Below are 57,671 nucleotides of genomic sequence, written 5' to 3'. Positions count from 1 at the left end.
GACCATCACTGATCATGCTGTCGATCATTTTCGCGTGGCCCATGCGCAGACCGGTGCGAGCGGCCGGCAACACGTACGGTGCCAGGCTCATGTTTTCCATGCCGCCAGCGATGATCACCTCGGCGTCGCCGCAACGAATTGCTTGCGCGCCCAGATGCAGCGCCTTGAGGCCCGAGCCGCAGACCTTGTTCAGGGTCAGCGCCGGAACGGCGTGGGGCAGGCCGGCGAGGATCGACGCCTGACGTGCCGGGTTCTGGCCGCTGCCCGCGGTCAGTACCTGGCCGAGGATCACTTCATCCACCAGGTCCGCCGCCAGACCGGTTTGCGCCAGCAACTGACGAATCACTGCGGCACCGAGTTCCGGCGCCGGGATACTGGCCAGCGACCCCTGAAAACTGCCGATGGCGGTACGGGTAGCAGCGACAATCACGACTTCTTGCATCGAATTTCTCCTCAGGGTGCGGTTCAGGCGAACTGCATTTCCGGAACATGGTCGGGAACGATCAATTTGCCAGCAGTCTTGCTGACGATTTCCTCGACGCTCACACCGGGTGCACGTTCCTTGAGGATGAACGCGCCGTTTTCGATTTCCAGGTAGGCCAGGTCGGTCAGCACGCGCTTGATGCAGTTGGCACCGGTCAGCGGCAGGCTGCAACGTGGCAGCAGCTTGGACTCACCGTCCTTGGAGGCGTGAGTCATGGTGACGATGATGTTGTCTGCGCCGGCCACCAGGTCCATCGCGCCGCCCATGCCCTTGACCAGTTTGCCGGGGATCATCCAGGAGGCGATGTTGCCCTGTACGTCGACTTCAAAAGCGCCGAGCACGGTGAGGTCGATGTGGCCGCCGCGAATCATCGCGAAAGATTCGGCAGAGGAGAAAATCGACGCGCCAATGCGTGCGGTGACGGTCTGCTTGCCGGCATTGATCATGTCGGCGTCGACTTCGTCGTCCGTCGGGAAGGCGCCCATGCCGAGCAGGCCGTTTTCCGATTGCAGCATGACTTCCATGCCTTCGGGGATGTAGTTGGCGACCAGGGTCGGAATGCCAATGCCGAGGTTCACGTAGTAGCCGTCTTTCATTTCGCGGGCGACGCGTTGAGCCATTTGTTCGCGGGTAAGAGCCATTTTTTATTCTCCACTGTTCGGGCTGGGGGCGAGGATCACTTGCGCACGGTGCGTTGTTCGATGCGTTTTTCGAACGTGCCGCAGATGACCCGGTCGACGTAGATGCCAGGGGTATGGATCTGCGAAGGGTCCAGCTCGCCGGGTTCGACGATCTCTTCGACTTCAACCACGGTGATCTTGCCGGCGGTGGCCGCCAGTGGGTTGAAGTTCTGCGCGGTGTGGCGGTAGATCACGTTGCCGAAGTGGTCGGCTTTCCAGCCTTTGACGATGGCGAAGTCGCCGGTGATGGATTCTTCCATCAGGTACGGACGGCCCTTGAACTCACGGATTTCCTTGCCCTCGGCCACCGGAGTGCCGACGCCGGTGGCGGTGAAGAACGCCGGAATGCCAGCGCCGCCAGCGCGCATTTTTTCCGCCAGGGTGCCTTGCGGGGTCAGCACGACTTCAATCTCACCGCTGAGCAGTTGTTTCTCGAACAGGGCGTTTTCGCCGACATAGGAGGCGACCACTTTGCGGATTTGCCGGTCTTCCAGCAGCACGCCGAGGCCAAAACCATCGACGCCGCAGTTGTTGGAAACCACGGTCAGATCGCGGGTGCCTTTGCGCTTGATCTCGGCGATCAGGTTTTCCGGAATGCCACACAATCCGAAGCCGCCAGAGATCACGGTCATACCGTCTTCGAGGCCTGCCAGAGCCTCCTCATAGGAACTCACGCGCTTGTCGAAACCTGCCATATGCACCTCTTTTATTCTGTGTGGGCGGCTGGCTAGCCGTATGTAGGGAGTGTTGCTCTATCAGATTAATTTGATAAGTTGATTTTTAGGGTTGATTGATAGATAAAACTCAGCAATCGGTTGTAATCAGCATGGTGAGGAACGGTGATGACAGTCAAGCAGATCAGGGCGTTTTTGGCGGTGGCGCAGAGTTTGAGCTTTGCGGTGGCCTGTGAACGGTTGCACCTGTCGCAGTCGGCGCTGAGTTTGACCATCAAGGCCCTGGAAGACGGACTGGGCGGGCGGCTGTTCAGCCGCACGACACGCAATGTTGCGCTGACCCCGGAAGGCGAGTCCCTGCTGCCGCTGGCCCGGCGGTTGATCGCTGACTGGGACAATGCCGAGGATGAAATGCGCCAGCGTTTCACCCTGCAACGAGGGCGAGTGACGCTGGCGGCCATGCCATCGTTTGCCGGCAATTTGCTGCCGCCGATCCTCAAGACCTTTCGGGCGCGTTACCCCAAGGTCAACGTCACGGTGAACGATGTGATCAACGAGCAGGTACTGGAAATGGTCCGTGATCGCCAGGTGGAACTCGGTGTGGCCTTCGAGCCGATGCAGAGCTCATCGTTTGTATTCACCCCGTTGTACATCGACCGTTTCGTGGCTGTTGTGCCAAGTGATTCGCCGCTGGCCGAGCGCGCCGAGATCGACTGGCAAACCCTGTTGGAGCAGCCGTTTATCACGTTGCAGCGGCCGTCGACTGTGCGGGTGATGCTTGAAGAGCACTTGCTGGCGCGGCAGATGAAGCTGCCGGTGGAGTTTGAGAGTCATCAGTTGGCAACCGTCGGGCGGATGGTTGCCAGTGGGCTTGGTGTCAGTGCGGTGCCGGCGTTGTGTGCCGAGCAGATGCGCGAGCTTGGCGCTTGCTGCATTACCTTGAGTGATCCGGTGATTGAGCGGGCTATTGGCGTGTTGACCAAGCCTGGTCATGAGCTGTCGGCGGCGGCGCAGGCGTTGTTTGACATTCTCAAAGGCGAAGTCCATCTGTAGGAGCTGCCGCAGGCTGCGATCTTTTGATCCTGGCGGCCTGACAGCCGACCAATCTCTTGCAGGTGTACATTTCCGTTTCTGCGGTAACGGCCACTTACGGTTTCGCTCTTACAGCGAGTCCCTTTTTCAGACGCCAAAAAGGAACCAAAAGGCTTCGCCCCAAGCGTACGGCACCTCGCCTAGGCTCGGCGTACCCTCGCTCCGGTGTCCATCAGGGGGCATCGCCTACGGTCTGCTGCGCGACGACCTCCTCTCGATGTGTCCGGCTGCGCCGTACGGCGCTGCGCGCCAACCCCCTGATGAACACCTCCACTCGGCCTCCCGAAGGGGCGGGTGGATCAAGATCAACAGCAACAGCACGGCGGCCTACCGGCCGGCCTGAGTGGTTGGGGCGTGTACGACTTTAGATGCTGATCGTTCCCACGCTTTGGACTGACCCCGAAAAGTTGGACGATTGTAGGTCTACGCTCGTAGCAGCTGTCGAGCCTGCGAGGCTGCGTTCGAGGACGAAGTCCTCGCAAATCCTGAGTGCACGGTTTTCCCGAAAGAACGCGGTGGCTGATTTTACGACCGCTGCGCGGCCGAACGCCGCCTCGCAGGCTCGACAGCTGCTACGGGCGTAGTTCTGCGTGGCATTTCAAAGTTGTGTAGATTTCTATGCCCGCGAAGGCGGTCGGTCAGGCGGTGAGGTTTCCGGGCGAACTCGTCGGAGATTTCCCGCATGTTGCGGCGGTGTTCATGAACTGGTTTGAAATGAGCTTCATCGATAGGCTTCAGGTGTCACTGCACATTCAGTGACAGGGTGTAGGAACCCTTCGAAACCATGAGAGACGCGTAAGCGTCGACACCTGATTTGCGGCCGTTACTGTGTGCCCGTAAGATCAGTTGCGGCGGCTATGCGCGGGCACGCTTCGGTGTGGTCGAGTTTCTCTGGTACTCGGTATTCCTACCCCGCGTATAGCTGCCACCCAAGCCTGTAGGAAGGCCGATGGCAGCTTCCATACCTACTAGAGGCTTGAATATGAATACCTACAACCCCGATCCACCCTACGTCCCGCCCACTTCCCACCCTTCCAACCGATACATGGCCCTCACCAGTAACTGCTGTGACATGCCGACCCTGTTCGTCGATACCCACGCGCCGCTTGATATCCTGCTCAGCGCAGCCGGTTATCGCATTCGTGCGGTGACTCAGGTGCTGGAGAACCTGGCCATGCGGGGGGAGATTGCCAGCGACTCGGTGATCCTCAACGACTTCGCCTTGCTGTGCGCCATTCCGTTGCGTGACGGTTGTGATCTGCTGGATGTACTCGGGCGGCGGTTGCCGGAGCCAGCTTCGGATTCAGTTCAATAGAGTGTTCAGTGCGGTCCGTCTTTTTTTCAATTCTGCGACAGGTTTTTCACGAATCGCTCACATACTGGAGCGCAAATTGAGCTGACAAAAGGATTTGACCCCATCAACAGAAAGCCCGCCATGCGCGGGCTTTTTGCTTTTTGCTTTTGATTGGGTTTGTGGCGAAAGGGTTTGCTGCAGGGGCCGTGTTGGCACATCAATAGCGGGCATTTGGCACATTATGCGGCAACCGCCTGCCGCTGTTGCTTGAGCAAAGGTACGGCGCGCACCGAGCTGCCTGTTTGCAATTGCAGGCGTTTGGCGGTCAGGCGATCGACCAGCAAGCTGTTGCCGACCAGTCGGGCGCGGGCAGCGGTGATGCGGCAGTTTTCCAGGCGTTGGTTATGGATCAGCCAGAGCGGTGCATTGTCGTCAGGTGTGCCGACCACCAGGTCCAGCGACTGGCTGTTGCGCACGGCACGGATCTTCGAGACCTGGGCTTCGATGACCGGACCGCCGTCGAAGATGTCGATGTAACCCTTATGGGAAAAGCCTTCGTTGCAGAGGATTCTGCGCGCCGGTTCGGCGTTTTGATGGGCCTTGCCGATGACCGCCTGAGCTTGCTCGGTGAGCAGGCAAGTGTACAGCGGCTGACGTGGCATCAGCTCGGCGATGAACGACTTGTTGCCGAGCCCGGACAGGTGATCGGCGTGGCTGAAATCCATTTTGAAAAAATGTCGGCCCAGGCTGTCCCAGAACGGCGAGCACCCTTGCTCGTCGGTGCTGCCGCGCAGCTCGGCGATCAGTTTTTCGCCGAACAAGTGCGGGAACTCGGCGACAAACAGCAATCGCGCGACCGACAGCAGTCGGCCGTTATGGCCCTGACGCTGATCCGGGCGCAGGAACAACGAGCAGATTTCCGATTGGCCGGTCATCTCATTGTTGAGAAACAACGTCGGGATCTGTCGGCGGATCCCCAGGTCGGCCGAGGTGTTGACCGTCAACCCGACGCGGTAGTTGTACCAGGGCTCACGCAGCCCGACGGCACCTGCCAGGGCGCTGACGCCGATCACTTGCTGATCGTCGTCTTCGAGCACGAACAAGTAGTCGGCGTCGGCCCGTTCAACCTGGCCGGCAAAGGTCCGCTGCGCCCAGCGTACGCGCAGGGTCAGACGTTCCTCGTTGGCCGGCAGTGTGGTGAACCCCGGGCCGGCGCGGCGTGCCAGCGCCAGTAACGCGGGCAGGTCGGTCATTTGAACCGGGCGCACGATCATGATGGAGTTCCTTGAGTGCGGAAGATCTGCTTCATAGCGCGATCAGCCGAACCGGGCTGCCGTTGTCCAGTTGCAAGGCGTCAAGCTGGGTGGCGTCGAGCAGGACGGGCTCGTCCGCGCTCCAGTCCAGTTCGGCGACAATCGCCCGGTAGTTTTCCAGTGCGTCATTGCTCAGCAGGTACAGCGTCTTGCCGCCGCTGTGTGAGCTCAAGTGCGCAACTGCAGTGCGGCTCTGGGCGATCGAACGAATACTCGGGGTGCGCGCAAACAGCGTTGGCCCACCGTCGAACAGATCAATGTAGCTGTTGGTCTCGAAGCCTTCACGTTCAAGGATATCGAAGGCTTCCTGGCCATCCGGATGAATCCGGCCAATACACACCTGAGCGCTTTGCGGCAGCATCGGCACGTAGATCGGGTAGTTCGGCATCAACTCGGCGAGAAAGGTTCGGTTCTGCACGCCGCAGAGACGTTCGGCCTCGGCATAGGGCAGGTCGAAAAAGTGCTTGCCCAGCGCATCCCAGAACGGCGATTCACCTGCGTCGCTGCTGTAGCCGACGATTTCGGTAATCACCGCGTCGGAAAAGCGTTGAGGATGGGCGGCGATGAACATCAGCCGGGCCCGTGAAAGCATTTCCGAGGATGGCGTGCGCTCAAGCTCGGTGTTGACGTGAAAACCGCGCAGCAAGGTGTGGGCGCTGAGGTCCTGGCATAACGACAGCGCCGGCACCCCGTGCTGAATATTCAGCTCGCGGGACTCACTGGTGAACGGGCGGTTGCGCAGGCTGTAGAAGGGCTCGTTGAAACCGGCGGTCGCGAGGACTTCCGAACAGCCCAGCAGCCGTTGACTGGCGAGGTCCTCCAGCACAAAAAAATAGTTCTCCGGGCCATTGCTCCTCACGTCACTGGCAAACGATGCGCAGGAAGCGAGAATCTTCTGGCGCAGGCGCTCGGTGTCGTCCGGCAATGAGGTGACGCCCACCAGGCTGTCACGCGCAAGTTGCTGTAACTGAGGCAGGTCGGATAACTGAACTGGACGTAAGGCCAGCATGGATGCACTCCTGTATCAAAGGGTCTGATGCCAGGCATCAGGCTTGACTATCACTGTCGGTTCCCACGCTACAACGGCGGTCGGCTAACCCCTGTCAGCGACCGCTCGACTTATCAAACACGGGCCTTTTCAACTATTGGAGGGATCTGGCAACACGGTGCTGGCGCCGATTCTGTTGAGGAAAAACAGGTAGACCAGACCCACGGCAATCCAGATGCCGCCCAGCTTCTGCGCATCGACGCCCATGTTGTACAGGATGGCGCTGACGATGATGAAACCGATCACCGGGCAGATCAGATGGCGAATCACCTGGCCGGACTTCTGTCGACGCCAGTAAGTAGTTGATCACGGTCAGGTGCAGCAGCATGAAGCCGCTCAGGGCCCCGAAGTTCACCAATGAAGTCAGGGTGTCCACCGAATTGATGAACAGGTAGCAGATCAGCAGCGACAGCACCGCCACCAGATAAATGCTGACGTACGGGGTGTTGTGTTTGGGGTGCACCTTGGCCAGCACTTTGGGCAGTTTGCCGTCCCGTGCCATGCCAAACAGCAGGCGCGACACGGCGGCTTGCGAGGTGATCGCCACCGCCACGCCCCAGGCCAGCGCCGTGGCCACGCCGGTGACAGTCGCCAGCCAGCTGCCGGCGGCGATTTCGGCGATTTCATAGAACGCGGTATCGGCGGACTTGAAGCCCATGCCGGCGGCCAGGTCCGTAGCGATCCAGGTCTGCACGACGAAAATCACCCCCATCACCACCAACGTGATCAACGCGGCTTTGCCGACGCTGCGGCCGGGATCGCCCTTGATCTCTTCGGCCAGGGTCGAAATGGCATCGAAGCCCAGGAACGACAACACTGCAATCGACACCGCCTGCATCAGCAACGCGAAGTTGAAGTGCTCAGGGTTGTACAGCGGCGCCAGGGTCAACTGGCCGTTACCGGCACCCCCGTGCAAGGCGGTCCAGGCATAGAACAGAAAGATCCCCAGCACCACCAGTTGTGCCAGCAGAAAGATAATGTTCATCCGTGCGGTAAAGGTGATTCCCCGCAGGTTGACGAAGGTCGCGCTGACCAGGAAGGCGAGGATGAAACCGACCTTGGGAATGTCCGGGTACAGGTGATTCAACGCCATCGCCGCATACACGTAGAGCAGCGGCGGGATCAGCAGGTAGTCGAGCAGCATCAGCCAGCCGGCGATAAAGCCGACATGCGGGTTCAGCCCGCGTTGAGCATAGGAGTAGACCGAGCCGGCGATCGGAAAGGCCCGCGCCATGCTGCCGTAACTCAATGCCGTGAACAGCATTGCCACCATGCCGATGATGTAGGCCAGCGGCACCATGCCGGGTGCCTCCTGGTTCACGTAGCCATACACCCCGAACGGGGCGATGGGGATCATGAAAATCATCCCGTAAACCACCAGATCGGTCAGCGACAGGCTGCGTTTCAACTCTTGCTTGTAGCCGAATTCTTCTATTTCCATGAAGCAGTTCTCCTTGTAAGCCACTACGGCACGGTGTTTGAACCTGGCAGGTCAAAACACCCTATGGCGTTTGTTATTGTTGTGATACATCCCTGTTTTTCTGCAGCTTGAAACTGTTCGCTTGAGGCCGTGGCTCTACAGCAGCGGCGCCAGATAATCGCTCCAGGTCTGGACCGCCAGCCGATTGCGCAACAGGTCATTGCGCACCTCGATCAGCACCGAGTCGATGCCACGGGCATCGCCGTGAACCGGCACCGTCATGTCTGCTGCCGGATTGATTTTATAGGGCTGATTGCCGGCGACCCGCAGTGAATGCCTGGCCAACCCGTCGATCAGCCGTTTCGCATAATCCTCGGCCTGCCCATACAGCACACCGGTTTCCAGTGCTCGGGGCTGGCCGAAGTAGATCGGCGTGAAGCTGTGAATGCCCACCAGCCGCACCCTGCGGCCCTCGGCCACGCGTGTATCGATCAGTTCGCCAAGGCGTGTGTGAAACGGCTCAAACAGGCATTGGCGCCGGTACTCGCGGGTCGCCTCGTCGAGGTCCTGATTGCCGGGCACCTGATAAATTTCGCTCTTGGCCGGGATGCTGTCCGGGGCCTGCAACGGGCGATTGAGGTCGATCAGCAGGCGGGAGTAATTGGCCGCCAGCAGGGTCGCGCCGAGGGCTTTGGACAGGCTTTCGGCCAGCGCCAGCGCGCCGATGTCCCAGGCAATGTGTGCGTGCGCCGCCTCGCGGCTCAACCCCAGATCGTTCAATGCCGGCGGGATGTAGCGGCTGGCGTGTTCACACACCAGAATCAGCGGGTGCTCGGACGCTTCCCGACTCAGGCTGTAAGCCGGCTCGGTGTAGAGCCCACGTTCAGTAGACTCAGTAGAGGCGTGCATAGTGCTCACACAGTTCGGCGGGCGACAGGTGTTGGGTCAAGGCAAGTTCCTCGATTTTGACGGCGAAGTAGGTGTCGAGCAACGCGCGCGGCAGGGCTTCAAGCAAGGCCTCGCTGCTCCGCAAGTGGCTCAGGGCCTGAGTGAGTGACGCGGGCAGGGCGACGATACCGCGGCGCTGGCGTTGTTCTTCATTCAGTGAGTCCGGGACTTCATCGGTGATCGCGTTTAGCGCCAGGCGTTGCTCGATGCCCAGTCGGCCGGCAATCAGCACGGCGGCCATCGCCAGATGAGGGGAGGCCGTGGCGTCCATGGCACGGAATTCGAGGTTGTATTGTGCGGCCTCGGATTTGCCGCCGAGGCTCATGGTCGGACAGATACGCAGCGAGGCTTCACGGTTGCGTTGACCCAGGCACGCGTACGACGCACTCCAGTGATGCGGTTGCAGGCGCTCATAGGAAATCGGTGTCGGTGCCGTCAACGCGCAGAGTGCCGGCAGGTAGCGCAGCACGCCTGCGGCCCAGTGCTGGCCAAGGGTCGACAGACCATTGGCGGTCCCGGCGTCATACAGCACGGGATGGCCGGACAGGTCGTGCAGGCTCAGGTGCAGGTGTACGCCGTTGCACACCGCGTGCTCGGAAGTCTTGGGCGCAAAGCTCAGGTTCAGGCCCATTTGCCGGGCGATCTCGCGCGTGATCTCGCGCACGTTGACCGCGCGATCGGCCGCCGCAACACCCTGGGTCGGCCGGCAGGTGATTTCGTATTGGTGTTTGCCATATTCCGGCAGGAACATTTCCGGCTCGGCCCCACCTGCGCGCAGGGCGCTGAGCAGCCAGCCGCCGAACGCTGCGCCCTGACGCTGGGCCTCCAGCGAAAATGCCAGATGCTCGGCCTGGGCGCTGTCGGTGGTGAGGTTGAATTCGTGCTCGAAGGCCGAGGTGATCTGCAGCCCCAGTTCGTCGTGGTAACGCTGCACTTCATTGCGCAACAGTGTCCGTGGGCAGGCAGCCCACGGGCGACCGTCGGTTTCGCAAATGTCGCCATGGATAAAATCCAGGGCCGGTGCACTGGCATCGGGGCCGTTGCTGACGGTCACGCGGCTGGCGAGATCAGGGATCAGCCGCAAGTCGCCGTAGGCACCCCACGGGTTGCTTGAGGCGATGATGTCTTGCGGGGTCAGCGCACTGTTGGCCGGGACCCAGCCGCAACCGGCGGCCTGGTAGTGCTCCAGTTCATCAGTGGGAAACGACCGGCCGCGGGTCACGCCGATCAGGTCTGTGGTGACGATGGTGGTCATTGCCACGGGCGTCAGGGGCTCACTGTTGTGGGTGCGACTCATGCCTGCAACGCCTGCAAACGGTCGAGCACAGTCTGCGTGTCGGTGATCCAGCAATAGCCCTTGATTGCGTTCAGGCACGCCAGATGGCGTTGCTCGGTGTAGGTCGCGCAGGCGTCTTCGACCAACGTCACCAGATAACCGCGGTCAGCGGCATCGCGCACGGCCATGTCGACGCACTGGTCGGTGACGATACCGGCGATGATCAGGTGGCGGGTTTGCAGGTTGCGCAGCACGTAGTCGATGTGGGTCGAGTTGAAGACCCCGGAGGAGGTCTTGGGCAAGACGATTTCGTTCTCGACCGGTGTCAGTTCTTCGATGATCGCGGCTTGCGGGCAGCCTTTGGGCAGGTGCATGTCCGACAGTTTGTGGTCCAGCGAGCGGTCGCGACCATCGGCGGTGAGGCTTTCGATAATGGTATGCAGGACGTTCTGCCGAGCCGTGCGCACGGCGGCCAACAGCCTGAGCTGGTTGGGAATCACCTGTTGGCGGGTGCGCTTGAGGAAGTACTCGGCGTCAGGTCCTTGCAGATGAGGGTCGAACTGCGGCTCAAGCCAGGCACGCTGCATGTCCACCAGCAGGAGCGCAGTGTGCTCGGTAGCAAACGGCAGGTCGCGGGGTGAGTGATGGGGGAGCATAAACATCCTTATTTTTCCTCCAGCAGGTGAGTGGTGAAATCGCTTCGTAGCGCGTCGATACCTTCCAGTCGCTCGGCAAGATCGGGGCAACGCAGCGTCAGGCAGGCAATCAATGCTTCGACCTGGGCCAGCGCCGGTACCAGGGTGTCGAAGGCCGACGCCGACTCCACGGGGGCGGTGATCACCAGATCTGCCATCTCGCGCAGCGGCGAGGCGTAGATGTCGGTGAACAACACGACGCGCGCATGCCGGCTCTTGGCCGCGCTGGCGACGCGCAGTGCCTGGGATTGATAGCGTCGATAGTCGAACACCAGCACCACGTCCTGGCGTTGAACATCGAACAGGCGATCGGGCAGTTGTGCGTTGTCTTCCAGGGCGAAGCAGCCTGCACGCAACAGGCGCAAGTGATTGAGCAGGTACTGGGCGAGGAAGCTGCTGAAGCGTCCGCCGAAGCAATGCACCTGATGCCGTACATCGAGCAGCCATTGCGCCAGAATGCGCACATCTTCCGGTTGGGTCAGGGCCTGGGTTTCGAGCAGGGCGCGGTGACTGCCCGCCAGATAATGGGTCCAGGCATCGTCTTGCTTGAGGTGCGAACGCGGTTGCAACAGCGCGCTGGGCGAGCGCAGCCGGTGATCCATGTCGCTGAGGAGCGTGTCCTGGAAATCGGCATAGCCACCGAAGCCGAGCTTTTTCACCAGTCGCACGATGGTCGGATCGCTGACGCCGGCATGCTCGGAGAGACGCGACATCGGGCCCAGCCCGTTACGCGGGTACTGGTCCAGCAATGCACGTATGACTTTGCGTTCCGACGGCGTGAGGTCCAGGCCGGGATCGGTGATCCGGTCTCTGAGTGAGGGCATCCGAGCTCCTGCTGCAGGCTGTGTTGCTTTTATTTCATAATCCGTTAAATCAGTATTTATGTAATTTATGCTACATGTCCAGTGAATTTTTTCATGTGTCTGAAAGCACCAAAGTGGGGCGGAAGTCTTGTCTGACGGGGCCTGCGGGGGTTTCGATTGATGTTGTACGCTAGTGCTTCAGTTCGTGTAGGAAACTGGCGTATTTTCCTATGGATGAGCCGTTGGACACGATTACGCACAGCAAGGTGAAGCCTCCATGAAGCAGCTACTGGTCATCGGCATCGGTGCCGGCAATCCCGAATACATCACGATGCAGGCGGTCAACGCCTTGAACCGGGTCGATGTGTTCTTTCTGATGGATAAGGGGCAGAGCAAGGACAAGTTGATCGACCTGCGGCGAGAAATCTGCAAGCGCTACATCACCGATCCTGCTTATCGCTTCGTCGAGGCCCACAGCCCCGAACGCGTGCGCAGCGATGTGGACTACGACGCCAGCGTCGTAGACCTGAACCGTGACAAGCAACAGACCTTTGAGCGTTTGATCAACGAAGAGATGAAGGACGACGAGTGTGCGGCGTTTCTGGTGTGGGGCGATCCGTCGTTGTACGACAGCACCCTGCGCATCTTGCAGGCGATCCTCGATTCGGGTCGTTGTACGTTCAACGTCGAGGTGATTCCGGGTATCAGCAGCGTCCAGGCCTTGGCGGCGCAGCACAAGGTGCCGTTGAATCGCATTGGGCGCTCCATTGAAATCACCACCGGCCGCCGACTGGCTGCGGGCCAGGTCAGCGATGCCGACAGCCTGGTGGTAATGCTTGACGCAGAAGATTCCTACCAGCAGGTTGCCGATCAGGAGCAGCAGATCTACTGGGGTGCCTACCTTGGCACACCGGATGAAATCCTCATTTGCGGCAAGCTCAAAGACGTTGCCGAAGAGATTGAGCGGGTCAGGAAAGCTGCGCGGTTGGCCAACGGCTGGATCATGGACACCTATTTATTGCGCAAGCCTGAATCGCCAGAATGAGCGCGGCTGTCAGTAAACCCAAACTTCCACCCGGCGATTCTTGATCCGTCCTTCATCGGCACTGTTAGCCGCCACCGGCATTTCGGCTCCGAAGCCACGAATCTCGCGAAACACCACGCCGCTTTTTACCAGCTCGCGACGTACTGCCATGGCGCGCAGCTTCGATAGCAGGGCGGCCCGCTGCGAGTCGGTCTTGGCATCGCCGAAGCCGACCAGTGTCACCTGCTTGTTCAGTTTGTCGTGTTGCCTTAAATAGTCGAGTACGCGCGACAGGTCCTGCCGAGCCTTGTTGTCCAGACTGGCGCTGCCTTCTTCGAAGCGAAAATTCACTGTGAGTCGTTGTGCGTGATCGATGATTGCCCGGTAGCCGTCAGGCATCTGCGGGCCCGGCTCGACGTTTATGGCTTGCACGGACTGCGCGATAAAACCATTGGCGGCAACAATCGCCTGACCCTTGCTGCTCTGGGCGAATGTCACCAACGCTTCGGCCCAAGGATTCTGGCCATTGGGCGGCAAATAGAAATACAACCGACGCGACAGCGGATAGTCCTCGGTGGCGATCAGGCTGTTGAGCGGCAACATCGGTTGCGAGTCACCATCGACAATCGCCACGGCCTTGGCCTGACGCACGTAAGGCAAGCCGATGAAACCGATGCCTTGCGGGTCCTGGCTGACCGCATCGGACAGCTGTTCGCTGGACTCGAAGCGTTTTGCCGAACTGGCCAGCGCTTTCCCGCGATGGCTCAGAACCAGTTCCTTGAAGGTGTCATAGGTGCCCGAATGGTCATCCCGGGCATAGAGGTGTATCGGCCCACCGGTGCCGCCGAGTTCGTCCCAGGCTTGTACTTCACCACTGAAAATCCGTGCCAGTTGTTCGGTGTTCAACTGAGTCAGCGGGTTTTGCGGATGCAGGATGATCGCCAGGCCGTCGATGGCGATGACCTGCTCGGCGCTCGGGCTTTTCAGGTCGCCGAGGGCTTCGAGGTCGACCAGTTCGCTGTCCTTGATCGGACGCGAAGACGCGGCCAGATCGGCGCTGGCATTCTTCAGTGCGATGAACCCGGTGCTGGACCCATGGGCGGCGATTTCCGCGATCACCCGCTGACCTTGGGCCGTCTGGCCGACAATCCGCTGTTCGTTGTTTGTGTCCGAGACTTCGCTATGGACCTTCAGCAGGCCTTGTTCCAGCAACAACCCCTTGGCCAGCGCCGGGCCAAGGGCCGCGCCAATGGTGTTGGAGCCTTGAATGCGCAGGGCGGGGCCGCGCTCGGGTGTCGGCAGCGCAGCGGCGGTGGCAGAGAGAGGAAGTAAACCGCAGAACAGCAGCGGTAACAGGATACGCAGCATCGGGCCGACACCTTTTAAGGTCAAAGGACGTGTCGGGAGAATAAGACAGGGAGGTGACACTTACATGACATCGGGCCTGCTCGCCGAATGACGTGTCCCACGTAGGAGCTGCCGCAGGCTGCGATCTCTTCGCGTGTGCCGCCAACGATCAAAAGATCAAAAGATCGCAGCCTTCGGCAGCTCCTACGTTGTTGGGGTTGGTCCGAGTGCTGTGGATCAGCTCAGCTCAAGCCAGATCGGCGCATGGTCCGAGGGCTTTTCCATGCCGCGTAGTTCGTAGTCGACACCGGCGGCCTTGACCCGTGGCAACAACCCTTGAGACGCCATGATCAAGTCGATGCGCAGGCCGCGTTTGGGCTCGTCTTCAAAGCCACGGCTGCGGTAGTCGAACCAGCTGAAACGGTCTGTCACGTCCGGGTTCAGGTGACGGAAGCTGTCCACCAGGCCCCAGTTCTTCAAACGGGCCATCCACTCGCGCTCTTCCGGCAAGAAGCTGCACTTGCCGGTTTTCAGCCAGCGCTTCATGTTGTCCGGACCGATGCCGATGTCGCAGTCTTCCGGGGAAATGTTCACGTCGCCCATCACCACCAGCGGCTGGTCATTGCTGAATCGGGTTTCGAGCAGCGTCTGCAAGTCGTTGTAGAAGCGCTCCTTGGCCGGGAATTTGGTCGGGTGGTCGCGGCTTTCACCTTGTGGGAAATAGCCGTTCATGATGGTCACCGGCACGCCGTTGGCATCGGCGAACGTACCCCAGATGAAGCGGCGCTGGGCATCTTCTTCATCGCTGGCAAAGCCTTTGTGTAGCGCCAGCGGCGCCTGACGCGACAACAGGGCGACGCCGTAATGACCTTTTTGGCCGTGGTAATGCACGTGATAGCCCAGCGCCTGAACCTCGGCGAGCGGGAACTGGTCGTCATGCACCTTGGTTTCCTGCAAACCGATGACGTCCGGTTGGTGCTTCTCGATCAGTGCCGCCAACTGATGGGGGCGGGCGCGCAGGCCATTGATGTTGAACGAGACGATCTTCATGGTCGGCAGTCCTGGCAAAACTGCGATGCTAGCTGACATGTACGAAGTCAGCCAGCATGGCAGTAGTCTGGATGCACTGCTAATGTCCTTCAGTGTGGGAACGATCACCGCTACGCCGGGTTCGTACTAACAGGAGCGGGGCCTTTTGAGCCGCGCCCAGAGGAGCATAAGTATCTACACATCTCTGATGACCGCCACATCTCTCGTAGGAGCTGCCGCAGGCTGCGATCTTTTGATCTTCGGCGTCCTGCAGACGCCAAAAGATCGCAGCCTGCGGCAGCTCCTACAGGTGATCTGAGCGGAACTTGGGGATGTGTAGATACCGATGCCAAGGGAGATAAACCGCCATGCCTGAAACCTCTAACGCGATTGCCGACGTCCATCGGCTCGACAGCGGCTATTCGAGCGAAGCGCGCTCCTTGCTGTACCACGCTTATCGGCATGAGCCGGTCTTCAAGTTTCTGTTCGAGTCCGAGCGTCCCGGCTATGAGCACCGGGTGCGGGCCACGGTGCGCGAACTGGTCAAACAGCATTTCTTGCAGGATTTGCCGGCGATCGGTCTGGTGGTCAATGACCGGTTGATCGGCATCGCGCTGATCGCACCGCCACAACGTCGCCTGGGCATCACCGAGAGCTGGGCCTGGCGCTTGCGGATGGTGCTGAGCACCGGATTGCGTTGCACCCGACGTTATCTGGAGTATCACGCGGCGGTGGCGGCCTGCCTGCCATCGGACTCGGTGCATGTTCTGCCGTTGCTGGGGATTCATCCGGAGTTTCAAGGCCAGCACTTCGGCGAGCAGTTGCTCGCAGCCGTGCATAACTGGTGCGCAGTCGATGAGCATTCCCAGGGCGTCGTACTCGACACGGGAAATCCGCGTTATCTGGAGTTCTATAAGCGTCAGGGTTATGAGGAAATTGGCGAGGTGGCTGTAGGGCCTATTCTCGAACACGTGTTTTTCCACGCCAATCCGCAGGTGTTACACAGCGCAACGGGTTGAGGTCGAACTATTGTTCAGATTGTTCGCTCTATCACGTCCCCACGCTCGTGATAGCATCCGCGCCTATGAAGTTTCCAGGAAGATTTACCAGCGGCTTGCTCGTGCTGTTCAGCAGCGTAGCGGCCCTGGCGCAAAGTGAATTGGACGTCAGGATCAAACCGTCCAACGATGAACTGAAGGCCAATATAGAGGGCTATATCGGCGGCCTCGGCGATCGCGATGAGGAAGCCTTGTTGCGCTTTCGTCGTGGCGCCGAAGAGCAAGCGCGCAAGGCTGCCCAGGCCTTGGGTTATTACCAGCCCCATATAGAAAGCGAAGTCAAAAACGGTGAGTCGCCACGGTTGGTGTTGAACATCGACCCCGGCGAACCGGTGCGTTTGCGCAACGTGACCATTCGCGTCGACGGTCCGGCAGCCGCCCTCAAATCCTTCCGTGTACCCCACAGCGACCTGCTCACAGCCGGTGCTGTGCTCAATCACGGCCGCTACGAAGACGCCAAACGGCTGATCCAGAATCAGGCTTCGCGCTTCGGTTTCTTCAGTGGGCGCTTTACCAGCCAGAAGCTATTGGTCGACCCTCGGGCTGGGGTCGCGGACATCGAACTGATTTACGACAGCGGCCCGCGTTATGCCTTGGGCAAGGTCAGTTTTACCGGCGATACGCCGTTCGACGAAGACCTGCTGCAACGCATGGTGCCGTTCAAGAGCGGCGCGCCTTATGATTCCGAACTGATCGCCGAGCTCAATCAGGCGCTGCAATCGAGCGGCTATTTTGACGCGGTACGGGTGGATGCAGCGCCGACCGCTGCGGCCAGCGAGGTGATTCCGGTGGCGGTCAAACTCGATACGCGCAAGCCGCGCACCATGGGCTTGGGTCTGGGCTTTTCCACTGACGTCGGGCCGCGGGCCAAGGCCAACTGGACCCGGCACTGGGTCAACGCAGAAGGTCACAGTTATGGCTGGGAAGCGGAAGTCTCGGCGCCACGGCAGAACGTCGGCCTGTGGTACGACGTGCCACTGGATCCGCCGCTCACCGACAAACTGCGCTTTGCCGGTGGTTATCAATATGAAGAGCTGGCCAACACCGACAGCCTGAGCAAGTTGCTGACCCTGGGCCCTGAATGGCACAGCAAATTGCCCAGCGGCTGGCAGCGAGTGATTTCGTTGAAATGGCAGCGTGAGGAATATCGCCTTGGCGACGATTCGGGCCTGAGTACCTTGCTGATGCCCGGCATCAGTTACTCTTATCTGCGCAGTGACAACCGCATCGACCCGCACAACGGTTATCGCTTGCAATTCGAGAGCAAGGTGGCCAAGGAAGGGTTGGGTTCGGACACCAACGTGGTGTATGGCACTGCATTGATCAAAGGCATCACCACGGTGTGGGACAACCATCGGTTCCTCGCTCGCGCGCAGTTCGGTGGCAGTGCCACCAATGGCTATCGAACCATTCCGCCGTCATTGCGCTTCTTCGCCGGTGGTGATCAGAGCGTGCGCGGTTACGACTACCAGAGTTTGTCCCCGGTAAACTCTGACGGCGATCGCGTGGGCGGGCGTTACATGGTGGCGGGCAGCGTCGAGTATCAATATTCCATCGCCGAAAAATGGCGGATCGCAACCTTCGTCGATCAGGGCAACTCGTTTAACACGCTGGAGCTGCCGAGCCTCAAGACCGGGGTGGGTATCGGCGTGCGCTGGGTCTCGCCGGTCGGGCCGATCCGCCTTGACCTAGCCCATGCGCTGGACGATCCCGGTGGTATCCGTTTGCACTTTTCCATGGGGCCTGAGCTGTGATGCGTGGTGTGAAAATAGCGCTGCTGGCGATGCTCTCGCTGGTGGTGTTGCTGGTGCTGACAGTCGGCGCCTTGCTCGGAACGCAAGCCGGCAGCCGTTGGGCACTGGGTCAGGTGCCGGGTTTGAGCGTGGAGAATTTTCAGGGACGCCTGGGCGGCCAGTGGAGTGCCGATCATCTGCTGTGGCAGCAAGCGGACAGTCGGGTTGAGTTGAGTAAACCGGTGTTTGTCTGGTCGCCACTGTGCCTGCTGCGCATGACGGTGTGCATCGAGCAACTGAAAGCCGAGCAAGTCATTCTGCAATTCGCTCCGAGCAGAGAAGCCAGCAGCGGGCCGATCAGCCTGCCTGAGTTGAAATTGCCAGTGGCGATCCAGTTGGATGAGGTGCAGATCGGCCGCCTGTTGCTCAACGGCAGCGAGCAGCTCAAAGACCTGCAACTGGCTGCGCGCTGGACTGCCAAGGGCTTGCAGATCGAATCCGTGCATCTGCAACGCGATGACTTCAGTCTGGACCTGTCCGGGCTGCTGCAACCGACCGGCAACTGGCCGCTCAGCGCCGAAGGTAAACTGACGTTGCCGGCACCAGGTAAAGCCCCCTGGTCGCTGGCGTTGAAGGTCGATGGCGACTTGCTGAAAACCCTGAACCTCAACGCTGACAGCAGCGGTTACCTGAAAGGTCAGCTGACGGGCGAGTTGCAACCGCTGGTGGAAAACCTGCCGGCCAAGGTGCGGATAACTGCTGATGGCTTCAAGGCCAGCGCCGACTTGCCAGACACTTTGCAGCTCAATCAGTTGGAACTGACCGGCAATGGTGATCTGAAAAGCGGTTACCTGTTGCTCGGTAAAGCAACATTGCCGGCCGAGCAAGGCCCGGTCGCGTTGCTGCTGCAAGGCAAGGTCGACGCCAAGGGCGCGCAGATCACCGGGCTCGATTTGAGCGCCAACGACACGCAAAGCCTGAAGCTGAGCGGGCAGCTCGATTGGTCCGAGGGCCTGAGTGCCGAGGCGAAAATCGATTGGCTGGACTTCCCGTGGCATCGGCTCTATCCGCTGATCGACGAACCCCAGGTGGCGCTGCACAGCTTCAAGGGTGAAGTGTCCTACCGCGACGGCAACTACCTGGGCAACTTCAAGGCGGCGCTGGATGGCCCGGCCGGAGCGTTCAGCCTGAGCAGCCCGTTCAGCGGCGACCTGACGAAAATCTTCCTGCCAGAATTCAAACTGGCTGCCGGGCAGGGCAAGGCGGAAGGGCATTTGAACCTGCAATTCGCCGATGGCATTGCCTGGGACACCGCGCTGGACCTGTCGGCGATCAACCCGGCGTACTGGCTGGCGGAGTTGCCGGGGACTCTAGCCGGCCCTTTGCGTAGCCAGGGTGAAATGAAAAACGAACAACTGAGCCTCAACGCCGACCTCGACCTCAAGGGCAAGCTGCGCGGCCAACCGGCGATCCTGCAAGCCAAGGCCGACGGCACGGGCGAGCGCTGGAACCTCAGCGCGCTGCATGTCCGACTGGGTGACAACCGCATCGATGGCAGCGGCAGTCTGCAACAGAAACTCGCGGGCCAGATCGACATCAAGGCACCGCGTCTCGGCCAGCTCTGGCCGCAGTTGCGCGGTCAGCTGAACGGTCGGGTCGAGGTTGCCGGCAATCTCCAGGCACCGCAAGGCAAACTCAGCCTGCAAGGCGTGCAGCTGGCGTTCGAAGACAATCGCCTGCAAAGCCTGAACCTCGACGCCAGTCTCGACAACGTGCAACGGGCGAAGATCGACCTCAAGGGTAGCGGCATCCAGGTGGGCGACAGCCAATTGGGCACGCTGACCGCCAGCGGCCAGGGCAATATCAAGAGCCAGAAGCTGCAACTGGACCTGCAAGGTCCGCTGCTGAAACTGGCGCTGGGTCTCGACGGCAATCTGGATAAAGGCAATTGGCGCGGACGCCTGGCCAGTGGCGACATACAGGCCGGCGGCCAGGACTGGAAGCTGCAAAATCCGGCAAAAATCGAACGTCTGGCCGACGGCAAGCTGACCTTCGGCGCTCATTGCTGGATGTCCGGGCCAGCCAGCCTGTGTGGCGAAGATCAGCGATTGATGCCCGAACCGAAACTGCGTTACCACCTTAAGCAGTTCCCGATCGACAGCCTCGCGCAATGGTTGCCCAAAGACTTCGCCTGGCAGGGCAAGCTCAATGCCGACGTGCAACTCGACCTGCCGGCCAGCGGCCCGAAGGGCCAGATCATGGTCGATGCCAGCGGCGGTACGTTGCGCATGAAGGAAAAGGATCAGTGGCTGGATTTCCCATACCAGACGCTGAAACTGACCAGCACCCTGAACCCGAAACGCATCGACACGCAGCTCGACTTCGTCGGTGGCAAGTTGGGCGAGCTGATGGTTCAGGCGCAGATCAATCCGCTGCCCAAGAACAAGCCCTTGAGCGGTTCGTTCCGTCTGAGCGGCCTGGACTTGTCGGTGGCGCGACCGTTCTTGCCAATGGTCGAGAAACTGGCCGGGCGCTTGAATGGCAGCGGCAGTTTGTCGGGCGGACTGCTGGCGCCGCAGGTTAATGGCAACCTGACGCTCAGCGACGGTGAAATCTGGGGGCCGCAACTGCCGACGCGTTTCGAGGCGTTGCAGCTTCAGGCGCAGATTGCCGGCGAGAGCGTGCAGCTCAACGGCGGCTGGAAAAGCGGCAAGGCCGGGCAGGGCAGCTTGAGCGGGCATGTTGCCTGGGGGCAGGCGTTGGTGGTGGATCTGAGCCTCAAAGGCACACAATTGCCGGTGACGGTCGAGCCGTACGCCGCGCTGGAGGTGGCGCCGGATCTGAACATCTCGATCAACAACGACAAACTGGCGATTGTCGGCAAGGTGCAGGTGCCCAGGGGCGAGATCACCGTGCGTGAGTTGCCGCCATCGACAGTCAAGGTGTCCGATGACACAGTGATCGTCGGTCACCAGACCGAAGCGGGCAAACCGCCGATGGCCATGGCAATGGACATCGATGTGGTGGTGGGCGAGGACAAGCTCAGTTTTGCCGGTTTCGGCCTGACGGCGAACCTGCAAGGTCATGTGCACATCGGTGACAACATGGACACTCGCGGCGAGCTCTGGCTCAACGATGGCCGTTATCGCGCCTATGGCCAGCGCTTGACGGTACGGCGTGCACGGCTGTTGTTCGCCGGTCCCATTGATCAGCCTTATCTGGACATCGAAGCGGTGCGCCAGACGGACGATGTGATCGCCGGTATTCGCCTGAGCGGCAGCGCCGAGCAACCGACCACGCAGATCTTCTCGGAGCCGGTGATGAGTCAGGAGCAGGCATTGTCCTATCTGGTGCTCGGGCGCCCGCTGAGCAGTAATGGCGAAGACAACAACATGCTTGCTCAAGCTGCGCTGGGACTGGGTTTGATGGGCAGTTCCGACCTGACCGGCAGTTTGGCCAAGGATTTGGGCATTCAGGACTTCCAACTCGACACCCAGGGCAGCGGCACCACCACCAGCGTGGTGGCCAGCGGCAACCTCTCCGAGAAACTCAGTTTGCGTTATGGCGTCGGCGTATTCGAACCGGCCAACACCATCGCCTTTCGCTACAAGCTGAGCAAAATGGTCTACCTGGAAGCCGCCAGTGGCATTGCCAGTTCGCTGGATATCTTCTACAAGCGGGATTTCTAAGCCTCCCAAAATCAAAAGATCGTCCGAACGCGGCCCGAACCTCCGGCAGCTCCTACGGGTGTACACAAAACCCCTGTAGGAGCTGCCGAAGGCTGCGATCTTTTTGCTTTCGGGCCCCGCGATTTACCACCCAATTACAAAGCCTCCTAACTATTACGTTGACATTCGCTGCCTAGGCAGTAATATCTGGACATACTTTCCCTGCCTAGGCAGCTAATGGGTGGTCAGATGAAACATTTCAAGCCGTTCGATTTTCACAATTGCCACCTCGGGCTTCTGCTGGGTCGCGCCGCCTTGCTCAAGGACCGGATCCTCGACACGCACATGGAACCCCACGGCATCACCGCCGCGCAGTTCAAGGTGCTGATCATCATGGCCCAGTTCGGCGTCGATACCCCGGCCGAACTGTGCCGTCACCTGTCGCTGGACAGCGGCTCCATGACCCGCATGCTCGATCGTCTGGAGCAGAAAGGTTTTCTCGCCCGCCAACGCTCCGAGGGCGACCGCCGTCAGGTGCAGCTGGTGCTGACCGAGGAAGGCCAGACGCTGGCCGATCGTCTGCCGCACATCGGTGCCGAGGCGATGAACGAACTGGCAGGCGCCATCACGCCAGAAGAGTTGAAAACCCTGGAACAGATCCTGAAGAAAATTTTGCTGGCAGCCGGTGATCCCATCACCTTGTTGCGGGTAGGTGACAAATGAGCGGTAAACCCTTGCGTACTCGCCTCAGCTTGGTGCTGTTGGCCATGAGTCTGGCCGGTTGCGCCAGCTACAGCGGCCTGAACACCCAAGGCGTTAGCCTCGATGCGAAAACCCTCAAGGCCGGACAATCCCTCAGCGGTGTCACCCTGTCGCCTGCGGCGTGGCCAAAAAGCGACTGGTGGAAAAGCCTCGGCGACCCACAGCTCGACGGCCTGATCCGCGAAGCCCTGCACGACAGCCCGGACATGCAAATCGCCGACGCCCGTGCCCACCAGGCCAGCGCTGCCGCTTATGCCGCCGATGCCGCGCGGATGCCGACCCTTGATGCCAGTGCCAGCGTCAGTCGCTCGCGGTTGGCCCGTGACAAGGACCCGACCGGAGAGGGGGCAACTACGCCACGGTGCGTAGTATCGGCGCCAGCTTCAATTACACCTTCGACCTCTGGGGCGGTCAGCGTGCCACTTGGGAAGCCGCGCTGGGCCAGGCCCGCGCTGCCGAAGTCGATCAGCAAGCCGCACAGCTGACCTTGTCGGCCGACGTCGCCCGCGCCTACAGCAACCTTGGGCAGGCCCATATCGTTTATGACCTGGCTAACGACGACCTCAAACGCACCCGGCAAATGCTCGATCTGAGCCAGCGTCGGCTGAGCTCCGGCATCGACAGCCAATACCAGTACCAGCAGACCGAGAGCCTGGAAGCCAGCTCTGAAGCGACGTTGATCGACGCTGAAAAGATCTTGCAGAGCGCGAAAATCGCCCTGGCCGTGCTGCTCGGTAAAGGCCCGGATCGTGGCAACGACATTGCCCGGCCGAAAGTCCTTCAGGCCAGCGCCGTGGCGTTGCCGTCGACACTGCCAGCCGAGTTGCTCGGTCGTCGTCCGGACCTGATCGCCGCGCGTTGGCGGGTCGAGGCGGCGAGCAAGAGCATCGATGCCGGTAAAACAAAGTTCTATCCGAACCTCAACCTGAGCGCAGCCGCCGGTACCGAGTCGTTGTTGGGTGACGCGCTGTTTGGCTCGGCGAGCCGCTTCCTCAATATTATGCCAACCGTGTCGTTGCCGATCTTCGATGGTGGCCGCTTGCGCGCCAACCTTGATGCACGGGACGCGGACTACGACCTCGCCGTCGCGCAGTACAACAAAACGCTGGTGAAAGCGTTGGGGGATGTCAGCGACACGATTTCCCAGTTGCGTGACATCGGTCGGCAGATCGGTGCGCAGCAACACGCCACCGACATTGCCCAGGACTCATACAACACGGTGGTCCAGCGTTACGGTTCCGGCATCGGTAACTACCTGGACGTGCTCAGCATCGAGCAGCAATTGCTCCAGGCCCAGCGTCAGTTGGCGAACCTGAATGCCGAGCAGATCGATCTGTCGATTCAACTGATGCAGGCACTGGGCGGCGGATTTCAAGCCGACACCCTGGCCGCGGCCACTCCAACCCCAGCGCCTGCCACGCTGAATCAATAATTCAAGGTACTTGTCATGGCCACTGTCGAAACCAACCCAACCCCTGAAGATGCCCAAGACACGGGCAATCCAGGCAAACGCAAATTCATGCTGCTGGTGCTGACGATCCTGGTGATTGTTGGCGGCCTCGCTGTTTGGGGCTGGCACGAGCTCTACGGACGCTGGAACGAAAATACCGACGATGCCTACGTCAACGGCAACGTGGTGGAAATCACGCCTCTGGTCACCGGCACGGTTGTCAGCATCGGTGCCGACGACGGCGATCTGGTTCATGAAGGTCAGGTGCTGATCAACTTCGACCCGAACGACGCGCAAGTCGCTCTGCAAAATGCCCAGGCCAATCTGGCCCGCACGGTGCGCCAGGTGCGCGGCCTGTACAGCAACGTTGACGGCATGAAAGCCCAGGTCAATGCACAGAAAGCTGAAGTGCAGAAGGCTCAGGATAACTTTAATCGCCGGAAGAATCTGGCGGCGGGCGGGGCGATTTCCCAGGAAGAACTGTCCCACGCACGGGATGACCTGACCTCGGCGCAAAACGCCCTGGCCAACGCTCAGCAGCAACTCGCCACCACCAGCGCGCTGGTCGACGACACCGTGGTTTCGTCTCATCCAGACGTCCAGGCCGCCGCTGCACAAGTGCGTCAGGCTTACCTGAACAACGCCCGCAGCACACTGATCGCACCGGTCACCGGTTACGTCGCCAAGCGCACCGTACAGCTGGGTCAACGGGTTCAGCCGGGGACTGCGCTGATGGCGGTTATCCCATTGGATCAACTGTGGATCGACGCCAACTTCAAGGAAACCCAACTGCGTGACATGCGCATCGGTCAGCCGGTGGAGATCGAAGCCGACCTCTACGGCAGCGAAGTGAAATACAGCGGCACTATCGACAGCCTTGGCGCCGGGACCGGCAGCGCGTTTGCCTTGCTGCCGGCGCAAAACGCGACGGGTAACTGGATCAAGATTGTTCAGCGGGTGCCGGTACGGATTCACATCAATGCCGAACAATTGGCCGAGCACCCATTGCGGGTTGGCCTGTCGACGATGGTCAACGTCAACCTGCGCGACCAGAGTGGCCCGGTATTGGCGCAACAGCCGCCGCAAAAGGCCTCGTTCAGCACCAACGTCTACGACCGTCAGTTGGCTGACGCCGACGCGATGATCACTCGCCTGATCCACGACAACAGTTCAGTGGCGAGCAAAACGGCTCAACGCTGATTCGCCAATCCGTCAGCTGCGGCCATAACGGTCGCAGCGACTGCCTCGTTTCAAAGGATTCGCGATGAGCAATAACGCGTCTTTCAAGCCGCCCAGCCTGGTGCTCAGCACCATTGGTCTGTCGCTGGCGACTTTCATGCAGGTACTCGATACCACCATCGCCAACGTGGCCTTGCCGACCATTTCCGGCAACCTGGGCGTGAGTTCGGAGCAGGGTACCTGGGTCATCACTTCGTTTGCCGTGAGTAACGCCATCGCGCTGCCGTTGACCGGTTGGCTGAGCCGGCGCTTTGGTGAGGTGAAGCTGTTTCTGTGGGCGACCATTCTGTTCGTGCTGGCGTCGTTTCTCTGCGGCATCTCGACGTCGATGCCCGAGCTGGTCGGCTTCCGGATACTGCAAGGATTGGTGGCAGGGCCGTTGTACCCGATGACCCAGACGCTGTTGATCGCGGTCTATCCGCCGGCGAAACGGGGGATGGCCCTGGCATTGTTGGCGATGGTCACGGTGGTCGCGCCGATTGCCGGTCCCATACTCGGTGGCTGGATTACCGACAGTTATAGCTGGCCGTGGATCTTCTTTATCAACGTGCCGATTGGCGTGTTCGCGGTGATGGTGGTCAAGCAACAGCTCAAGGAGCGTCCGGTGGTGATCAGTCGCCAGCCGATGGACTACATTGGCCTGTTGACCTTGATCATTGGTGTCGGCGCGCTGCAGATCATCCTCGACAAGGGCAATGACCTGGACTGGTTCGAGTCGAACTTCATCATTATCGGTGCGGTTATTTCAGCGATTGCGCTGGCGGTGTTCGTGATCTGGGAGATGACCGACAAGCACCCGGTGGTGAATCTGCGGCTGTTCGCGTATCGCAACTTCCGGATCGGCACCCTCGTGTTGGTCTTTGGTTACGCCGGGTTCTTTGGCATCAACCTGATTCTGCCGCAGTGGCTGCAAACCCAAATGGGCTACACCGCGACCTGGGCCGGGCTGGCGGTGGCGCCGATCGGTATTCTGCCGGTGCTGATGTCGCCCTTTGTCGGCAAGTACGCGCACAGGTTCGACCTGCGACTGCTGGCCGGGCTGGCATTCCTGGCGATTGGCTTGAGCTGCTTCATGCGCGCCGGCTTCACCAATGAAGTGGACTTCCAGCACGTGGCACTGGTGCAACTGTTCATGGGCATTGGTGTGGCGCTGTTCTTCATGCCGACCCTGAGCATTTTGATGTCGGACCTGCCACCGCATCAGATCGCCGATGGTGCGGGCCTGGCGACGTTCCTGCGGACCTTGGGTGGCAGCTTCGCGGCCTCACTGACCACCTGGATCTGGATCCGTCGCGCCGATCAGCATCACGCCTACCTGAGCGAAAGCCTCAGCACCTTCGATCCGGTAACCCGGGATACGCTGAATACGCTGGGCGGGGCGGGCAATCCTGCTTATGCACAACTCGATCACCTGCTGACCAGTCAGGCGTACATGCTCTCCACCGTGGATTACTTCACGCTGTTGGGCTGGGGTTTTATGGGGTTGATTTTGCTGGTATGGCTAGCCAAGCCGCCGTTTGCGGCGAAGGCTGGGCCGGAGGCGAGCGGACATTGATTTAGCGGCGGCCGCTAAAAGATCGCAGCCTTCGGCAGCGCCTACGGGTGTATGACGTACCTATGTAGGAGCTGCCGAAGGCTGCGATCTTTTGATTTTTACGTTGCTACGAAATCGAATGGGGCCAACGCAAACCCTTGCTCATCCACCTGCAACGCCCAGCCCTGGCGATCCCAGTCCCCCAGCACAATGCGCTTGGCGGCTTGCTCGCCAATCTGCAGTTTGTGGATGGCAGGGCGGTGGGTGTGGCCGTGGATCAGGGTTTTCACGCCGTATTGCTGCATGATCCGCGGGATTTCCTCGGGGGTCACGTCGACGATGTCATTGGCTTTCATACGGGTTTGCGCGCGGCTTTCGCTGCGTAGCTTGCGCGCCAGTGTGTGGCGGGTGCGCAGCGGCAGATGGTGCAGGATGAAGAGCGTGATGGGGTTGCGCAGGTAACGGCGCAGTTTCATGTAGCTTTCGTCGCGGGTGCACAGGCTGTCGCCATGCATCAACAGCACCGGCTCACCTGCGAGCTGCACGACACTCGGGTCTTTGAGCAGGGTGCAGCCGGCTGCTTTGCAGAAGGCCTTGCCGAGCAGGAAATCGCGATTACCGTGCATCAGGAATATGGCCGTGCCGCTGTCGCTAAGTTCGCGCAGGGCCTGGCAGATGGAGCGTTGGAAGGGGGTCATGGCGTCATCGCCAATCCACACCTCGAAAAAGTCGCCGAGAATGTACAACGCTTGTGCCGAGCGGGCGCGGGTGGCGAGCAAATCCAGAAACGCCCGGGTAATGTCCGGGCGCTCCTCTTCCAGATGTAAATCTGAAATCAGCAGTATCACTCAATGATCTCGGCTTTCTCGATGATCACGTCGTCTGCGGGTACGTCCTGGTGGCCGGACTTGGAAGTGGTACTCACGCCCTTGATCTTGTCGACGACTTCAGTGCCGGCAACAACTTTGGCGAATACTGCGTAGCCCCAGCCCTGAGTGGTCTTGGCGCTGTGGTTCAGGAAGCTGTTGTCAGCCACGTTGATGAAGAACTGGGCGGAAGCCGAATGCGGCTCCATGGTGCGCGCCATAGCCACGGTGTACTTCTCGTTCGGCAGGCCGTTGTCAGCTTCGTTCTGGATGCTTGGGCGCTTGTCTTTCTTTTCTTTCATGCCTGGCTCAAAACCGCCGCCCTGGATCATGAAGTTACCGATCACACGGTGGAAAACGGTGTTTTCGTAGTGGCCGGCCTTGACGTATTCGATGAAGTTGGCAACGGTCAACGGTGCCTTTTCAGCGTTCAGTTCCAGGACGATGTCGCCATGGTTGGTGGTCAGTTTGACTTGGGTCATGATCGGTACTCTTTCTATGAGTTCGTGGGTTTCGGGGCATTACGGCCCCCAACCGGTCCGGCCAGTGTCGGCCAAGGTGCGCAGTTTAGCGCGACAGGCGTGAATTTCGAGGCTGTTTTTCATTTGTAGCCGATTAAATGCAGCCGTTTGCAGGCCTGCTCTGTCAGCGGCTTGACAGCATCGGCTATGATAGCGGCTTTGTTTTGTCAGGCCTTTAGTTCCGGCCACGCACTTGTACGTTCAAGGATCCTATGAGCAAGCCCACTGTCGACCCTACCTCGAATTCCAAGACCGGCCCTGCCGTGCCGGTCAACTTCCTGCGCCCGATCATCCAGGCGGACCTGGACTCGGGTAAGCACACGCAGATCGTCACCCGTTTCCCGCCTGAGCCCAACGGCTACCTGCACATCGGTCACGCCAAGTCGATCTGTGTGAACTTCGGCCTGGCCCAGGAGTTCGGTGGCGTGACGCACCTGCGTTTCGACGACACCAACCCGGCCAAGGAAGACCAGGAATACATCGACGCCATCGAAAGCGACGTCAAATGGCTGGGCTTCGGGTGGTCCGGTGAAGTGCGCTATGCCTCGCAGTATTTCGACCAGTTGCACGACTGGGCCGTCGAGCTGATCAAGGCCGGCAAGGCTTACGTCGATGACCTGAGCCCGGAGCAAGCCAAGGAATACCGTGGCAGCCTGACCGAGCCGGGCAAGAACAGCCCGTTCCGTGACCGCTCCGTGGAAGAAAACCTCGACTGGTTCGCCCGCATGAAGGCTGGCGAATTCCAGGACGGCGCACGCGTGCTGCGGGCCAAGATCGACATGGCCTCGCCGAACATGAACCTGCGCGACCCGATCATGTATCGCATCCGTCACGCTCACCACCACCAGACCGGTGACAAGTGGTGCATCTACCCGAACTACGACTTCACCCACGGTCAGTCGGATGCTATAGAAGGCATCACGCACTCGATCTGCACCCTGGAGTTCGAAAGCCATCGTCCGCTGTACGAGTGGTTCCTGGAGCATTTGCCAGTGCCGGCGCAACCGCGTCAGTACGAGTTCAGCCGTCTGAACCTGAACTACACCATCACCAGCAAGCGCAAGCTCAAGCAGCTGGTCGATGAAAAGCACGTCAATGGCTGGGACGACCCGCGCATGTCGACGCTGTCGGGTTTCCGTCGTCGTGGCTACACGCCGAAATCGATCCGCAACTTCTGCGAAATGGTCGGCACCAACCGTTCCGACGGCGTGGTCGACTTCGGCATGCTCGAATTCAGCATCCGTGACGACCTCGACCACAGCGCCCCTCGCGCCATGTGCGTGCTGCGTCCGCTGAAAGTCGTGATCACCAACTACCCGGAAGGCCAGGTCGAGAACCTCGAACTGCCCTGCCACCCGAAAGAAGACATGGGCGTGCGGGTTCTGCCATTCGCCCGTGAGATCTACATCGACCGTGAAGACTTCATGGAAGAGCCGCCAAAGGGCTACAAGCGCCTGGAGCCAACTGGCGAAGTGCGTCTGCGTGGCAGCTACGTGATCCGTGCCGACGAAGCGATCAAGGACGCCGATGGCAACATCGTCGAACTGCGTTGCTCCTATGACCCGCAAACCCTGGGCAAGAACCCTGAAGGCCGCAAGGTCAAAGGTGTGATTCACTGGGTGCCGGCGGCTGCCAGTGTCGAGTGTGAAGTGCGTCTGTACGATCGCCTGTTCCGTTCGCCGAACCCGGAGAAGGCTGAAGACAGCGCCGGTTTCCTGGACAACATCAACCCTGATTCGCTGCAGGTGCTCACCGGTTGTCGTGCCGAGCCTTCGCTGGGCAATGCACAGCCGGAAGACCGTTTCCAGTTCGAGCGCGAAGGCTACTTCTGCGCAGACATCAAGGACTCGAAACCCGGTCACCCGGTATTCAACCGCACCGTGACCCTGCGTGACTCGTGGGGCCAGTGATTTAGAGCCAAGGAACAATCGTGCTTACGATCTACAACACGCTCACCAAGAGCAAAGAAGTCTTCAAGCCGCTGGATGGCAACAAGGTGCGCATGTATGTCTGCGGGATGACCGTGTATGACTACTGCCACCTGGGCCACGGCCGCAGCATGGTTGCGTTCGACCTGGTGACCCGCTGGTTGCGGTTCAGCGGTTATGACCTGACCTACGTGCGCAACATCACCGACATCGACGACAAGATCATCAATCGCGCCCGTGAAAACGGCGAGTCGTTCGAAGCGTTGACCGAGCGCATGATCGCAGCGATGCACGAAGACGAGTCGCGGCTGAACATCCTCAAGCCGGACATGGAACCGCGCGCCACTGGCCACATCGCCGGCATGCACGCGATGATCCAGACCCTGATCGACAAGGGCTACGCCTACGCGCCGGGTAACGGCGACGTGTACTACCGCGTCGCCAAGTTCATGGGCTACGGCAAGCTGTCGCGCAAGAAGATCGAAGACCTGCGCATTGGCGCCCGCATCGAAGTCGACGAGTCGAAACAGGACCCGCTGGACTTCGTGCTGTGGAAAGCCGCCAAGCCGGGTGAGCCGAGCTGGGAATCGCCGTGGGGGGCCGGGCGTCCGGGCTGGCATATCGAGTGCTCGGTGATGTCGACCTGCTGCCTCGGTGAGACCTTCGATATTCATGGCGGCGGCAGCGACCTTGAGTTCCCGCACCACGAAAACGAAATCGCCCAGAGCGAAGCGGCCACCGGCAAGACCTACGCCAACGCGTGGATGCATTGCGGGATGATTCGCATCAATGGCGAGAAGATGTCCAAGTCCTTGAACAACTTCTTCACCATTCGCGACGTGCTCGACAAATACCACCCGGAAGTTGTGCGTTACCTGCTGGTGTCGAGCCACTACCGCAGCGCGATCAACTACTCGGAAGACAACCTCAAGGACGCCAAAGGCGCTCTGGAGCGTTTCTACCACGCGTTGAAAGGCCTGCCGACGGTTCTGGCCGCCGGTGGCGAAGCGTTTGTCGAGCGCTTCACCCAGGTGATGAACGACGACTTCGGTACGCCGGAAGCGTGCGCGGTGTTGTTCGAGATGGTGCGCGAGATCAACCGTCTGCGTGAGAGTGATCTCGATGCGGCGGCCGGTCTGGCGGCGCGTTTGAAAGAACTGGCCAGTGTGCTCGGCGTGTTGCAGCTCCAAGCTGATGACTTCCTGCAAGCCGGCGCTGAAGGCCGGGTCGATGCGGCACAAGTCGATGCACTGATTCAGGCGCGCCTGACAGCCCGTGCCAACAAGGACTGGGCCGAGTCGGACCGCATCCGCGACCAGCTCACCGCCATGGGCGTGGTGCTGGAAGACGGCAAGGGCGGCACGACGTGGCGTCTGGCTGACTGATCGCTTGCTTGAGCTAAAAACAAAACCCGCCTTGTGCGGGTTTTTGTTTGATGGAAGTAATCTTTGTCGAGATAGAACGGGTTAAACCAAAATAGCGAGTGATGTGTATTTGGCGACTAAAGGGTCGGCGGTGAGCAGCTTCATTGGTTCTGTGATTGCAGTTGCAACAATAAGACGGTCGAACGGATCGCGATGGTGATGTTCGAGGTCTTTCACCGCAATGGCGTGTTCTGAAGTGACGGGCAACTCTATGAAACCGCTTTCGAGGCAGTATTCTCGAATCTCTTCCAAATCAACGCTTAGCTTTCCTAGCCCAACCTTGATCGCCATCTCCCAGAAAGTAGCTGCGCTGATGTAAATGTCGGCAGCGCTCTCAATGAGTTTTCTGGCTCTGTCGGATAGCTTTGGGTCATCACTGAGAGTCCAAAGCAGAATATGCGTATCGAGTAAAACCCTCATCCGTGAGTCCCTTCGAATGCGTCCAGCATTTCGTCCGGTAGCGGCGCATCAAAGTCTTCAGGCAAGGTCAGTTTGCCTTTCATCGCTCCGATGCGCCGTCCGGAGGGTTTTCCCACGGGAACAAGGCGGGCAAGGGCCCGGCCATGTTTAGCAATCGTGATGATCTGTCCGGAAGCAGCGTCATCGACCAGTTTGGACAAATTGTTTTTTGCTTCGCCTAACGGAACGATGATCATGATGTCCCTCCAATATTCTGGACAAATATAGCCAGAATTTTTTGGGTAGGCAAAGGTGAGGGGACAATAGGCCAAGTTTTCATGTGCCGAGTTAGCGTTGAAAGATCTAGATGTTCTTGAGCTCGCTGGCGTCTCAGGAGCACCTTTTACCCGAGTGTTGCGTTGTCGCTCACTCGCCAGGAATTCAATATTTTCGACCAACCCTGAAAAAGTACCTCGTTTCATTGAGTGCTCCTGATAGCCCGTCACTCACCTTAGCGCTCAGTAGCATCAGCCGGATGTCAGCCGTTACCGGTCCCCTTGCAGGCACATTCCGAGAAAGGGGAGAGCAGTCCCCCAAACGCAAAAACGGCACCCGAAGGTGCCGTTTCTGTTTTTCTACTGCGTGTTGGCTAAGCGATCAACCGGCCAGGCCAGATTGCTGAACCAGTGCCAGCAGTGGTTGTGGGTACAGGCCGAGGAAGAACGCCAGCACTGCGATGGCCAGCAGCATCACGCCGCCTGCCTTTTGTTCCCAGTGCAGCTGAGCGTCGACGCGACGCAGGTTTGGCTCGATCAGGTACAGGGTGACCATGACGCGCAGGTAGTAGAAGACGCCGATGGCGCTGCCCAGTACCAGGGAGCCGACCAGCCACCATTGGTGAGATTCGACACCGGTGGCGATGATGTAGAACTTGCCGATGAAGCCTGCGGTCAACGGGATGCCGGCCAGCGACAACATCATCACGGTCAGTACGGCGGTCAGGTACGGACGACGCCAGAACAGGCCGCGGTACTCGTACAGCGCGTCAGCGTCACGACCTTTGTAAGGCGAGGACATCAGGGTGATCACGCCGAAAGCCCCGAGGCTGGTGATCACGTAGGTGACCAGGTACACGCCGATGGCTTCCATCGCCAGGCCCTTGCTCGCCACCAGGGCGATCAACAGGTAACCGAAGTGCGCGATGGACGAGTAACCCAGCAGGCGCTTGAGGTTGCTCTGGGTCAGTGCCAACAGGTTACCGAACAGGATCGAGGCAATCGCGATCACGGTCAGCACGGTGCTCAACACACCGCTGCTGGCCACTGGCGAGATCTGGAACAGACGCACCATGACCGCGAACACAGCCACTTTCGAGGCGGTGGCCAGGAACGCTGCAACCGGTGCCGGAGCACCTTCGTAGACGTCCGGCGTCCAGAGGTGGAACGGTACCAGCGACAGTTTGAACGCCAGACCGATCAGCATCATGCCCAGGCCCATTTGCGCCAGCGGGCTTGGCAGGCCGGTGGCCGCAAGGGCCTGACCGATGCCGCTGAAGCTCAGGGTGCCGGCTTCGGCGTAGAGCAGGGCCATACCGAACAACAGAAACGCCGAACCGGCTGCCGACAGCACCATGTACTTGATGCCGGCTTCCAGTGAGCGCTTGTTGAAGAAGGCATACGCCACCAGACCGTAGACCGGTACCGAGAGCAGTTCCAGACCGATGAACAAGCCGGCCAGGTGCTGCGCGCTGACCAGAACCAGACCACCGGCGGCGGCCATCAGGATCAGCAGGTACAGTTCTTCACGGTTGCCCGGGTAACCCGTACCGCCATCGCCGAGGTAGGCGTGGGCGAGGGTGACGCAAGCGAGGGTAGCGACCAGGATCAGCGCCATGTACAGGCAGGCAAAGCTGTCGATCTGCAGCAAGGGAGTCACGGCCAGAGGCGCGACTTTCAGGGCTGGCAGGATCGACAGCAAGGCCAGGTTCAGACCCGCTACCGACAGCAGGAAGGTCTGCGAGTGGTTGCGACGCCAGGCGATCGCCAGCATCACCACGATGATCGTGGCGCTGGTGATCAACAATGGCGCAAGCGCGATAAAGTGTTGAATCGTAAAGTCCATAGCGCTCTTACCGGGCCGAAGCGAGTTGAGTGAAGGCGGTACCGAACCATTGCTGCACGCCATGCATCGTCGCGGCAGAGGTATCGAGGAACGGTTGCGGGTAGACGCCGATGTAAATCAGCAGTGCTGCCAGTCCAACCACCATGATCAGTTCGCGAGTATCCATGCCGTGCAGCACGGCGTCCGATTTGGACGGGCCGAAGTAGGCACGGTGAATCATGATCAGCGAGTAGACCGAACCGAACACCAGGCCTGCGGTCGCGATCACGGTGACCCATGGCGCGCTGGCGAAGGTGCCGATCAGGATCAGGAACTCACCGACGAAGTTACCGGTCACCGGCAAGCCCAGCGAGGCCGCGGCGAAGAACAGGCTGACGGCTGGCAGGTAGGCGATCTTCGACCACAGGCCACCCATTTCACGCATGTCGCGAGTGTGAGTGCGCTCGTAGAGCTGGCCACACAGGATAAAGAGTGCCGCTGCCGACAGGCCGTGCGCGAGCATCTGGATCACTGCGCCTTGCAGAGCCAACTGGCTGCCGGAGTAGATGCCGATCAACACGAAGCCCATGTGCGAAACGCTGGAGTATGCAACCAGACGCTTGATGTCGGTCTGGGCAAAGGCCAGGAACGCACCGTAGAAGATCCCGACCAGGCCCAGGGCCATGGCGAACGGCGCGAACTCGGCCGACGCATTCGGGAACAACGGCAGGGCGAAACGCAGCAGACCGTACGCAGCGGTCTTCAGCAGAATACCGGCCAGGTCAACCGAACCCGCAGTGGGTGCCTGTGCGTGAGCATCCGGCAGCCAGGAGTGGAACGGCACCACCGGCAGCTTCACCGCGAAGGCGATGAAGAAGCCGAGCATCAGGATGTACTCGGTGGTCAGCGACATCTTGGTTTTCAACAGGTCGGCGTAGTTGAAAGTAATCACGCCCGTGCTGTTGAAGTTGACCAGTACCAGACCCAGGATCGCCACCAACATGATCAGGCCGCTGGCCTGAGTGAAGATGAAGAACTTGGTCGCCGCGTAGATCCGGGTTTTCTTGCCGTCCGAAGAACTGTGACCCCAGAGCGCGATGAGGAAGTACATCGGCACCAGCATCATTTCCCAGAAGAAGAAGAACATGAACAGGTCGAGGGCGAGGAACACGCCGACAACACCGCCCAGGATCCACATCAGGTTCAGGTGGAAGAAGCCAACGTGGCGCTGGATCTCTTTCCACGAGCAGAGTACCGAGAGGACACCCAGCAGACCGGTCAGCATGATCATCAACAGCGACAGGCCGTCGAGGGCCAGGTGCACGTTGATGCCGAAACGCTCGATCCAGACATGCTTGAATTCAAGCGCCCAGGTCGGATCGGCGCCAGGCGCCGGTGCAAATGAATAGTTACCGTGGGCCCACAGCCAGAGGCCGAGAGCGAGTTCCAGGGTCATGGTCAACAGCGCAATCCAGCGGGGGAGGGTAGCGCCGAAGCGCTCACCCATCCAGCACAGCAGGCCGCCGATGAAGGGGATCAGGATTAGCCAAGGCAGAATCATGACGGGCTCGTTTCCTTTCGCAAGTTCGCAAGGTTCATATCAGACCGCTACCAGCACGACAGCGCCGATAACCAGCACGGCACCAGCAGCCATCGAGGCGGCGTACCAACGCAGTTGACCTGTTTCGGTTCGGCTCAGGGAGTTGTGACCCCCTTTGGCCAGACGCGGGATCAAACCGATGGTTTGGTCGAACGGGTCTTTGCGCAGCAGGTGGCTGATCGCAAGGTACGGTTTGACGAACAGTTTGTCGTAGATCCAGTCGAAACCCCAGGCCGCGAACCACCAGGCTGTGAGCAGACGGCCGATGCCGCTGTTGGCGATGGCGGTGACGAAGCGACGCTTGCCGAGGAACAGCAGCGCGGCCAGCAGGATACCGGACAGGGCGATAGCACCCGAGGCGAGTTCCAGGCTGTGCTTGGCTTCGCCGCCGGCATGGCCAACGCTTTCTGGCAGCACGCCGTGCAATGGCGGAACGATCATCGCGCCAATGGCGGTCGACAGCACGATCAGCACCGACAGTGGCAGCCAGTGAGCAATGCCGTGACCTGCGTGGGCTTCGGTCTTCACTTCACCATGGAACGCAATGAAGATCAGGCGGAAGGTGTACAGCGACGTCATGAAGGCACCGACCAGACCTGCGTAGAGCAGACCGTGGTTACCGCTGGCGAAAGCTTCCCAGAGGATTTCGTCTTTCGAGTAGAAACCAGCGGTCACCAGTGGCAGGGCTGCAAGGGCCGCGCCGCCGACGATGAAGCTGGCGTAGGCCAGTGGCAGTTTCTTCCATAGACCGCCCATCTTGAAGATGTTCTGCTCGTGGTGGCAGGCAACGATCACCGAGCCGGACGCAAGGAACAGCAGCGCCTTGAAGAACGCGTGGGTCATCAGGTGGAAGATCGCGCCTTCCCAGGCACCCACGCCCAGCGCCAGGAACATGTAGCCGATCTGGCTCATGGTCGAGTAGGCGAGGATACGTTTGATGTCGGTTTGTACCAGGGCTGCGAAACCGGCGAGCACCAGCGTCACACCGCCGACGATGCCGACCAGGTGCAGGATATCCGGCGCTAACGCAAACAGACCGTGGGTACGGGCGATCAGGTAGACACCCGCGGTCACCATGGTCGCGGCGTGGATCAGTGCCGAAACCGGGGTAGGACCGGCCATCGCATCCGCCAGCCAGGTTTGCAGCGGCAGTTGCGCGGATTTACCGACAGCACCGCCCAGCAGCATCAGGGTCGCCAGAACGATCCAGAAGTCACCGACCTTGAAGTGCTCAGGTGCTTTGACCAGCAGCTCTTGAATGTTCAGCGTGCCCAACTGTTGGAACAGGATGAACAGGCCGATGGCCATGAACACGTCGCCGACACGGGTAACGATGAAGGCTTTGAGTGCGGCATTACCGTTGTTGCGGTTGCTGTAGTAGAAACCGATCAACAGGTAGCTGCACAGGCCCACGCCTTCCCAACCGAAGTACAGGAACAACAGGTTATCGCCCAGCACCAGGAACAGCATGCTGGCGATAAACAGGTTGGTGTACGCGAAGAAGCGCGAGTAGCCGTCTTCACCGCGCATGTACCAGGACGCGAACAGGTGGATCAAGAAGCCCACACCGACGACCACACCGAGCATGGTCACGGACAGACCATCCAGGTACAGGGCGAAGTTCGGCTTGAAGTCGCCCACCGACATCCACTGCCACAACACCTGGGTGACGTGACCGCCTTCAGGCGGCGCAACGTTGAACTGCCAGATCACATAGGCAGCAACAATCGCCGAGAGGCCGATGGAGCCGACGCCGATCAGCGCCGAGAGGTTTTCCGAGAAGCGGCCGCGTGAGAACGACAGCAGCAGGAAACCGATCAGGGGGAATACGAAAGTCAGATAGAGAAGGTTCATCCGCGCATCTCGCTGGCAGCGTCGATATCGAGAGTGTGGAAGCGGCGATGCAGCTGCAACAGAATCGCCAGGCCGATACTGGCCTCGGCGGCTGCCAGGCTGATCACCAGGATGAACATGATCTGTCCATCCGGCTGGCCCCAACGGCTACCGGCAACGATGAACGCCAGGGCGGCGGCATTCATCATGACCTCCAGGCTCATCAGCACGAAAAGAATGTTGCGGCGGACCATCAGGCCAACCAGACCGAGGCAGAACAGGATGCCGGCAACCGCCAGACCATGCTCGAGAGGGATAGCAGGCATAAAGTTACTCCTTCGCCTCGTTGCGGCCCAAGTGGAACGCCGTGACGGCTGCGGCGAGCAGCAGCATCGAGGCGAGTTCGACCACCAGCAGATAAGGACCGAACAGGCTGATGCCCACGGCCTTGGCGTCTACGGTGGTGTGGCCGACGCCGGTGCCGCTGGAATGGCTGAACAGCACATACAGCAGTTCAGCCAGCAGCAGCGCAGCCAGTACAACGGGACCCGCCCAGATGCCGGGCTTGAGCCAGACGCGCTCTTGCTGAACCGAGGCAGGGCCGAGGTTCAGCATCATCACCACGAACACGAACAGCACCATGATGGCGCCGGCGTAGGCGATCACTTCCAGTACGCCGGCAAATGGAGCACCGAGGCTGAAAAAGGTCATCGCCACGGCGAGCAGCGAAATAATCAGGTAGAGCAGGGCGTGTACAGGATTGGTGTTGGTGATCACGCGAAGCGTGGACACAACGGCAACTCCTGACGCGAAATAGAAAGCGAATTCCATCTTTCTTCCTTAAGGCAGCAAGCTCTTCACGTTGATCGGTTCGGCTTCATTCTGCGCGGAGCCTTTCGGCTTACCGGCAATGGCCATACCTGCAACACGATAGAAGTTGTAGTCAGGGTTTTTGCCGGGGCCGGAGATCAAAAGATCTTCTTTCTCGTACACCAGGTCCTGACGCTTGAACTCGGCCATTTCGAAATCCGGTGTCAGCTGGATTGCGGTGGTCGGGCAGGCTTCCTCGCAGAGGCCACAGAAAATGCAGCGCGAGAAGTTGATACGGAAAAATTCCGGGTACCAGCGGCCGTCTTCGGTTTCAGCCTTCTGCAGCGAGATGCAACCGACCGGGCAGGCCACGGCGCACAGGTTGCAGGCTACGCAACGCTCTTCACCGTCGGGGTCGCGGGTCAGGACGATACGCCCACGAAAGCGCGGCGGCAGGTACACCGCCTCTTCCGGATACTGCAGCGTGTCGCGCTTGCGGAAGGCATGACTGAAAATCATCACCAGGCTGCGAAGCTGGGTGAAGAAGCCATGCACGATGTCAAAAATATACTTCATGATTCTCTATCCTCACTGAGCCGCGATGGCGGGCGTGTTGAGCAACACGATCGCAGCGGTCACCAGCATGTTGACGAGGGTCAGCGGCAGGCAGAACTTCCAGCTGAAGTCCATCACTTGGTCATACCGCGGGCGCGGGATCGAGGCGCGCAGCAGAATGAAGAACATGATGAAGAACGCGGTTTTCAGTGCGAACCAGATGAACGGGATCTGCGGCAGAATGCCGAACGGACCGTGCCAGCCACCGAAGAACAAGGTCACCAGCAGCGCCGAAATCAACACGATGCCGATGTACTCGCCGACGAAGAACATGCCCCATTTCATGCCGGCGTATTCAATGTGGTAACCGTCGGCCAGTTCCTGCTCCGCTTCCGGCTGGTCGAACGGGTGACGGTGAGTCACGGCGACGCCAGCAATGAAGAAGGTCAGGAAACCGAAGATCTGCGGAATGACGAACCACAGGTGCTGGGCCTGGTAATCAACGATGTCGCGCATGTTGAACGAGCCGACCTGGATCACGATGCCCATCAACGACAGGCCCATGAACACTTCGTACGACACGGTTTGTGCCGAGGCCCGCAAGCTGCCCAGCAGGGCGAACTTGTTGTTACTCGACCAGCCGGCGAACAGCACCGCGTAGACCGACAGACCGGCCATGGCGAAGAAGAACAGAATGCCGATGTTCAGGTCCGCGACACCCCAGGTCGGGGTGATCGGGATGATCGCGAAGGCAATCAGCAAGGCGCTCATGGCCACGACCGGCGCCAGGGTGAAGATCACCTTGTCGGCGAACGGCGGCGTCCAGTCTTCCTTGAAGAACATCTTGATCATGTCGGCGGCGATCTGGAACGCGCCGAACGGGCCGACGCGGTTCGGACCGTAACGGTCCTGCCAGAGGGCGAGCAAACGACGCTCGACCCAGCTCAACAGCGCGCCGCACACCACGACGGCGAGCAGAATCACGATGGCTTTGAGCACCGCGATGATGATGTCGATCACTTCAGGAGTGAACCAGGTCATTGCGCTGCCTCCTGCAGACCGTCAACGGATGTGCCGAAGATGGCCGGCGGAATGCCGGCGATACCCGCAGGCAACGCCACCAGACCAGCACCCAGCGCTTCGTTGATGCGCAGCGGCAGACGCAGGGTCTGGCCGGCAACGTTCAAGCTCAGCATGGCACCGTCATTGACGCCCAGGCGATCGGCTTCGGACTTGGCCAGCGACACGTAAGCGGCCGGAATGCGTTCCTGGACCGGCGCGGCTTTCGAAGAGTTCTCTTCGCTGCCGAACAGGTGATAGAACGGCACAACCTGCCAGGTGCCTTGAGCCGGGTTGAATGCACGCGGAACGCTGGCGAACCAGTTCAGCGAATCACCCTGGCTTTCGATCAGGCGAGTACCTGGATCACCGGCACGCAGGTGACCACCGACTTCGTCCTGGAACTTGTTCCAGGCTTGCGGCGAGTTCCAGCCCGGAGACCAGGCAAATGGCACTTGCTGACGCGGTTCGACGGAGCCCGAGTAACCTTCCATGGAAAACGAGAATGCAGTGTCGTTGTCCTGGGAAGTACGCGGCTCGTGCACGCTGATGTCGGCGCGCATGGCGGTCCGGCCGCTGTAACGCAGCGGTTCGCGAGCCAGTTTCAGGCCTTTGATCCGGAACGAAGCGGACGGCGCGGCGTTGACGATACCGGCCAGTTGCGAGTTGCTCGAAGCGCAGGCAGCGGTGACGTGGTCCAGCTGGGTCCAGTCGATCGGCTGGTTCAGCAGGGTCGCACGCAGGGCATGCAGCCAGCGCCAGCCCTCGTGAACCAGGATGCTCGCATCGAGGTAAGTCGGGTCGAAGACCTGGAAGAAGCGCTGGGCGCGACCTTCCTGGCTGACCAGCGTACCGTCGCCTTCAGCGAAGCTGGCGGCTGGCAGAACCAGGTGCGCACGATCGCTGGTAGCGGTTTTCTGATGGTCGGCAACGATCACGACTTTGGCAGCGGTCAGGGCAGCATCGACACGGGCTTTGTCAGTGCGGGTGTACAGATCGTTTTCCAGCACCACGATGGCGTCGGCGCGACCAGAGATCACCGCTTGCAGGGCTGCGTCGACCGATTCGCCACCGAGCATGGCCAGGCCGAGGCTGTTGGCCTCTGGCACGATCAGGCTGATGGAACCGTTTTTCTCGCGCAGTTTCAGGGCCTTCGCAATGTTTGCAGCCGCCTCGATCAGCGCTTTGGAGCCCAGCGAAGTACCGGCGATGATCAGTGGACGTTTGGCAGCGAGCAAGGCGTTGGCGATGCGCTGAGCCAGTTCGAGGGCTTCGCTGTCCAGGCCTTCAACGGCTGGAGCACTGGCGTCGAGGGCGTGAGCCACGGCGAAACCGATACGTGCCAGGTCGTCTGGAGCGGCGTGAACGCATTCTTCAGCAACGTCGTCGAGCTTGGTTTCAGCCAGGCTGGCGATAAACAGCGGGTTCAGCGCGTGCTGACCGATGTTTTTCACCGCAGCGTCGAGCCAAGGCTGAACGCGCATCGCGTCGGCCATGTCTTCGGCTTTGCCTTTGACCGATTGACGCAAGGCCAGGGCCATACGCGCAGCGGTCTGGGTCAGGTCTTCACCGAGGACGAAAATTGCATCGTGGTCTTCGATGTCGCGCATGTTCGGGATTGGCAGCGGGCTGTCTTTCAACACCTGCATGACCAGACGAATGCGCTCAAGCTCGGACGCTTCGATACCCGAGTAGAAGTGCTCGGCACCGACCAGCTCGCGCAGGGCGTAGTTGCTTTCAAGGCTGGCACGCGGCGAACCGATACCGACGATGTTGCGACCGCGCAGCAGGTCAGCGGCTTTATCCAGCGCTTCGTCGAGGCTCAGCTTCGCGCCGCCTGCCAGCAGTGGCTGACGTGGGCGATCTTCGCGGTTGACGTAGCCATAGCCGAAACGGCCACGGTCGCACAGGAAGTACTGGTTCACCGAACCGTTGAAACGGTTTTCGATGCGACGCAGCTCACCGTAACGCTCACCCGGGCTGATGTTGCAACCGCTGGAGCAGCCATGGCAGATGCTCGGCGAGAACTGCATGTCCCATTTACGGTTGTAGCGCTCGGAGTGAGTCTTGTCGGTGAACACACCGGTCGGGCAGACCTCGGTGAGGTTGCCGGAGAATTCGCTTTCGAGGGTGCCGTCTTCAACGCGACCGAAGTACACGTTGTCGTGGGCGCCGAATACACCGAGGTCAGTACCGCCAGCGTAGTCTTTATAGAAGCGTACGCAGCGATAGCAGGCGATGCAGCGGTTCATTTCGTGGGAAATGAACGGGCCCAGTTGCTGGTTCTGGTGGGTACGCTTGGTGAAGCGGTAACGGCGCTCGTTGTGGCCGGTCATTACCGTCATGTCTTGCAGGTGGCAGTGACCGCCTTCCTCGCACACGGGGCAGTCGTGCGGGTGGTTGGTCATCAGCCATTCGACGACGCTTGCGCGAAACACTTTGGCTTCTTCGTCATCGATGGAGATCCAGCTGCCGTCGGTCGCAGGGGTCATGCAGGACATGACGATACGACCACGCTTGTCGTTCTCGTCGGTGTATTGCTTGACTGCGCACTGGCGGCAAGCGCCAACGCTGCCGAGGGCGGGGTGCCAGCAGAAATAAGGGATATCGAGGCCTAGCGACAGACATGCCTGTAACAGGTTGTCTGCCCCATCGACTTCGAGCTCTTTGCCGTCTACGTGGATAGTGGCCATGGTTCAAAGTTCTTCGTTGGCCCGGTGTCAGCGGGCGTGGCTAATGGAATCTTGTTATCCGTCCGAATCCAAACAGCCTGAAAAGGCGTCATCGGACGAAAGGCGAACGGCACGGACCGTTCGCCTTTTTTAAGCGTTAAGCGCCGACTACGATCGGCCTTGCCAGAGGCGGGACGGCGGCGCGGGTGGGCGCGATGCCGGCTTCGAACTCTGGACGGAAGTACTTGATGGCACTGCCCAATGGCTCCACGGCACCCGGTGCGTGAGCACAGAAGGTCTTGCCTGGGCCGAGGAAACCGACCAGACCCAGCAGGGTCTCGATGTCGCCGGCTTGCCCTTCACCGTTCTCGATGGCGCGCAGAAGCTTGACGCTCCACGGCAAACCGTCACGACACGGGGTGCAGAAACCGCACGACTCACGGGCGAAGAACTCTTCCATGTTGCGCAGCAGGGACACCATGTTGACGCTGTCGTCCACCGCCATGGCCAGGCCGGTACCCATGCGAGTGCCCACTTTGGCGATGCCGCCGGCGTACATTTGTGCGTCCAGGTGTTCCGGCAACAGGAAGCCGGTGCCGGCGCCGCCAGGCTGCCAGCACTTGAGCTTGAAGCCGTCGCGCATGCCGCCGGCGTAGTCTTCAAACAGCTCGCGACCGGTGACGCCGAATGGCAATTCCCACAGGCCCGGGTTCTTGACCTTGCCGGAGAAGCCCATGAGCTTGGTGCCCATGTCTTCACTGCCTTCGCGCGCCAACGATTTGTACCAGTCCACGCCGTCGGCAATGATCGCCGGCACGTTACACAGGGTTTCAACGTTGTTCACGCACGTCGGCTTGCCCCACACGCCAACGGCGGCAGGGAAGGGCGGCTTGGAGCGCGGGTTGGCGCGGCGGCCTTCGAGGGAGTTGATCAGTGCGGTTTCTTCACCGCAGATGTAACGCCCGGCGCCGGTGTGGACGAACAGTTCGAAATCGAAACCGCTGCCCAGAATGTTCTTGCCCAGCAGGCCCGCTGCCTTGGCTTCTTCCACGGCACGGTTCAGGTGCTTGGCGGCGGTGGTGTATTCGCCACGCAGGAAGATGTAGCCACGGTAGGTTTTCAGTGCGCGAGCACTGATCAGCATGCCTTCGATCAGCAGATGGGGCAGTTGCTCCATCAGCATGCGGTCTTTCCAGGTGTTGGGTTCCATCTCGTCCGCGTTGCACAGCAGGTAGCGGATGTCGATGGATTCGTCTTTGGGCATCAGGCCCCACTTCACGCCAGTGGGGAAGCCCGCGCCGCCGCGACCCTTGAGGCCTGCGTCCTTGACGGTCTGGACGATATCGTCCTGCGACAGGTCGGCGAAGGCTTTACGCGCTGCCGCATAGCCGTTCTTGGCCTGGTACTCGTCGAGCCAGACTGCCTCGCCGTCGTCACGCAGACGCCAGGTCAGCGGATGGGTCTCTGCACTGCGCTTGATGCGGTTGGCAGGGCCGAAGGAAGTCAGGGTCATACGTAGCCCTCGAGCAATTTGGCAACGCCAGCAGGCTGCACATCACCGAATGTGTCGTCGTCGATCATCAACGCCGGCGCCTTGTCGCAGTTGCCGAGGCAGCAGACCGGCAGCAGGGTGAAACGACCGTCGGCGGTGGTTTGACCCAGGCCGATGCCCAGCTTGCTCTGGATTTCGCTGACCACCGACTCGTGGCCACCGATGTAGCAGACCATGCTGTCGCAGACGCGAATGATGTGACGACCGACGGGCTGACGGAAAATCTGGCTATAGAACGTCGCCACGCCTTCAACGTCGCTGGCCGGGATGCCGAGGATTTCGCCGATGGCGTAGAGCGCGCCGTCAGGAACCCAGCCACGTTCCTTCTGGACGATCTTCAGGGCTTCGATCGACGCCGCGCGCGGGTCTTCGTAGTGATGCAGCTCGTGCTCGATGGCCGAGCGCTCGGTTTCGCTCAGGGCGAAACGGTCTGTCTGGATAAGCGTGCTATTCATGCTTAGCGGTCCACGTCGGCCATAACGAAATCGATACTACCCAGGTACGCGATCAAGTCCGCGACCATGCTGCCTTTGATCACCGAAGGGATCTGTTGCAGGTGCGGGAAGCTTGGGGTGCGAATCCGGGTGCGGTAGCTCATGGTGCCGCCATCGCTCGTCAGGTAATAACTGTTGATGCCCTTGGTCGCTTCGATCATCTGGAAGGATTCGTTGGCCGGCATGACCGGGCCCCACGAAACTTGCAGGAAGTGCGTGATCAAGGTCTCGATGTGCTGCAGCGTGCGCTCTTTCGGCGGCGGCGTGGTCAGCGGGTGATCCGCCTTGTACGGGCCTTCCGGCATGTTGCGCAGGCACTGGTCGATGATCTTGATGCTCTGGCGCATTTCTTCCACGCGCACAATGCAACGATCATAGGCATCGCCATTGGCCGCCAGCGGCACTTCGAATTCGAAGTTCTCGTAGCCGGAGTACGGACGGGCCTTACGCAGGTCGAAATCGCAACCGGTCGAACGCAAGCCTGCACCGGTGACGCCCCATTCCAGGGCCTCTTTGGTGTTGTAGGCGGCGACGCCGATGGTCCGGCCACGCAGGATGCTGTTGTCCAATGCGGCTTTCTGGTATTCGTCCAGACGTTTTGGCATCCACTCGACGAAGTCTTTGACCAGTTTTTGCCAGCCGCGCGGCAGGTCGTGAGCAACGCCGCCGATGCGGTACCAGGCCGGGTGCAGGCGGAAGCCGGTGATGGCTTCGATCACCGTGTACGCCTTCTGGCGGTCGGTGAAGGTAAAGAACACCGGGGTCATGGCGCCAACGTCCTGGATGTAAGTCCCCAGGAACAGCAGGTGGCTGGTGATCCGGAAGAACTCGGCCATCATGATGCGGATGACGTCGACCTTCTCTGGCACTTTGATGCCGGCCAGCTTCTCGACCGAGAGCACGTACGGCAGGTTGTTCATCACGCCGCCGAGGTAGTCGATACGGTCGGTGTACGGAATGAAGCTGTGCCAGGACTGACGCTCGGCCATCTTCTCGGCGCCACGGTGGTGGTAGCCGACGTCCGGCACGCAGTCGACGATCTCTTCGCCGTCCAGTTGCAGGATGATGCGGAACGCACCGTGAGCGGAAGGGTGGTTCGGGCCCAGGTTGAGGAACATGTAGTCCTCATTGGCGCCGGAACGCTTCATGCCCCAGTCTTCAGGCTTGAAGCGCGCAGATTCTTCTTCCAGCTGATGCTTGGCCAGGGTCAGGCTGTACGGGTCGAACTCGGTGGCACGGGCCGGGAAGTCCTTGCGCAGCGGGTGACCTTCCCAGGTCGGCGGCATCATGATGCGGGTCAGGTGCGGGTGGCCGGCAAAGTTGATGCCGTACATGTCCCACACTTCACGCTCGTACCAGTTGGCGTTCGGCCAGATACCGGTCACGGTCGGCAAGCTGAGGTCGCTCTCGGACAAGGCGACCTTGATCATTACGTCACTATTACGCTCGATCGACATCAAGTGATAGAACACAGTGAAGTCGGCGCCGCTCGGCAAACCCTGGCGCTTGGTGCGCAGACGCTCGTCCACGCCGTGCAGGTCATAGAGCATGACGTACGGCTTGGGCAGGTTGCGCAGGAAGGTCAGGACTTCGACGAGTTTGGCACGGGCAACCCAAAGCACCGGCATGCCGGTGCGGGTGGCTTGGGCGCTGAACGCCTCAGGGCCAAAACGATTGTTCAATTCGACGACCACATCCTGGTCGTCTGCCTTGTAAGGCGGGATGTACAGAGCACTGCCTGTAGTCATGGTTTTTTTATCGCTTTCGGTCAACGTAAAGAATGAAGCCAGTTTCTCGTTTCTTTGTAAGAACAGATCTGGATCAGACTTCGTCGGGGCTGCGCAGGTTGGTTACCTGAATACGCTGTTCGCGGCGCTGTTCCTTTTGCGATGGCATCTCGGCGCGGTAAACGCCTTGATCGCCAACGACCCAGGAAAGTGGGCGACGCTCCTGGCCAATCGACTCCTGCAACAGCATCAAGCCTTGCAGAAAAGCTTCAGGGCGGGGCGGGCAGCCAGGCACGTAGACGTCCACGGGCAGGAACTTGTCCACCCCTTGAACGACGGAGTAGATGTCATACATGCCACCGGAGTTGGCGCACGAACCCATGGAGATAACCCACTTCGGTTCGAGCATCTGCTCGTAGAGACGCTGAATGATCGGCGCCATCTTGATGAAGCAGGTTCCGGCAATAACCATGAAATCCGCCTGACGCGGCGATGCCCGGATAACCTCGGCGCCAAAGCGCGCGATGTCGTGGGGCGCCGTGAAGGCGGTAGTCATTTCCACGTAGCAGCATGAAAGACCGAAGTTATACGGCCACAGGGAGTTCTTACGCCCCCAGTTGATCGTGCCGTTCAGCACGTCTTCGAGCTTGCCCATGAAAATGTTTTTGTGGACTTGATCTTCTAACGGATCGGAAACGGTTTCCCGTTCGCCGATCGGGTACTGCTCGTTAGGAGCATCCGGGTCGATCCTGGTGAGATTGTATTGCATCGCCAAAGCCTCATTGTTTCAGCTTCGCTTGCCGCTTACGACGAGCTTCCGGAGCCCAATCAAGGGCGCCCACTCGAAATAGGTAGACAAGACCTGCCAACAGAATTGCTATGAAAACGAGAGCTTCGACGAATCCGGTCCAGCCGCTTTCGCGGACGGACACAGACCAGGCAAAGAGAAATAGGGCTTCGATATCGAAGATCACGAAGAGCATCGCGACCAGATAGAATTTGGCTGAGAGCCGCAAGCGGGCGCCACCGGTAGGTAGCATGCCGGACTCGAACGGTTCGTTTTTGCTGCGGCCCCAGGCTTTTGACCCGAGGAGGCTGGAGACGCCGAGCATGAAGGCGCAAAGGCCGCCGACACCCAGAAGGAAAATGGCAAAGCCCCAGTTGTGGGCCATGAGTCCTGTCGCTTCGGGCATGCTGGTAATCCTTAACAGAGAGCAAAGGTCTCTGAGCTTGAAAAGAAATAAAGCAGTGACGATATGTCGCAGCAATCAATCGCGGTGATTTTATGGCTAAACACCGAGCAAGTAAAATTCCTATAGCGAAATTATTTATAAGAATAAGGACATAGCGCACCTCCAAAGCCCTGCAGCCCATGCGTTACGGGCATTAGCCGGGGTTTTGTCAATAATGTTTCGTGCGGGTTGTAACGAACATGATTGGCATCAAATGATAATCAATATTGTTTGGGGTGATTTTTGAACTGTTATTCGGGGTGGTGGCTGGAAAGTTGCGCTTAGATGCCGGCTACTGCAAGTAGCGTGCGGGGTCGTTTTACCCTGTTTTTCCGATCAATGCACCGCGTTGGATCAATGTTTTTCCTCGCTGCTCCAGACGTACACGTGCCCCCCGTAGCAGTTGCCGAAGGCTGCGTTCGAGTGCGCAGCGCTCGCCAACACGGTGAGTCTGAAAATTCGCGGTGAATGGTTTTACGACCGCTACGCGGCCGAACGCAGCCTTCGGCAGCTGCTACGGGGGGTTGATGTCCGTGAAATCGCGCGCAAAAAAAACGCCCCGAACCAGTCGGGGCGTCAGATGTGCGGCATTCCGGTTAGCTTTTTACTCGGTCCGGTGGGGCCGTTTGCTCAGGCGAATCGGATCAGTGGAACTGTTCTTCTTCGGTGGAACCGGTCAGCGCGGTAACCGAAGACGAGCCGCCCTGAATTACGGTGGTCATGTCGTCGAAGTAACCGGTGCCCACTTCCTGCTGGTGAGCCACAAAGGTGTAACCCTTGGCAGCGTCAGCGAACTCCTGCTCTTGCAGCTTCACGTAGGCAGTCATGTCGTTGCGGGCGTAGTCGTGCGCCAGGTTGAACATGCTGTGCCACATGTTGTGAATGCCGGCCAGGGTGATGAACTGGTGCTTGTAGCCCATGGCGGACAGTTCGCGCTGGAACTTGGCGATGGTCGCGTCGTCCAGGTTTTTCTTCCAGTTGAAGGACGGCGAGCAGTTGTACGACAGCAGTTGGTCCGGGTATTCCTTTTTGATCGCTTCAGCGAAGCGACGGGCTTCGTCCAGGTCTGGCTTGGCAGTTTCGCACCAGATCAGGTCGGCGTACGGCGCGTAGGCCAGGCCACGAGCGATAGCCTGGTCCAGGCCGGCGCGTACTTTATAGAAGCCTTCCTGGGTGCGCTCGCCTGTCACGAATGGCTGGTCGTACGGGTCGCAGTCGGACGTCAGCAGGTCAGCCGCGTTAGCGTCGGTGCGGGCCAGGATGATGGTCGGAGTACCGGCAACGTCAGCCGCCAGACGAGCAGCGGTCAGCTTCTGTACAGCTTCCTGGGTTGGAACCAGTACCTTGCCGCCCATGTGGCCGCATTTTTTCACGGAAGCCAGTTGGTCTTCGAAGTGAACGCCGGCAGCGCCTGCTTCGATCATGCTCTTCATCAGTTCGTAGGCGTTCAGAACGCCACCGAAACCGGCTTCAGCGTCGGCAACGATCGGTGCGAAGTAGTCGATATAGCCTTCGTCGCCCGGGTTCTTGCCGGCTTTCCACTGGATCTGGTCAGCACGACGGAACGAGTTGTTGATGCGTTTGACCACGGTCGGCACGGAGTCGACCGGGTACAGCGACTGGTCCGGGTACATCGATTCTGCAGAGTTGTTGTCTGCAGCAACCTGCCAGCCCGACAGGTAGATCGCCTGGATACCGGCTTTAACTTGTTGTACAGCCTGGCCGCCAGTCAGGGCGCCCATGCAGTTGACGAAGTCTTTCTCAGGGCGGAAGGATGGCTTGGCGCCCTGGGTAACCAGGTTCCAGAGCTTCTCGGCGCCCAATTTTGCAAAGGTGTGCTCAGGTTGAACCGAGCCACGCAGACGGACGACGTCAGCAGCGGAGTAAGCGCGTGTCACGCCTTTCCAGCGTGGGTTTTCAGCCCAGTCTTTTTCAAGGGCTGCAATTTGCTGTTCGCGTGTCAGTGCCATGGAGATAAACCTCGTCGCGTCTTGTATGGAAATTAGTTCTGCGGTGGAAAATTCCTGCGTGCCCATTGCGCATATTTAGACAGGCGTAAAAGGCTGCTCGCTGACCAGAAGCTTAGGCGGTCAAGTCGGATATGGCGGGGAATGCGACGGGATGAACGATGGGCTCGAGGATGAAAGCTGAGCAGGTAAGGGCGAACTGGCGGGCGCATTCGGGCGTCGTGGGCCTTTATACGATCATCAGTGTGTTGCCGGGCTACCTATTACGCTTCCGTCCCTCGGGACAACTTCGTTCCAGTCGCAACCTCGTCAAACACACCTTGTGGGCGGTACAGACACGAATCGGCTCAGGTTGGTAAGGTTAGAGCGCGATCCGAAGGCCCTTGCCAGGGCCCCTGATTAGCGGGAGCGAGGCCATCATGCCTTTGCTTTTTTGGCTCGTCAAACATTTTGTAGTGCTTTTTTTAAGGCACTACATCTTTAGTCTAATGCGACTAATCAGTCAGTTATTGGTGTGTTAGTCCAGGGCGTCGACTTTTACTCGCAATGTCATGTCATCCCGTCCCTGAGTAGAGTAGCTGCGGCTCATGGCCTGTTTGTCGGCTTGCGTCTGGCGGTTGACGCCGGCCAGCGTGATCCACTCGCCCAGGCGGCCGCTGACGGTTGTGTCGGTGCTTTGCACGTTCACTACATCGGGACGTTCCTGGCTCATGCGGTCACGGTTGGTGCTGATTGCCAGATGAACGATGTTGCCGGTGACGCTGGCGGTGACGTAGAAGCCCTGGGTGACGTTGCGGTACTGGGTCTGGCTTTGCAGGTGAGCGTAGTTGTTGGCCGGGTTTTGCGACTGGCCGGAGGTGTTGGTCTGGGGCTGGGTTTGCGGCTGGCGGGAGGTGCTGCCCTGGTTTGGCAGGGCGGCGTAGGCATCGGTCTGGGTGTTGGTCAGCGGCACGCTCTGGCCAACCTGGATCAGCGCCGGTGTGCCTTCGCTGGTCTGGACCTGCTGGATGCCGCCTTCGCGGCTGTCGGTGCTGTAGGTGCTGTAGGTGATGATCTGCGTTTGCTGATCGGCGTTGTTGTGCTGGTTGTTTTCGTTGGTGTCGACAGTGATCAGGAGGCGCTTGGGTACGGTGTCGAGCTGCGCGATCAAGGCTTTGAGTTCGTCGATCTTGTCGGGTTCGGCGTTGACGATCAGTTGGTTGCCGTAGGCACTGACCTTGCCGTCCCTGCCGATAAAGTTCTGCGCAACCGGCAGCAGGTCGGCGCTGGTGCGATTGTTGAGTTGCACCACTTCGGTGGCGGCGACGACCGAAAAACTGCAGGTCAGCAGCAGCGTGGTAAGCAGGGTGCGTAGGGACATGTCCGTTATCTCCGCGATCAAAGGCTTGATATTGCCAGTTTGTCGGCCTGCGGTGGGGCAAGTTGAATCGTAGACAGCAAAACGCCCCGACATCTGAAAATGTCGAGGCGTTTTGTGGTGTTCTTCAAAAAGATCGCAGCCTGCGGCAGCTCCTACAGAACTTTGCGTACTCTCGTAGGAGCTGCCGCAGGCTGCGATCTTTTGATCTTCAGGAGCCGCGCACCATGTCGACATGCGGAATCCCTGCTTCCAGGAATTCCTCACTGACAATACTGAAGCCCAAACGCTCGTAGAATGCAGTCGCCTGCACCTGCGCACTCAGCATCTGCTGCTTGAGCCCGCGTTTCTCGGCTTCACCGATCACGGCTTGCATCAGTTTGTCGCCGACCTTCAGGCCGCGCCAGTCCTTGAGTACCGAAACCCGGCCGATGTGACCATCGGGCAGCAGGCGGGCGGTGCCAATCGGAAAGTCGCCTTCGAATGCGAGGAAATGCACGGCGCTTGCATCGTCGGCATCCCATTCCAGTTCGGGTGGAACGGATTGCTCGGCGATGAACACCGCTTCACGAATGCGCCGGATCTCGGCGTTTTCCTTTTGCCAGTCTGCGACACGTACGTGAATCTTATTCATCGGCAAATCCCAGGCTACCTTGCTTGACCAGTTCGCACAGCAGGTTGCGGCCGTCTTCATCGCTCAGCCATTGGCCAAGGTTGTCGACGTGCAGCGCATCGGCGGCGCAAATCATTTTCAGCAGTTCGCGCAGCTTGCCCGGCAGATAACGGCTCTGGCCACTGGCGAACAGCAGCAGGTCGTCGTCGACTTCGGACCAGGCCAGGCGCGCGCTTGGATTGCGAATCAACACGGCGCCTTGTTCAAGACTGCTCAGCAGATCGTCCTCTTCCAGTTCCGGGCCAACCACCAGTTCCGGGTAGCGTGGCTCGGTCATGAATTGGCCGAACCAGGTCAGCAACAGGCGCTCGTCGCTCATGTGCTCGGCCAGCAGGCTTTTCAAGCGATCGAGCGCATCATGCTGGATCTGGTGCGGGTCGATCGCTGGCTGTGCGTCGGCATCGGTGTAGCGCTCTTCGTCAGGCAGGAACTGGCTGAGGAAGTCGGTGAAGTGGGTCAACACTTCAGCGGCGCTTGGTGCGCGGAAACCGACCGAGTAGGTCATGCAGTCATCGACGGCCACGCCGCAGTGGGCCAGGCGCGGCGGCAGGTAGAGCATGTCGCCCGGCTCCAGGGTCCACTCGTCGGTGGCTTCGAAGTCGGCGAGGATGCGCAGGTCGGCATGCTGCAGCAGCGGGCTGTCGGAATCGCACATCTGGCCGATTTTCCAGTTGCGCTTGCCATGGCCTTGCAGGAGGAACACGTCGTAGTTATCGAAGTGCGGACCAACGCTGCCACCGGGGGCGGCGAAGCTGATCATCACGTCGTCGATGCGCCAGCTCGGCAGGAAGCGGAAGTGCTCCAGCAGCTCGCTGACTTCCGGCACGAACTGATCGACAGCCTGCACCAGCAGGGTCCACTCGCGCTCTGGCAGCTTGCTGAATTCGTCTTCGGCGAACGGGCCGCGACGCAGTTCCCAAGGACGCTCGCCGTGCTCGATGACCAGTCGCGATTCGACTTCTTCTTCCAGTGCCAGGCCGGCCAGTTCGTCGGCGTCGATCGGGCTTTCGAAGTCAGGGATCGCCTGGCGGATCAGCAACGGTTTTTTCTGCCAGTAGTCGCGCAGGAACTCCCGTGCCGTGATGCCGCCCAGAAGTTGAAGAGGAATATCAGGATTCATGTGTAACCTATTGAAAAAAAGCACTTTTCAGACGGGAATAAAAACGCCCGGCGCTGCCGGGCGTCTCAAAGGGTCAAGCGGTCGATCAGATGCGTTTGGCTTGTGCCACGGCGTTGCCGATGTAGTTGGCCGGGGTGAGCTTTTTCAGCTCCGCCTTGGCCTCGGCAGGCATGTCCAGTGCATCGATGAAAGTCTGCAGTGCTTCAGGGCTGATGCCCTTGCCGCGAGTCAGTTCTTTCAGCTTTTCGTACGGGTTTTCAATGTTGTAGCGACGCATCACGGTCTGAATTGGCTCGGCCAAGACTTCCCAGCACGCGTCCAGGTCCGCAGAAATCTTCTGAGCATTGAGCTCTAACTTGCTGATTCCCTTGAGACTTGCTTCGTACGCGATCACGCTGTGGGCGAAGCCGACACCGAGGTTGCGCAGTACGGTGGAGTCAGTCAGGTCGCGCTGCCAGCGGGAGATCGGCAGTTTGCTCGCCAGGTGCTGGAACAGTGCGTTGGCGATACCCAGGTTGCCTTCGGAGTTTTCGAAGTCGATCGGGTTGACCTTGTGCGGCATGGTCGAGGAACCGATTTCGCCGGCAATGGTGCGCTGCTTGAAGTAGCCCAGGGAGATGTAGCCCCAGATATCGCGGTCGAAGTCGATCAGGATGGTGTTGAAGCGCGCGATCGCGTCGAACAGCTCGGCGATGTAGTCGTGCGGTTCGATCTGCGTGGTGTACGGGTTGAAGCCCAGGCCCAGTTCGTCTTCGATGAAGGCGCGGGCGTTGGCTTCCCAGTCGATTTCCGGGTAGGCCGAGATGTGAGCGTTGTAGTTGCCGACAGCGCCGTTGATCTTGCCCAGCAGCGGTACGGCAGCGACTTGAGCGATCTGACGCTCCAGGCGGTAAACCACGTTCGCCAGCTCTTTGCCCAGGGTAGTCGGCGAAGCCGGCTGGCCGTGGGTGCGCGACAGCATCGGCACGTCGGCGAAGCGGATCGCCAGCTCGCGGATGGCCTCGGCAGTCTGGCGCATCAGCGGCAGCATCACGTCATCACGGCCTTCGCGCAGCATCAGCGCGTGGGACAGGTTGTTGATGTCCTCGCTGGTGCAGGCAAAGTGGATGAATTCACTGACGTTGGCCAGCTCAGGCAGCTTGGCAGCCTGTTCCTTGAGTAGGTACTCAATGGCTTTAACGTCGTGGTTGGTGGTGCGCTCGATCTCTTTGACGCGCTCGGCGTGTTCCAGAGAGAAGTTTTCCGCCAGGGTGTTCAACACCGCGTTAGCTTCGGCGGAGAACGCCGGTACTTCGCCGATGGCAGGGTGAGCGGCCAGGCGCTGGAGCCAGCGTACTTCAACCAGGACGCGAGCACGGATCAGGCCGTATTCGCTGAAAATTGGGCGCAGGGCCTGGGTTCTGCCGGCGTAGCGGCCGTCAACAGGGGAAACCGCAGTGAGCGAAGAGAGCTGCATGGGGTGTTCTCGGACAGTCGGGCAACGAAATGGGGCGCGTATCATACATGAAAAAAATCCGCCGGTCCGTTGCCAACTGACCAGCGTATTACGCGTTACAGACTACACATTACGATTGCGGGCGCGGTTTAGCTGCTGCGCATCAGCGGATAAAGCTCTTTGAGCAGTTTGCGACGGCTGATCACCAGCTGCCAGCGATGACCGCCCAACTGCCGCCACAGGCGCGCCGAACGGATGCCGGCCAGTAACAGCGCGCGGATCTTCGAGGCGTTGCTCGGCTGTTGCAGGTTGCGCATGTCGCCGTGCACCTGAATGCGTTGGCGCAGGGTGCTCAAGGTGTCCTGATACAGCGCGCCACAGGCGGCGATCACGTTTTCATGGGCCGGGCCGAAATGCTCGACCTGGGACTGAATCTGCGGCAAGCGCTTGCCGATCACTTCGAGCATATCGCCGCGTTTGGCCAGTTGCCGCTCAAGACCGAGCATCGACAGGGCGTAGCGCAGGGGTTCGCGCTGCAAGGTGCTCGGGTCGCGTTCGAGGGCGCCGATCAATGCGCGATAACCTTCGCGCAGATAGAGATCGTCGCCGCCGTAGACCTCCAGCGTGTCCTTGGGGTCGATGATCAACAAGCTGCCAAGCATGCAGGTCAGGCTGGCTTCGGTGACCTGGCCAGTCTTGGCGATCTTGTCGACCAGAACGGCGGCGAGAAACACGCCGCCGAGCGCCGTCAGTTGCTCCTGAGTCGGGCTCATGCGCGCGAATCCTTACTGCTCCAGGGTTCGGCGACTTCGATGACGCCGCCACCGAGGCAGATTTCACCGTCGTAAAACACCACCGATTGGCCTGGGGTGACCGCGCGCTGCGGGTCATCGAAGGTGGCGCGGTAGCCGTTGGCGGTTTTTTCCAGGGTGCAAGGCTGGTCGCTCTGGCGATAGCGGACTTTCGCCGTCAGTTTGCGTGGCGAGCTCAGGTCGACCGGGTTGACCCAGTAAATGTCCGAGGCAAGCAGGGCACGGGAGAATAGGTAGGGGTGATCATTGCCTTGGCCAACGATCAGCTCGTTGTGTTCCAGGTCCTTGATCAGCACGTACCACGGTTCGTCGCCGGCGTCTTTCAAGCCGCCGATGCCCAGGCCCTGACGCTGGCCGATGGTGTGGTACATCAGGCCATGGTGGCGGCCGATCACTTCACCTTCGGTGGTTTTGATTTCGCCTGGCTGTGCCGGCAGGTATTGCTTGAGGAAGTCGCTGAAGCGTCGTTCGCCTATAAAGCAGATACCGGTAGAGTCTTTCTTCTTCGCGGTGGCCAGGTCGTGTTTCTCGGCAATCGCGCGAACTTCGGGTTTTTCCAGTTCGCCGACCGGGAACAGGGTCTTGGCGATCTGCTCGCCACCCACGGCGTGCAGGAAGTAGCTCTGGTCTTTGTTCGGGTCCAGGCCTTTGAGCAATTCGGTGCGGCCATCGATGTCGCGGCGGCGCACGTAATGGCCGGTGGCGATAAGGTCGGCGCCGAGCATCATGGCGTAGTCGAGGAACGCCTTGAACTTGATTTCACGGTTGCACAGGATATCCGGGTTCGGCGTGCGGCCGGCCTTGTATTCGGCCAGGAAGTGCTCGAACACGTTGTCCCAGTACTCGGCGGCGAAGTTGGCGGTGTGCAGTTTGATGCCAATCTTGTCACACACGGCCTGGGCGTCCGCCAGGTCGTCCATGGCGGTACAGTAGTCCGTTCCGTCGTCCTCTTCCCAGTTCTTCATGAACAGGCCTTCCACCTGATAACCCTGCTCGATCAGCAGTAGGGCGGAAACGGAAGAGTCCACGCCGCCGGACATGCCGACAATGACGCGCTTCTTTTGTGTGTCAGAAGGGGCTGGATCACGCATAGGGATTTAATGAGTGTCTTGAAAAAGGACGCGATTCTATCAGGCCCGAGCCTGCAAGGCTAAAGAGAAGGGCGGATCAGTTCGAGACTGAAGAGTTTACCGCTCAGATAATCGTCGATACAGCGAATAATCAGCTCGCTGCGCCAGTGGTCGCGTTGCGTCAGGAGTTCGTCTCGGGTCAGCCATTTTGCGCCGACGATGCCGTCGTCAAGTTGATGGTCGGGGTGGTGTTTTACTGTTTTGGCGGCAAAACAGACACGCTGGTAGGTCACGCCGTTGCTCGGGGCGGTGTAAAGGTAGATGCCCACCACGGCAGTGGCTTCGACGTCCCAGCCGGTTTCTTCGAGGGTTTCGCGAATGGCGGCGTCGATCAGCGTCTCGTTCGGGTCCAGATGCCCGGCGGGCTGATTGAGTACCGCGCGTCCGGCCTTGAGTTCTTCGACCATCAGGAAACGGCCATTGTCTTCGACGATGGTGGCGACGGTGATGTGAGGTAGCCAGGTCATGGGTGTTCCGCGCAGAGGTTGAAGGCGTGAATCATAACAGTGAGCCCCGGCAAGATCGCAGCCTTCGGCAGCTCCTACGGGGGCGGTGTAGGAGCTGCCGTAGGCTGCGATCTTTTGATCTTGACCAGAAACAGAAACCCCGGCACTGGGCCGGGGTTCCTTTGCATCCTTACAGCCTTAAACCAGCGCAGCAATCGCCGCGTTGAAGGTGTTGCTTGGGCGCATGGCCTTGCTGATCAGCTCGGCGTCGGCGTGGTAGTAACCGCCGATGTCCACTGGCTTGCCCTGAACGGCGTTGAGCTCGGCAACGATGGTTGCCTCGTTCTCGGCCAGGGTTTTCGCCAGTTGGCTGAACTGTGCTTGCAGTGCTGCGTCTTCAGTCTGGGCAGCCAGGGCTTGAGCCCAGTACAGCGCCAGGTAGAAGTGGCTGCCGCGGTTGTCGATGTTGCCGACTTTACGCGATGGCGACTTGTTGTTGTCGAGGAACTGGCCGGTGGCCTGATCCAGGGTCTTGGCCAGTACCAGCGCCTTAGGGTTGTTGTACGTCACACCCAGGTGCTCAAGGGACGCGGCCAGGGCCAGGAACTCGCCCAGGGAATCCCAGCGCAGGAAGTTTTCTTCCAGCAGCTGCTGAACATGCTTCGGCGCCGAACCGCCAGCGCCGGTTTCGAACAGGCCGCCGCCATTCATCAGCGGAACGATCGACAGCATCTTGGCGCTGGTGCCCAGCTCCATGATCGGGAACAGGTCGGTCAGGTAGTCGCGCAGCACGTTGCCGGTCACCGAAATGGTGTCGAGGCCGGAGCGAGTGCGAGCCAGGGTGAAGGCCATCGCGTCGACTGGCGACATGATGCGGATGTCCAGGCCGGACGTGTCGTGATCCTTCAGGTAAGCCTGAACTTTCTCGATCACTACGCCGTCGTGGGCGCGCATTGGGTCCAGCCAGAAGATTGCCGGAGTTGCGCTTGCGCGAGCACGGTTGACGGCCAGTTTGACCCAGTCCTGGATCGGCGCGTCTTTGGTCTGGCACATGCGGAAGATGTCGCCGGCTTCAACCGACTGCTCCAGCAGCGTGCGACCAGCGCTGTCGGAAACGCGAACAATACCATCCGCCTTGATCTGGAAGGTCTTGTCGTGGGAGCCGTACTCCTCGGCTTTTTTCGCCATCAGGCCAACGTTCGGCACGCTGCCCATGGTGGTTGGGTCGAAGGCGCCGTGTTGCTTGCAGTCTTCGATCACCGCCTGGTAGATGGTCGCGTAGCAGCGATCCGGGATCACGGCCTTGGTGTCGTGCAGTTGGCCGTCGGTGCCCCACATCTTGCCGGAGTCACGGATCATGGCCGGCATCGAGGCGTCGACAATAACGT

The 57,671-nt window shown here is 59.9% G+C and carries 48 protein-coding genes and 2 pseudogenes (2 of these 50 running past the window's edge); 12 read left to right on the top strand and 38 right to left on the bottom strand.

Annotation, left to right across the window (positions count from 1 at the left end; translation table 11 throughout):
• The 3 genes in view from BLL42_RS03045 to BLL42_RS03035 are tightly spaced (at most 35 nt apart) and all read right to left on the bottom strand, a layout consistent with a single transcriptional unit that may run on beyond the window.
• Positions 1 to 442 carry the beginning of an acetyl-CoA C-acetyltransferase gene (locus tag BLL42_RS03045; RefSeq protein WP_071550731.1) on the bottom strand. Its footprint begins 740 nt before the window's first position, so only the first 442 of its 1,182 coding nucleotides appear in the window; it begins with the start codon at positions 440 to 442; the stop codon falls past the left edge of the window.
• A 23-nt stretch (positions 443 to 465) separates the two neighbouring features.
• Complete coding sequence (locus BLL42_RS03040) at positions 466 to 1,125, bottom strand: CoA transferase subunit B (protein WP_071550730.1); 660 nt, start codon at positions 1,123 to 1,125, stop codon at positions 466 to 468.
• Between the two features lie 35 nt (positions 1,126 to 1,160).
• A complete protein-coding gene (locus BLL42_RS03035) occupies positions 1,161 to 1,859 on the bottom strand; it encodes a CoA transferase subunit A (protein WP_019689787.1) in 699 nt (232 codons plus the stop codon).
• Between the two features lie 147 nt (positions 1,860 to 2,006).
• Between BLL42_RS03035 and BLL42_RS03030 the strand changes: the two genes are divergently transcribed.
• Both BLL42_RS03030 and BLL42_RS03025 read left to right on the top strand, forming a co-directional pair.
• Entirely contained in the window at positions 2,007 to 2,891 is an 885-nt protein-coding gene (locus BLL42_RS03030) for a LysR family transcriptional regulator (protein ID WP_071550729.1), read from the top strand.
• Between the two features lie 1,021 nt (positions 2,892 to 3,912).
• Positions 3,913 to 4,245, top strand: a complete 333-nt coding sequence (locus BLL42_RS03025) for a hypothetical protein (protein WP_071550728.1) — start codon at positions 3,913 to 3,915, stop codon at positions 4,243 to 4,245.
• A 218-nt stretch (positions 4,246 to 4,463) separates the two neighbouring features.
• On the opposite strand, the gene astA is transcribed toward BLL42_RS03025, so the two are convergent.
• From astA to BLL42_RS02990, 7 genes and pseudogenes are all read right to left on the bottom strand, one after another.
• On the bottom strand, positions 4,464 to 5,498 hold the full coding sequence (gene astA, locus BLL42_RS03020; RefSeq protein WP_071550727.1) for an arginine N-succinyltransferase: 1,035 nt from the start codon (positions 5,496 to 5,498) through the stop codon (positions 4,464 to 4,466).
• A gap of 31 nt (positions 5,499 to 5,529) precedes the next feature.
• Entirely contained in the window at positions 5,530 to 6,546 is a 1,017-nt protein-coding gene (locus tag BLL42_RS03015; protein WP_071550726.1) for an arginine N-succinyltransferase, read from the bottom strand.
• 129 nt (positions 6,547 to 6,675) lie between these two features.
• Positions 6,676 to 8,026: pseudogene (locus BLL42_RS03010) on the bottom strand (APC family permease).
• Between the two features lie 135 nt (positions 8,027 to 8,161).
• On the bottom strand, positions 8,162 to 8,914 hold the full coding sequence (locus BLL42_RS03005; RefSeq protein WP_071550725.1) for an N-formylglutamate amidohydrolase: 753 nt from the start codon (positions 8,912 to 8,914) through the stop codon (positions 8,162 to 8,164).
• The gene (locus tag BLL42_RS03000; RefSeq protein WP_071550724.1) at positions 8,898 to 10,250 is read right to left on the bottom strand and encodes a type I glutamate--ammonia ligase; all 1,353 of its coding nucleotides are present in this window, start codon (positions 10,248 to 10,250) and stop codon (positions 8,898 to 8,900) included. Before BLL42_RS03000 ends, BLL42_RS03005 begins: the two co-directional genes overlap by 17 nt.
• Positions 10,247 to 10,891 (bottom strand): cysteine hydrolase family protein, encoded by a 645-nt coding sequence (locus BLL42_RS02995; protein ID WP_071550723.1) that lies wholly within the window; start codon positions 10,889 to 10,891, stop codon positions 10,247 to 10,249. Before BLL42_RS02995 ends, BLL42_RS03000 begins: the two co-directional genes overlap by 4 nt.
• 2 nt (positions 10,892 to 10,893) lie before the next feature.
• Positions 10,894 to 11,748 (bottom strand): MurR/RpiR family transcriptional regulator, encoded by an 855-nt coding sequence (locus BLL42_RS02990; protein WP_071550722.1) that lies wholly within the window; start codon positions 11,746 to 11,748, stop codon positions 10,894 to 10,896.
• 256 nt (positions 11,749 to 12,004) lie between these two features.
• On the opposite strand from BLL42_RS02990, the gene cobF reads away from it, so the two are divergent.
• Positions 12,005 to 12,772 carry a precorrin-6A synthase (deacetylating) gene (cobF, locus tag BLL42_RS02985; protein ID WP_071550721.1) on the top strand — a complete coding sequence of 256 codons (768 nt, stop codon included), beginning with the start codon at positions 12,005 to 12,007 and terminating at the stop codon, positions 12,770 to 12,772.
• A 9-nt stretch (positions 12,773 to 12,781) separates the two neighbouring features.
• Here the strand turns inward: cobF and BLL42_RS02980 are convergent, their stop codons facing one another.
• Both BLL42_RS02980 and xthA read right to left on the bottom strand, forming a co-directional pair.
• Positions 12,782 to 14,119 (bottom strand): substrate-binding domain-containing protein, encoded by a 1,338-nt coding sequence (locus tag BLL42_RS02980; protein ID WP_071550720.1) that lies wholly within the window; start codon positions 14,117 to 14,119, stop codon positions 12,782 to 12,784.
• Positions 14,120 to 14,335: 216 nt separating this feature from the next.
• Positions 14,336 to 15,148 (bottom strand): exodeoxyribonuclease III, encoded by an 813-nt coding sequence (gene xthA, locus BLL42_RS02975; protein ID WP_071550719.1) that lies wholly within the window; start codon positions 15,146 to 15,148, stop codon positions 14,336 to 14,338.
• Between the two features lie 347 nt (positions 15,149 to 15,495).
• Between xthA and BLL42_RS02970 the strand changes: the two genes are divergently transcribed.
• From BLL42_RS02970 to BLL42_RS02940, 7 genes and pseudogenes are all read left to right on the top strand, one after another.
• Complete coding sequence (locus BLL42_RS02970; RefSeq protein WP_071550718.1) at positions 15,496 to 16,146, top strand: GNAT family N-acetyltransferase; 651 nt, start codon at positions 15,496 to 15,498, stop codon at positions 16,144 to 16,146.
• A gap of 65 nt (positions 16,147 to 16,211) precedes the next feature.
• Entirely contained in the window at positions 16,212 to 17,939 is a 1,728-nt protein-coding gene (locus tag BLL42_RS02965) for an autotransporter assembly complex protein TamA (RefSeq protein WP_071550717.1), read from the top strand.
• Positions 17,936 to 21,607 carry a translocation/assembly module TamB domain-containing protein gene (locus BLL42_RS02960; protein WP_071550716.1) on the top strand — a complete coding sequence of 1,224 codons (3,672 nt, stop codon included), beginning with the start codon at positions 17,936 to 17,938 and terminating at the stop codon, positions 21,605 to 21,607. Before BLL42_RS02965 ends, BLL42_RS02960 begins: the two co-directional genes overlap by 4 nt.
• 228 nt (positions 21,608 to 21,835) lie before the next feature.
• Complete coding sequence (locus tag BLL42_RS02955; protein ID WP_071555687.1) at positions 21,836 to 22,309, top strand: MarR family winged helix-turn-helix transcriptional regulator; 474 nt, start codon at positions 21,836 to 21,838, stop codon at positions 22,307 to 22,309.
• Positions 22,306 to 23,780, top strand: a pseudogene (locus BLL42_RS02950) (efflux transporter outer membrane subunit). The gene BLL42_RS02955 and the pseudogene BLL42_RS02950 overlap by 4 nt, the downstream one beginning before the upstream one ends.
• Before the next feature lie 15 nt (positions 23,781 to 23,795).
• On the top strand, positions 23,796 to 24,998 hold the full coding sequence (locus BLL42_RS02945; RefSeq protein WP_071550715.1) for an HlyD family secretion protein: 1,203 nt from the start codon (positions 23,796 to 23,798) through the stop codon (positions 24,996 to 24,998).
• Positions 24,999 to 25,062: 64 nt separating this feature from the next.
• A complete protein-coding gene (locus tag BLL42_RS02940; protein WP_071550714.1) occupies positions 25,063 to 26,592 on the top strand; it encodes a DHA2 family efflux MFS transporter permease subunit in 1,530 nt (509 codons plus the stop codon).
• A 98-nt stretch (positions 26,593 to 26,690) separates the two neighbouring features.
• Here BLL42_RS02940 and lpxH read toward each other — a convergent pair whose 3' ends face one another.
• Positions 26,691 to 27,419: a UDP-2,3-diacylglucosamine diphosphatase gene (lpxH, locus tag BLL42_RS02935; RefSeq protein WP_071550713.1), complete on the bottom strand. Its 729-nt coding sequence runs from the start codon at positions 27,417 to 27,419 to the stop codon at positions 26,691 to 26,693.
• Positions 27,416 to 27,919, bottom strand: a complete 504-nt coding sequence (locus tag BLL42_RS02930) for a peptidylprolyl isomerase (RefSeq protein WP_071550712.1) — start codon at positions 27,917 to 27,919, stop codon at positions 27,416 to 27,418. The genes lpxH and BLL42_RS02930 overlap by 4 nt, the downstream gene beginning before the upstream one ends.
• Before the next feature lie 251 nt (positions 27,920 to 28,170).
• Between BLL42_RS02930 and BLL42_RS02925 the strand changes: the two genes are divergently transcribed.
• Positions 28,171 to 29,868 carry a glutamine--tRNA ligase/YqeY domain fusion protein gene (locus BLL42_RS02925; RefSeq protein WP_071550711.1) on the top strand — a complete coding sequence of 566 codons (1,698 nt, stop codon included), beginning with the start codon at positions 28,171 to 28,173 and terminating at the stop codon, positions 29,866 to 29,868.
• A gap of 20 nt (positions 29,869 to 29,888) precedes the next feature.
• Positions 29,889 to 31,271, top strand: a complete 1,383-nt coding sequence (cysS, locus tag BLL42_RS02920) for a cysteine--tRNA ligase (protein ID WP_071550710.1) — start codon at positions 29,889 to 29,891, stop codon at positions 31,269 to 31,271.
• An 81-nt stretch (positions 31,272 to 31,352) separates the two neighbouring features.
• On the opposite strand, the gene BLL42_RS02915 is transcribed toward cysS, so the two are convergent.
• The 24 genes from BLL42_RS02915 to BLL42_RS02800 all read right to left on the bottom strand — a co-directional run.
• Positions 31,353 to 31,730: a type II toxin-antitoxin system VapC family toxin gene (locus BLL42_RS02915; protein ID WP_071550709.1), complete on the bottom strand. Its 378-nt coding sequence runs from the start codon at positions 31,728 to 31,730 to the stop codon at positions 31,353 to 31,355.
• A complete protein-coding gene (locus BLL42_RS30385; protein WP_236721958.1) occupies positions 31,727 to 32,191 on the bottom strand; it encodes a type II toxin-antitoxin system Phd/YefM family antitoxin in 465 nt (154 codons plus the stop codon). The genes BLL42_RS02915 and BLL42_RS30385 overlap by 4 nt, the downstream gene beginning before the upstream one ends.
• 175 nt (positions 32,192 to 32,366) lie before the next feature.
• On the bottom strand, positions 32,367 to 33,830 hold the full coding sequence (gene nuoN, locus BLL42_RS02905; RefSeq protein WP_071550708.1) for an NADH-quinone oxidoreductase subunit NuoN: 1,464 nt from the start codon (positions 33,828 to 33,830) through the stop codon (positions 32,367 to 32,369).
• A gap of 7 nt (positions 33,831 to 33,837) precedes the next feature.
• The gene (gene nuoM, locus BLL42_RS02900) at positions 33,838 to 35,370 is read right to left on the bottom strand and encodes an NADH-quinone oxidoreductase subunit M (protein ID WP_071550707.1); all 1,533 of its coding nucleotides are present in this window, start codon (positions 35,368 to 35,370) and stop codon (positions 33,838 to 33,840) included.
• Positions 35,371 to 35,409: 39 nt separating this feature from the next.
• Positions 35,410 to 37,263 carry an NADH-quinone oxidoreductase subunit L gene (nuoL, locus tag BLL42_RS02895; protein ID WP_071550706.1) on the bottom strand — a complete coding sequence of 618 codons (1,854 nt, stop codon included), beginning with the start codon at positions 37,261 to 37,263 and terminating at the stop codon, positions 35,410 to 35,412.
• Positions 37,260 to 37,568, bottom strand: a complete 309-nt coding sequence (gene nuoK, locus BLL42_RS02890) for an NADH-quinone oxidoreductase subunit NuoK (RefSeq protein WP_019689816.1) — start codon at positions 37,566 to 37,568, stop codon at positions 37,260 to 37,262. The genes nuoL and nuoK overlap by 4 nt, the downstream gene beginning before the upstream one ends.
• Before the next feature lie 4 nt (positions 37,569 to 37,572).
• Positions 37,573 to 38,073, bottom strand: coding sequence for an NADH-quinone oxidoreductase subunit J (nuoJ, locus tag BLL42_RS02885; protein WP_019689817.1), 501 nt, complete (start codon positions 38,071 to 38,073; stop codon positions 37,573 to 37,575).
• Between the two features lie 9 nt (positions 38,074 to 38,082).
• Positions 38,083 to 38,628: an NADH-quinone oxidoreductase subunit NuoI gene (gene nuoI / locus BLL42_RS02880; protein WP_201788749.1), complete on the bottom strand. Its 546-nt coding sequence runs from the start codon at positions 38,626 to 38,628 to the stop codon at positions 38,083 to 38,085.
• Positions 38,629 to 38,640: 12 nt separating this feature from the next.
• Entirely contained in the window at positions 38,641 to 39,648 is a 1,008-nt protein-coding gene (nuoH, locus tag BLL42_RS02875) for an NADH-quinone oxidoreductase subunit NuoH (RefSeq protein WP_071550704.1), read from the bottom strand.
• A complete protein-coding gene (gene nuoG, locus BLL42_RS02870) occupies positions 39,645 to 42,359 on the bottom strand; it encodes an NADH-quinone oxidoreductase subunit NuoG (protein WP_071550703.1) in 2,715 nt (904 codons plus the stop codon). Before nuoG ends, nuoH begins: the two co-directional genes overlap by 4 nt.
• Before the next feature lie 136 nt (positions 42,360 to 42,495).
• Positions 42,496 to 43,851, bottom strand: a complete 1,356-nt coding sequence (nuoF, locus tag BLL42_RS02865) for an NADH-quinone oxidoreductase subunit NuoF (RefSeq protein WP_071550702.1) — start codon at positions 43,849 to 43,851, stop codon at positions 42,496 to 42,498.
• Entirely contained in the window at positions 43,848 to 44,345 is a 498-nt protein-coding gene (nuoE, locus tag BLL42_RS02860) for an NADH-quinone oxidoreductase subunit NuoE (protein WP_007970445.1), read from the bottom strand. Before nuoE ends, nuoF begins: the two co-directional genes overlap by 4 nt.
• 2 nt (positions 44,346 to 44,347) lie before the next feature.
• Entirely contained in the window at positions 44,348 to 46,132 is a 1,785-nt protein-coding gene (gene nuoC, locus BLL42_RS02855; protein WP_071555686.1) for an NADH-quinone oxidoreductase subunit C/D, read from the bottom strand.
• A 73-nt stretch (positions 46,133 to 46,205) separates the two neighbouring features.
• Positions 46,206 to 46,880 carry a NuoB/complex I 20 kDa subunit family protein gene (locus BLL42_RS02850; RefSeq protein ID WP_071550701.1) on the bottom strand — a complete coding sequence of 225 codons (675 nt, stop codon included), beginning with the start codon at positions 46,878 to 46,880 and terminating at the stop codon, positions 46,206 to 46,208.
• A gap of 10 nt (positions 46,881 to 46,890) precedes the next feature.
• Positions 46,891 to 47,304, bottom strand: a complete 414-nt coding sequence (locus tag BLL42_RS02845; protein ID WP_007905050.1) for an NADH-quinone oxidoreductase subunit A — start codon at positions 47,302 to 47,304, stop codon at positions 46,891 to 46,893.
• A 683-nt stretch (positions 47,305 to 47,987) separates the two neighbouring features.
• On the bottom strand, positions 47,988 to 49,313 hold the full coding sequence (aceA, locus tag BLL42_RS02840; RefSeq protein WP_071550700.1) for an isocitrate lyase: 1,326 nt from the start codon (positions 49,311 to 49,313) through the stop codon (positions 47,988 to 47,990).
• A 514-nt stretch (positions 49,314 to 49,827) separates the two neighbouring features.
• Positions 49,828 to 50,670, bottom strand: a complete 843-nt coding sequence (locus tag BLL42_RS02835; RefSeq protein ID WP_071550699.1) for a secretin N-terminal domain-containing protein — start codon at positions 50,668 to 50,670, stop codon at positions 49,828 to 49,830.
• A 208-nt stretch (positions 50,671 to 50,878) separates the two neighbouring features.
• Complete coding sequence (locus BLL42_RS02830) at positions 50,879 to 51,301, bottom strand: GNAT family N-acetyltransferase (RefSeq protein WP_071550698.1); 423 nt, start codon at positions 51,299 to 51,301, stop codon at positions 50,879 to 50,881.
• Complete coding sequence (locus BLL42_RS02825) at positions 51,294 to 52,460, bottom strand: ribosomal protein uL16 3-hydroxylase (RefSeq protein WP_071550697.1); 1,167 nt, start codon at positions 52,458 to 52,460, stop codon at positions 51,294 to 51,296. Before BLL42_RS02825 ends, BLL42_RS02830 begins: the two co-directional genes overlap by 8 nt.
• Before the next feature lie 85 nt (positions 52,461 to 52,545).
• Positions 52,546 to 53,916 (bottom strand): adenylosuccinate lyase, encoded by a 1,371-nt coding sequence (purB, locus tag BLL42_RS02820; protein WP_071550696.1) that lies wholly within the window; start codon positions 53,914 to 53,916, stop codon positions 52,546 to 52,548.
• 128 nt (positions 53,917 to 54,044) lie between these two features.
• Positions 54,045 to 54,668, bottom strand: a complete 624-nt coding sequence (gene hflD / locus BLL42_RS02815) for a high frequency lysogenization protein HflD (protein ID WP_071550695.1) — start codon at positions 54,666 to 54,668, stop codon at positions 54,045 to 54,047.
• Complete coding sequence (mnmA, locus tag BLL42_RS02810) at positions 54,665 to 55,798, bottom strand: tRNA 2-thiouridine(34) synthase MnmA (protein WP_071550694.1); 1,134 nt, start codon at positions 55,796 to 55,798, stop codon at positions 54,665 to 54,667. Before mnmA ends, hflD begins: the two co-directional genes overlap by 4 nt.
• 59 nt (positions 55,799 to 55,857) lie before the next feature.
• Complete coding sequence (locus tag BLL42_RS02805) at positions 55,858 to 56,304, bottom strand: NUDIX hydrolase (RefSeq protein WP_071550693.1); 447 nt, start codon at positions 56,302 to 56,304, stop codon at positions 55,858 to 55,860.
• A gap of 177 nt (positions 56,305 to 56,481) precedes the next feature.
• Positions 56,482 to 57,671: the 3' portion of an NADP-dependent isocitrate dehydrogenase gene (locus BLL42_RS02800; protein ID WP_071550692.1), read on the bottom strand. Its footprint extends 1,036 nt past the window's final position; only the last 1,190 of its 2,226 coding nucleotides appear in the window; its start codon lies off the right edge, out of view — the gene reads right to left on this strand; its stop codon occupies positions 56,482 to 56,484.

The sequence above is a fragment of the Pseudomonas frederiksbergensis genome, assembly GCF_001874645.1.
Classification (GTDB): Bacteria; Pseudomonadota; Gammaproteobacteria; order Pseudomonadales; family Pseudomonadaceae; genus Aquipseudomonas; species Aquipseudomonas frederiksbergensis_B.
This window is presented reverse-complemented; position numbering and strand designations above follow the sequence as displayed.

Coding starts and splice junctions, on each gene's coding strand:
- BLL42_RS02845 (WP_007905050.1), bottom strand. CDS start 47,304: ATGCCCGAAGCGACAGGACTCATGGCCCACAACTGGGGCTTTGCCATT.
- BLL42_RS02955 (WP_071555687.1), top strand. CDS start 21,836: ATGAAACATTTCAAGCCGTTCGATTTTCACAATTGCCACCTCGGGCTT.
- nuoN (WP_071550708.1), bottom strand. CDS start 33,830: ATGGACTTTACGATTCAACACTTTATCGCGCTTGCGCCATTGTTGATC.
- BLL42_RS02830 (WP_071550698.1), bottom strand. CDS start 51,301: ATGAATAAGATTCACGTACGTGTCGCAGACTGGCAAAAGGAAAACGCC.
- nuoG (WP_071550703.1), bottom strand. CDS start 42,359: ATGGCCACTATCCACGTAGACGGCAAAGAGCTCGAAGTCGATGGGGCA.
- BLL42_RS02970 (WP_071550718.1), top strand. CDS start 15,496: ATGCCTGAAACCTCTAACGCGATTGCCGACGTCCATCGGCTCGACAGC.
- purB (WP_071550696.1), bottom strand. CDS start 53,916: ATGCAGCTCTCTTCGCTCACTGCGGTTTCCCCTGTTGACGGCCGCTAC.
- BLL42_RS02805 (WP_071550693.1), bottom strand. CDS start 56,304: ATGACCTGGCTACCTCACATCACCGTCGCCACCATCGTCGAAGACAAT.
- BLL42_RS02945 (WP_071550715.1), top strand. CDS start 23,796: ATGGCCACTGTCGAAACCAACCCAACCCCTGAAGATGCCCAAGACACG.
- aceA (WP_071550700.1), bottom strand. CDS start 49,313: ATGGCACTGACACGCGAACAGCAAATTGCAGCCCTTGAAAAAGACTGG.
- nuoI (WP_201788749.1), bottom strand. CDS start 38,628: ATGAAGTATATTTTTGACATCGTGCATGGCTTCTTCACCCAGCTTCGC.
- astA (WP_071550727.1), bottom strand. CDS start 5,498: ATGATCGTGCGCCCGGTTCAAATGACCGACCTGCCCGCGTTACTGGCG.
- nuoE (WP_007970445.1), bottom strand. CDS start 44,345: ATGAATAGCACGCTTATCCAGACAGACCGTTTCGCCCTGAGCGAAACC.
- nuoK (WP_019689816.1), bottom strand. CDS start 37,568: ATGCCTGCTATCCCTCTCGAGCATGGTCTGGCGGTTGCCGGCATCCTG.
- BLL42_RS03015 (WP_071550726.1), bottom strand. CDS start 6,546: ATGCTGGCCTTACGTCCAGTTCAGTTATCCGACCTGCCTCAGTTACAG.
- BLL42_RS02965 (WP_071550717.1), top strand. CDS start 16,212: ATGAAGTTTCCAGGAAGATTTACCAGCGGCTTGCTCGTGCTGTTCAGC.
- BLL42_RS02925 (WP_071550711.1), top strand. CDS start 28,171: ATGAGCAAGCCCACTGTCGACCCTACCTCGAATTCCAAGACCGGCCCT.
- BLL42_RS02825 (WP_071550697.1), bottom strand. CDS start 52,460: ATGAATCCTGATATTCCTCTTCAACTTCTGGGCGGCATCACGGCACGG.
- BLL42_RS02835 (WP_071550699.1), bottom strand. CDS start 50,670: ATGTCCCTACGCACCCTGCTTACCACGCTGCTGCTGACCTGCAGTTTT.
- mnmA (WP_071550694.1), bottom strand. CDS start 55,798: ATGCGTGATCCAGCCCCTTCTGACACACAAAAGAAGCGCGTCATTGTC.
- cobF (WP_071550721.1), top strand. CDS start 12,005: ATGAAGCAGCTACTGGTCATCGGCATCGGTGCCGGCAATCCCGAATAC.
- BLL42_RS02940 (WP_071550714.1), top strand. CDS start 25,063: ATGAGCAATAACGCGTCTTTCAAGCCGCCCAGCCTGGTGCTCAGCACC.
- BLL42_RS03005 (WP_071550725.1), bottom strand. CDS start 8,914: ATGCACGCCTCTACTGAGTCTACTGAACGTGGGCTCTACACCGAGCCG.
- BLL42_RS02915 (WP_071550709.1), bottom strand. CDS start 31,730: ATGAGGGTTTTACTCGATACGCATATTCTGCTTTGGACTCTCAGTGAT.
- BLL42_RS03035 (WP_019689787.1), bottom strand. CDS start 1,859: ATGGCAGGTTTCGACAAGCGCGTGAGTTCCTATGAGGAGGCTCTGGCA.
- hflD (WP_071550695.1), bottom strand. CDS start 54,668: ATGAGCCCGACTCAGGAGCAACTGACGGCGCTCGGCGGCGTGTTTCTC.
- BLL42_RS03040 (WP_071550730.1), bottom strand. CDS start 1,125: ATGGCTCTTACCCGCGAACAAATGGCTCAACGCGTCGCCCGCGAAATG.
- nuoM (WP_071550707.1), bottom strand. CDS start 35,370: ATGATTCTGCCTTGGCTAATCCTGATCCCCTTCATCGGCGGCCTGCTG.
- xthA (WP_071550719.1), bottom strand. CDS start 15,148: ATGAAGATCGTCTCGTTCAACATCAATGGCCTGCGCGCCCGCCCCCAT.
- BLL42_RS02990 (WP_071550722.1), bottom strand. CDS start 11,748: ATGCCCTCACTCAGAGACCGGATCACCGATCCCGGCCTGGACCTCACG.
- BLL42_RS30385 (WP_236721958.1), bottom strand. CDS start 32,191: ATGAAACGAGGTACTTTTTCAGGGTTGGTCGAAAATATTGAATTCCTG.
- BLL42_RS02930 (WP_071550712.1), bottom strand. CDS start 27,919: ATGACCCAAGTCAAACTGACCACCAACCATGGCGACATCGTCCTGGAA.
- nuoF (WP_071550702.1), bottom strand. CDS start 43,851: ATGACCCTGACTTCCTTCGGCCCTGCCAACCGCATCAAGCGCAGTGCA.
- BLL42_RS03030 (WP_071550729.1), top strand. CDS start 2,007: ATGACAGTCAAGCAGATCAGGGCGTTTTTGGCGGTGGCGCAGAGTTTG.
- nuoC (WP_071555686.1), bottom strand. CDS start 46,132: ATGACTACAGGCAGTGCTCTGTACATCCCGCCTTACAAGGCAGACGAC.
- BLL42_RS02980 (WP_071550720.1), bottom strand. CDS start 14,119: ATGCTGCGTATCCTGTTACCGCTGCTGTTCTGCGGTTTACTTCCTCTC.
- BLL42_RS03000 (WP_071550724.1), bottom strand. CDS start 10,250: ATGAGTCGCACCCACAACAGTGAGCCCCTGACGCCCGTGGCAATGACC.
- BLL42_RS02995 (WP_071550723.1), bottom strand. CDS start 10,891: ATGTTTATGCTCCCCCATCACTCACCCCGCGACCTGCCGTTTGCTACC.
- nuoH (WP_071550704.1), bottom strand. CDS start 39,648: ATGACCTGGTTCACTCCTGAAGTGATCGACATCATCATCGCGGTGCTC.
- BLL42_RS02850 (WP_071550701.1), bottom strand. CDS start 46,880: ATGCAATACAATCTCACCAGGATCGACCCGGATGCTCCTAACGAGCAG.
- BLL42_RS03025 (WP_071550728.1), top strand. CDS start 3,913: ATGAATACCTACAACCCCGATCCACCCTACGTCCCGCCCACTTCCCAC.
- nuoL (WP_071550706.1), bottom strand. CDS start 37,263: ATGAACCTTCTCTATCTGACTTTCGTATTCCCCCTGATCGGTTTCCTG.
- nuoJ (WP_019689817.1), bottom strand. CDS start 38,073: ATGGAATTCGCTTTCTATTTCGCGTCAGGAGTTGCCGTTGTGTCCACG.